Source organism: Candidatus Schekmanbacteria bacterium RIFCSPLOWO2_02_FULL_38_14 (assembly GCA_001790855.1).
GTDB lineage: Bacteria > Schekmanbacteria > GWA2-38-11 > GWA2-38-11 > GWA2-38-11 > 2-02-FULL-38-14-A.
The window spans coordinates 51805-109475 of sequence record MGDH01000009.1 but is presented as its reverse complement, the minus strand read 5'-3'; the positions used below and the strand labels follow the sequence as shown (position 1 = coordinate 109475).

Here is a 57671-nt window from a genome sequence, read left to right as displayed (position 1 = left end):
AGCAAAAGAGGCATTTACAACAAATTGCTGTTATTTTAGATAAAATTGGAATTTATTTTCAAATGCCGATAGTGATTGTTCCTATAGCATTAAATCCGGGTGATAGTGATATCGTATCAGGAAAAGAGTTGGCTAAATTAGTGCGTTCTGCACAAATATTAGTGATGGAGAATAATAACCTGACTCCAGGTCTGGTCAAGGGAATACTTGGCAAGGCATTTGGTGTAGTCGGAGTATCGTACCATTTTTGTACTTTTGCTTTAAGTCAGGGAGTTCCAGCGGTCTGTATTCATGATGGTGATTATTACTTACAAAAAGCTCGTGGGCTTTGTGGTTTTTGGAAAGATGGAAGATTAGCCCTACCTCTAAATGAGACCAGTACAAATCAGGCAGTAAATCATATTGTACAATTATTTGAGGACGGAGTTTTCCGGGAAAAGCTTAGCCTTGAGGCAAAAAAGTCCAAAGAGCTTTGGTACAATATATTTGATAAACAGGTGAAAAGTTACTTTAGTTGATTATGTTATATGAGAATATTGTATGATATTACCCTAAATCATAATTTCGTTGCCTGTGCGCTGATTCGCGACACGCCAACAAAACGCTGGAGCGACCGGTCGCATAACATTCGTGAACCAGTTCGCTTCGTTATCCAAACCATCGCTCAACTCGGTCGTTGAGCGGCAAGAATATCTCTATCACTCAAAATCGTAAACAATTCGTCTGATCGAAGAGAAAGTAATCTATGGAAATGTTTGCTTAAGGCGAGGAAGCTTTAATGTTTTTGGCAGTTAGATATAAACTGTGAGTATTCCTTAATGTAGCGAACTATAAGGAGGTTCTATCTGAATCATGCTTTCACGAACCAAAATTAAAATTATACCGGTCGTGTCTATTTTTATAGTTACATTCTTGCTCCTATTTATGTTACGAGCAACTCAACAAACAGGTGACAGTCTTAGTTATGCCTTATCTGCCAAAACAGGACAGAGAATGTTTCATCCTCACCATCTTTTATTTACCCCAATTATTTACTTGTCCTATTCGGCTATTACGTTGATATGTAAATCATGCGATGTAATATTTGCTGCTCAACTTCATAATATCATATTAGCTACGGTAGTCATCTTGTCATTCTATGTTATTCTTAAAGACGTAATAGTCTTTTCCTCCTTCTTTTCCACATTATTAACAATTCTTCTCCTTATTTCTCGGGGAATTTTGGTGTTTTCAACACAAATAGAAGTTTATATCCCTGCTACAGCTTGTCTTACCCTATTCGTATTAATTATGACTACTCGTCTCATGTCGAACAAATTCGATAATGCTAAAGTTATCGCGCTTTTACTATTACTCACAATGGCTATATTTTATCATCAAACAAATGTGTTATTTTGCATTCCATTTAGTTACTATTTCATTGCTACACAAAACAAACAAAGATATAAGTCTTTAATAATAATTTTGTCCCTTTCTGGTATAATTGTATTATTAGCATATATATTAGCCTTTTTTTCTATTGATGAAAACAGGACTGCTGCAAACTTTCTTCGATTCTGCTTAAGTTATAGCTTTTATCCTGATCCTAATTGGGGAAGCCTTGAGCATTTCAGTTTACTTGGTATCAAAAAGCTTCTGAAGAGCCAATTGTGGAATGTCGTTGAACTTCCTAGGAGGTTTCGCTACATTGCGGTATCCTTTCTAATCATTCTGTTTATTTGGAATTTAGTGAAAGCTAGCAAACCTGCAACATATCATAATAAGTTTCGAAGATTTTTGCTAATCTGGATAATGACATATTTCATCTTTTTTCTTTGGTGGTTGCCTGGTGAGAAAGAATTTTTTATCACAACATTGGTTCCAATCATGCTTTTGTTTGCCCTATCCATAAAGGATTTATTGGGTAAAGAAAAAAAATTAAGATTCCTTAACAAACTTATTCCTGTTGTCTTGATTTTGTTTATAGCCTTTATTTCTGCAAAAAATGGCAAAAATGCTTTAGCGCTCCATCAAACCCAAGGAACAGATTATCGTAATGCCTGGAGGATGGCAAAACTTATACCTGAGGAGTGTGTGATTTTAACGGATTGGACTACTCAAAATCATTTACAATATTTTTTTGAGAGAGAAAAAGTGCTTGATGCAGATCTCCTTCTATTCTTTTATAACAATGAATCTCTTCCAGAATATTATCATTTGAAAGAAGAAAAATGTGTTGTTGTAGCATTATCCTATGTAACACCAGATTATGACATTGCAAAATATAATGGTTATACTTGTCCGTCAAAATGGATAGAATATATGAAATGGCTTTTTGATTTTAAATATAATTCAGAACAGAGACGGGCAACCTGTAGAAAGTTTGAGTTGTTGCATGATGATAATGGAACACTATACGTTTATCTTTCTTCATCTACAGTAGAAATTGAGAATTTTAACAAGGTATTTGAGGCACTTGATGGGAAAATCAATATGTATTTTGGCAAGCAAATAAATCCTTTCGGGAACTGGCTTGCCAAAAACCCGAGAGCAGAAAATCTGATCTTACCCTAAAAAAGTGGACACACCGAAACCAAAAAGTAAATAATAAAGATAGGAGATGTGAGCCATGGGAGGAAATCGTAGAATATATGATAAGGAGTTCAAATGAGACGCGGTGAAGTTGGTATTAGAAGGAGGCAGAAGCAAGGAATCAGTAGCGCGAGATTTAGGGATAGCCAAGAGTACATTATCAAAAGAGAAAGAAGTCCCATACAGCCGTAACAGGATAGCCATGTTTACGAAGGAAAATAAGATAATGGCAAAGACAAAGCGCCGGTTTAAGGTGACGACAAGATCTAACCATGAGAAAACCACAGCTGCTGATTTGTTGCAGCAGGAATTTATGGCAGAGGAGAAGAATCAGGTATGGTCATCAGATATAATATCTGGACAAAAGAAGGCTGGCTGTATCTGTCAATAATACTTGATATATACAGCAGAAAAATAGTAGAGTGGGCACTGGAAAGATATTTAAGAAGTGATATATATAGTGAAAAAAGTTTTGCTTAAAGTACTGGCAGAAAGGAATCCAGACCATGGGTTGATATTTCATTCTGACCAGGGAATACAATATGCCAGTAACGACATAGTAAAGATATTAAAAGCCCATGGGATAAGACAAAGCATGAGCAGTAAAGGTAATTGTTATGGCAATGCAATAACAGAGACGTTTTTTAACACAATAAAGACAGAACATGTCTTCTTTGAGAGTTATGAGACCAGGGAATCAGCAAGGCTTTCTATATTTGAATATATTAAAATGTTTTACAAGCGGGAACGAAGACATTCGGCTTTAAGGTATATGTCACCTGAAAACTTTGAAAGATTAACTTATGAAGGAAAAGTTAATGCTGTCTAATTGTGTGTGTCCATATTTTCGGGGTAAGATCATAGGTGAAGTTAATTGATATCTTTAATTATCTGTACATACAACCGTTCTGAAAGTTTAAGGAAGACACTTCAGAGTCTTAAAGAAATGTCAGTTCCAGTAAACTTGTCATGGGAAGTGATTGTGGTAGACAACAATTCCAGTGATAATACGAGAAAAGTAGTTGAAGATTTTGTAAGGTCTTCTGAGTTAAATATTAGATATGTTTTTGAAGGAAAGCAGGGGCATTCCCATGCTCGGAATACAGGAGTTAAGGAGGCAAAAGGTGAGATCATCGCCTTTACTGATGATGATGTCATTGTTGAAAAAAGCTGGATCCACAATATTGATAGAATATTCAAGGAAGATTATGTAGGTTGTATCGGAGGCAAAATACTCCCTATATGGGAGAAACCATGTCCAAAGTGGTTAACAAAGGATTTATATGGCTATTTGGCTTTACTTGACTATGGAGAAAATCCCTTTTATATAGATTCTCCTGAGATATGGGGAGCCAACTTTGCAGTTAAGTCTTCCTTGTTTCAAAAGTATGGATATTTTGATACTACTCTAGGCCGACTACCAACGAAATTATATGCAGATGAGGAGACAGAGTTTTTTCAATCATTATTAAAAGGAGGAGAGAAGATTCTTTATTCTCCTGATATTTTAGTGTATCACTGTATACCTGCACATCGAATTAAAAAATCATATTTTAGAAAATGGAGATATGATGAGGGTGAATTGCGAGGAATCCGGATGGGATATTATGGTTATAGAAATATTTTGGGTATACCTTTATATTCTATAAAACAGCTCATTCAAGAATTATTCAAATATTTATGGATACAAATTTTTTATCCACAGAATGCTTTTATTGAACAACTAAGATTTATTTACATTATTGGATTTTTTGCAGGAAGGATAAGATTTTACATTGGTTCTAAATAAATTTAAAAATTTTTTACTACTTAGATGTTTTTTATAAATACTTTAATAGAGAATAAAACTTGTCAGTGCCAACAGTATCTTCTAAAGTCTCAATTGTAATCCCTACTTATAACTGTGCTCAGTATATAGGGGAGACAATAGAATCTATTTTGAATCAGATATATAAAAATTTTGAAATTATTGTAGTTGACGATGGTTCAACGGATAATACCAGAGATGTAGCTAAATCGTTTGAGAAAGAAATTAACTATATTTACCAAGAAAACGGTGGTCCATCAAAGGCCAAGAACACAGGCATAAAAGCAGCAAGAGGGGAGTATATCGCTTTTTTGGATGCTGATGATATCTGGTTTCCAGATATACTAAAGCAAACAGTACAAGCTTTTCAACAATATGCAGAGGCTGGCTTAGCCTTCACGGATTATTTGAAGTTTGATGAATCTGGTGTCATCCAACAATCGAATTGCGCTGACAGGTTCAAGGTTTGGTTTAACAAGCATAGAAGTGCAACCACAGACCTTGCCTATGGCTGGTTTTATCGAGAATTGCTCATTGGTAGCTGCATTTCCTCGGTTTTTGTGAAGAAAAAGGTCATGGAGGAAGTCGGCATGTTTGATGAAACATTCAAGATCGGTGAGGACTATGACCTCTGGCTACGGATTGCCAAAAAATATAAGTTTATCTATATCAACCGTGTACTCTATAAATATCGGTATCGCTTGGATAGTTTATCTGGAGCTACTGATGTTAGAAGATTTCGGTGGGGTCATGCTAATATCAGAGTTTTCGAAAAACATCTTGTGAACAACTGGGTTCCCCGTGAGCTTCAGGGTTTAGTTAAGGAAGTTCTGAGTCAACGTTGCTGGTCTCTTGGCTGGAGCTATTTTAGTCAAAACCTCTTTAAGGAATCCAGATTACTATTCTTTCGAGGTATCTGCTACCAGTTTTTTAATTGGAAAAACTGGCTCTTTTGGGGTGCTTCCTTTCTTCCTTTAACGATTATAGAAATGATTCGTCAAATAAGACATAGTTTGAGATAATAGAAAAGAGCTCAATTTGGAGGTAAGTTATAAATGAATAAAGTTAGTGGGTCAGATAACAAATCCTTAGTCAGCGTGATTATTCCAACATATAATAGAGCAAAGTTTTTACCAAAAGCTATTGAAAGTGTTATAGAACAAAGCTATAAAAATTGGGAATTAATAATTGTAAATGATCATTCAACTGATGAAACTGAAAAAATTGTAACAGGGTTTATAAGAGACAATAACAATATCAGGTTGATAAATAACTTAAAAGATAAAAGAGGAGCAGGTGTTACAAGGAATACAGGAATTGAAGCCTCCGGAGGTAAGTATATTGCTTTTCTTGATTCAGATGACTGGTGGGAAAAGGAACATCTAAAAGATTGTATAAGTATTTTAGAAAAAGATGAAAAAATAGGGACAGTATTTTCTGAATGCAGATACCTTAAGGGTGAGGAAGTAATCAATGAATCATTCTTTGGAGAAACAACTGCTTTAAAACAGATACCTCATGAAGTAGTTACTTATAGCCCTCTTTGCAGAAAATTTACTGAGAATATCTTTGGATACTTATTGAAGGGATATCTCATTCCAATCCAGTCAAGTGTGTTCCGTGAGGAATTATTGGATAAATATAGATTTAGTGAGGATATTCTGATCGGTGAAGATCAGCATTTAGTCATCAGGATTGCCAAAGACGAAAAAATAGATGTATGCTTTTTGGAGAAAGTGGGTTGTAATATACTGTGTCATGGACAAAATCTTGCTAATCAGAATAGAGACAGACCAAAAACTTTTAGCGAATCTTTAAAGGTCTGGATTGATGTAAAGAGTCGCTATTGGAATAAAATGTCCAAGGAAGAAAGAAGGCAGATTAATTTTAACATATCAAACACCTATTATAGAATAGGTTACTATTATTTTAAAGAGAAAAATATGTTTCATTTAGCAAGAGATTACTATTTAATAAGCCTAATATATAAGCTCACTTTTAAGAACCTTAAGGGCTTTTTAATTTCAACCTTTATCCCCAAAAGGTTAATAGTCAGATATCTTGATAAGAAGATTAAAAGAGTAATAAATCAATAAATTAAATGAATATTTGCATGCTGATTGACAGATATAAGCCTATATTTAGTGGGCGTGCTATTTTTCTTGAAATACTATGTAAAGAGTTTAAAAAAGAAAATATTAATACATTTATTATTACTTGTAATTATGATAACAGCTCTTCCTGTGATGTAATAGATGGGATACCAATTTATAGGTTCAAATCTAATAAAAGGAAATATTTTGGGGAATTATTATTTGGATTAAATTTTTTTTTACTTTTATTAAAAATGAGAAATAATTTTGATATTATACATTCCAATAGTCTTGCTAAGGGTTATATTTCCTCATTACTATTTTGTAAGCTTTTTAAGAAAAAGTTTATTTTTCAATCAGCTTGTTATGGAAGTGATGATATGGTCACGCTAAAGAAAAAAGGTCGGAGGGGAAGATGGAGATATATTTTGCTATCATTAATTGATGGATATATTGCCATTTCTCCAATTATGGTCAAAACCTATAATGATTGTAAATTTGATACTAAAAAGGTGGCATTAATACCTAATGGGAAGCCTATGGATGAATTTTATCCAGAAGAAGATAAAAGATATCTACGAGAGAAATTAGGATTGCCAATAAATAAAAAAATTCTGTGTTTTATGGGATCAATTATTAGAAGAAAGGGTGTAGATATATTAATTGAGGCATTTAAAATAATAAATAAAGAATTTCAAAATTCATTTCTTCTTCTTGTAGGACCTAATAAATTTGAAATATTGGAAAAAGAAAATAATCTTTTTGTTGGAGAAATTATAAATAAAATTTCAAAGTACAGTTTAGAAAATGATATCATTTTTACAGGGGAAAGTAAAGAAGTTAGTAATTATTTGAGAGCATCTGATATATTTGTTTTCCCCTCGCGTCAGGAAGGCTGTCCAAATGTTGTGATAGAAGCTATGGCTTGTGGTTTACCTTGCATAATATCTGAAATGCCCGGAATATCTGATTTCTTGATGAGAGATAAGGAGGAGGGAATTATTATTCCGCAAGATAATCCTGAAAGATTGGCTGAGGAAATTTTAAAATTATTAAATGACCCTTTAAAAGCTAATGAAATTGGCAAAAAAGCAAGAGAAAAAGCACTGCTGGATTTTTCTCTTGAAAAGGTTTCTAAGCAATATATTGATTTTTATAGAAATATAACAAAAAATAATTATCTATAATAAAATATAGGTAAATATATTGAAATATATCAATTAATAGTTTATTTAACCATGATAAATTGAGGATTTACCTTCTTTCAACTTTGAACCGTCACTTGGTTGAAATTGACGTATGAATATTTAAGGCAATAATGAATTTTGCTGGCGCTATTTTTAATAGAAAACTATCTGAAAATATAGACCATTATATTTCTCAAATGTGTAAGGCTCAAGCCACTATTTCATCCTCAGGTGTTAATTTTTTCTCCTATGGAGAGGCTGCTTTAGGATACGGTGGGTTAAAAGATAAAGATAAAGGCAATGCTGATATAACAGATTCAGCAGCAGTTGTCTTTGATGGTAAGGTTTTAAATAGATTAGAGTTGCTTAATATTCTTAGAAAAAATGGATACGAAATTAAAGAAGATTGCTCTGATGCTGAATTACTTCTGAGCCTATATGCAGAATATCAAGAAAATTGTTTAGAATATATTGAAGGTGTATTTGCTTTTGCTGTTTGGGATAAACACAAAAAAAGATTATTTGCAGCCCGGGATAGGTTGGGTGAAAAACCCCTTTTTTATTACCAGGATCAAAATGGGAAATTCTTCTTATTAGCTTCATCTGTAAAAGGAATACTCGCAAGCGAAATAATAAAGAAAGAATTGAACATCGAAGGTATTTTCCATTTTCTTTTTATGAAAGCATTTGAGCAGCCTGCTACTCCGATTAGTGGCCTATATAGTCTTCTGCCTGGATACTATCTCATATATCAAGATGATACACTGTTTCTGAAACAATACTGGGATATAAAAATTAAGTCTAACCAAAATATAACTGAGCAAGCAGCTATGAAGGAAATGAAAGATTTACTTGAAAATACTGTGAGGAGGATTTGCAGCAGCATTGAGCCTTCTTCAGCAGGGATATTGTTAAGTGGTGGGATTGATTCAAGCTATGTGGCGGCATTACTGCATCAATACTATGCAGAGCCAATTCGGACATTTCATGTGACTTTTGGAGACGAAGGAAAAGAGAGTAATGAATCTTCTTATGCGGAAATTGTTTCCAGGCATTTAAACACAGTTCATACAAATGTTGTTTTTAAAGCTAACGATATAAGAAATAATCTTGTTAATATGGTATGGAATATGAATACACCTGTTTCAAACAGTGGGTTTAAACTCCAGCTTGTTTCAAAGTTAGGGCATGTTGAAGGCATACAACATTATTTTTTGGGTGAAGGCGCTGATACTCTATTTGGTCTCGATGAGCGATGGACATATTTCAACGTAATTGAAAGATATCTGAGTTTTATAAAGTTATTAGGAGTAAAAAACAGAAGAAGAATTTATGAAATGTCAGAGGCTTTTTCCCGCTATTTAAAAGAAGAATTTAAGATAAGATATTTGAGAGGTATTCATGATTATTTTTTTTCAAGCCTTGGTTATTTTAAATGGAAAGGGTCAGTGATCAGGGAAGAAAGAATCCGAAGAATTTTTACAAATGAGAATATGAGAGACATAAGATCAATTCCAGACTTATACATTCAATATTTTAAAAATTCCGGACTAAAGATAATTTCAGATAAGTATACATACATAGCGTTCAAGACTTATATGCCAAATCAACAGTTGATGCCTTATAATAGTATTTGTAAGTTTTATGATGCTGAACCTGTGTTTCCATATTTGGATGTGCAGGTTTTGGAATTTTGTGTGAATCTACCAAATAACTTAAAATCAAAAGATGGAATTAAAAAATATATCTTGCACAGTTTGGCATCAGGTAGTGTGCCGAAAGAGATTTTAAAACGCCCTAAAATGGCCTTTAAGATTCCTTTTGATGTCTGGTTACGGTCAGATCTTAAACCTATTGTTGATTATGTCTTTTCTGAAAAGGGAATTGCGGCGCGAGATATTTTTGATAAAAAAGAATTAAAGAGATTATATGAAGACTTCTATATTTTTCGGACTCTGTCATGGGTGGATATATGGTCATTTGTTGTGTTGGAGATTTGGTTGCGAATCTTCTATGATCTACCAAAGGTTGAAAAGCCTGAAATGGATCTTGCAAACTTGTTTAATCAATAGAATTCCTCATCTTTTTATAATTTTCAAAAAAAGTAAGTAATATATGAAGTTAGCGAAAGTCTTAGATAGAATTAAGAAATAAAAGTTTTTGCGGAGAAAGAACTTGAATCTTTCCTTCTGGGGTTTAGTAGTTTATTTAGCTCTTTTCTTTTTCAGACCTGCTGAGAGATATCAGTCTTTGATACCTTTACGTCTTGCCCTGGTGGTTCCTATCATCACGCTGATTTTAGTTTTTCTTTCAAGAAAATTTCGAATTCCCAAAAGCTCTGAAGCCATTCTTTTCATCCTTTTCTTCTTTTTCTCTCTAAGCTCTGTCCTAATCTCACCCTATTTTAATGAGTCTCTGGAAATTCTGCCAGAACTATATAAACCCATAACACTTTTTTTTCTGATTATTATGGTTCTTGATGATGAAAAGTCAATAAAGCGATTTGTATGGATAATTCTTATATTTACCATCTTTGATAATCTGGGAACATTTATTGCTCATAGAGAAGGCCTGCTTCCATATAGACTTGGCTCCTTTTATGGGGGTATAGGGGGTGACCCTAATGAATATGGCCTCCATATGCTTATGGTTTTGCCTCTTACCATTATCTTGATGAAAAATGAATCCTCCATTGCAAAAAAAGCCTTTCTTGTTTTTTCTTTTTTCTCCTATTCTTATTTTTTTACCAGGACGTTATCACGAGGTGCAATGATTGCAAGTGCTATAGTATTCTTTCAGCTCCTTATCTTGCAGAGGAAGAATTTAAAATATCTGGTTCTAATGATAGCCCTTCTTGCCTTTCTTTTTTATAAAACACCTGGTTCATTCTGGGAAAGGATGGATACCATTACTGCAAATGAGGAGGTAGCAGATGGTTCCATAAGAGCGCGGCTTATTGCAATAGAGGATGGAAAAGAGATGATTAAACAAAGTCCTATTTTTGGGGTGGGAATAGGTGCTTTCAGAATGGCAAGGGCGCGATTGGGGAAGTTTGAAAGAGTTGATGTTGAGCATGTAGCCCATAACACCTATCTGGAAATTGCCACTGAGACCGGACTTGTCAATTTATTTATATATATTGCGATTGCTTTTGCAGTGATAAAAGGTAGCAGGGATTCTGAAAAGTTTTTTGTAAATGGGGAATATTCTTATCTCAAGGGCATCTCACAAGGGTTAAGAATTGGTTTTATAGCATTTTTGTTTTCAGGTTTCTTTTTATCTCAGCAATATTATAGGTTTTTTTATATTTTTTCAGGGATATTGACCTCTATAAAGATTTTGAGATATGAGATGGTAAAGGCTAAAGTATGAGGAGGATATTTTCCAACAATATTTTTCAAATTCAGAATTAGGTTTTAAAACATTGATAAAAATCTTGGAATTTATTGACAACTGATTGTTTTCTTGATTTGTCATATTAAAGTAATAGGAACATTTTTTCTATTAATGAAAAAAATGATTTTGAAACAAAAGAATAGTCAAATACAAAAAGACAACATGAGCTTAGATAAAAAAATTGCTTTTATATTTTCAAGATTCCCATCAATTTCTGAAACCTATTTATCAAGAGAAATTAATGGATTAATGAAGAAAGGTATGCCCATTATAATTTTTTCACTTAAGAATAAGAAATGGGAAAAAATTCAGTCTGATGCATTGGAGATTGAACAAAAAATCCAAGTTATCAGATGTGGATATCTATTTTCTATGAGAGTTGTTATGAGCAACATATATTTTATTTTGACCAACCCCAAAAAATATTTTCAAGCACTAATATCTGTTATCAAAAATAGCGTAAAAGGGGGGTGGATTACTTTTATAAAAAATCTGATTCTATTCCCTAAAAGTGTTTATTACGCATACAAAATAAAAAAAGAAAATATCACTCATATTCATGCAATGCATGCAACTTATCCAACATTAACAGCATATATTATCAAGATACTTACTAAAATTCCATATAGTTTTGCAGGACATGCGACTGATATTTATGCAGATACTACAATGCTCGGGGAAAAGATAAAAGGATCTAGCTTTATGATAACCTGCACCGGAGAAAATGTAAAGTATCTTAGCAAGTGCTTCCGTGAAACTGTAAATAAAGATATATTTTTAAGTTATCATGGGATTAAATTAGATATATTTCAATTTATAGAAAAAAGAGACTTTAGCAACTTAAAGATTCTTTCTGTTGGGAGGATTGAAAAGTTAAAAGGTCACATTTATCTAATTGAAGCATGTCGCTTATTAAAGCAGTGTAATAATAATTTCCAAACGATTATTATTGGGCAAGGGTCTTTGATGAATCAAATAAAAGATAAAATCAAAAAATACGGTTTAGAAGATAATGTAATAATCACTGGAGCTCTTCCATATGATGAGGTAATTGAGTATTATAGAAACTCAAATATATTTGTGCTACCTGCTATCAGGAAATATCAGTTTGGCATACCAAATGTTTTAATTGAGGCAATGGCTACAGGTCTGCCAGTGATAACAACTAGGTTATCAGTAGTTGAAAATGAGCTAATAGTTGACAAAACAAATGGAATTTTAGTTAACGAGAAATCTCCTCAAGAAATAATTGAAGCTATTAAATATTTAAGTTGCAATACGGTTGCAAGAAAGGAAATAATTTTTAATGCTCGGAAAACAGTTGAGGATAAATTTGACTTTAATAAAAATATTGAAAAACTTTATAATATTTTCTATGAAAATATTATATATTAAAGTGACGTATTACCTACTTTGTTGCGTCTCATTTTCTCACAAAAATTGACTATCGAAGCTGTATGATGTTTATATTCAGAAGCCTTTGACGTTTACTTCTGGGGAAGCTAAAATAAATTTATAATGGAGCAAAACCATATATTGATTTTTTCAAAAAGCTAACACTATGAAGAATAAATTTCTTTTATAAAATTATAAGTTGTTAGTTTTCAAAAAAAGAGGCTCTGTTTTTTTAGGAAGATGGGCGATTTATGAATAATAAGAGGGTTATAATCTATGTTATCTTTATTTGCTTTTGTTTATTGAGATTGCCGAGTTATTCTGCAGACCCTAAATTTGCAAGATTTTTTGGCTACTGCTTTGGCAAATATTCTGATGAGCAATTCAAAGAAATGGCAAAAAAACTTGATCTAGTTATCCTAGATTCATATTGGTACCCAAACCCTCCGGCCATTCTTAAAGATAATAAAAAAAATCTTATAATCCTTGCCTATATGAGTCCTTTTGATGTCTCCAATATGGAAAAGATTTATAAGCAAAATATGAATAAAAACAGTAAGGGCTTTAGGATGTATAAAGAATGGAAGGAAATAAGTTCTCATGAAAATTGGTTTTTTCATGATGAAAATGGCAGGAGGGTAAGGGTGTATCTTAATAAAAAAGAAGAAAGGTTTGGTCTTGATATAGAAAATAAAGGGTTTCAAGAATTTTATAGTAAACTGGCGGCAGAGCTTGTAAGTAATGGTTATGATGGAATCTTTTTGGATAATGTATGGGTAAATTATCCCTATGGCTCTGATTTCCGTGAATTTTCATCCGCTACCCCTATCGGTATGAATAAGGAAAAATGGTGGAAGATTTCTGTAGATTTTCTGAAGGCTATAAAGGAGGCAATAGGTAAAAGGATTTTAGTTTTCAATCAGGTTCGTGGATATGATACTGAAAATAGTCTTAAATACCTTGCGACATGTGATGGAGCAATGGATGAGAATTGGCTTAACAATGGCAATTTCTATTTTAAGGACTTTAAGGAGGGAATAGACATAATCAGTGTAATTAACAAGAGAAATAAAATTTCTATTCCTGTTGCCATTGGGAAAAAAGAGGCCGATGCTTTGAGACTTTACTGTTCTTATCTCTTGGTAAAAGAGGGTGATAATGCATATTTTTCTTATATGAAAGGATACAATTTTAAAGGGATGATTTGGTATCCATTTTATGAACTCGACTTAGGAAAACCTAATGGCAATTATTATCAACAAGATGGAGCGGTCTTTAGAAAATTTACTAATGGTTTAGTAATTGTTAATCCTAATATCTCTTCTAAGAATATATTACTTTCTGAAGAGTATAAAACACGAGATGGAACAATAGTAAAAGAGATTGTTTTTAAAGCAAGAGAAGGTGATATCTTATTAAAAAAAGATGTAAAACTTCTGTTAGAAAATAAAAAGATAGAGTTTCATGGCTTTGGTCTTCTGGATTTTACTAAAAAAGCAGGTCCTGATGAAGGGCAAATGAATATCCCGATAGACGTTGATCTAAAAAAAGCAGAAAAGGCTTTTATTCTTTTATCTCTTTTTGATGCGGATAATCCATCTGAAGGGAAGATATTCATAAATGGAAATGGACCATTAGACCTACCGTGGGGAAAAGGAAAAAGTTTTAACTGGAAGGATTTTGAGTTTGACTCAATTGCGATTGGAAAAAATTGGCTTAAAAATGGTGAAAATGAGATAAAATTTATCAAGAATAAAGGCGGAATCTTTAAGGTAACAAAAATCACTTTACAACTCGAATATAAATCAGATCTTTTTCCAAAGATCCATGAAGAGGAAAAGGATTTTTCAGGACTTTCTGGAGATTTAGATTTTACCAAAAGTGATGGACTTAGTGAAAAAGGAACTGCTGTTTTTGTAGATATTGATCCAGGAAAAACGAGAAGGGCTTTTATAATATTGACATTGTTTGATGCAGATAACCTTAACGAAGGAGAATTCTTTATAAACGGGAAAGGTCCAATTCCTCTGCCAGAAGGAAGAGGCAAAGATTTCAACTGGAAGGATTATACATTTGAACCGATTCCTATCGATAAATCATGGCTTAAAAAAGGATGGAATGGGATCAGGTTCAGAAAAAAGCCGAAAGGGATTTTTAAAGTAAGTTCTCTCCTCATAAAGATGAAGTTTGTAGAGGAAAAATAATTTTTTAAAGGGGAAAGTTTGAGAGTTCTTCAGATGATAGGGAATCTTCATTTGGGAGGAGCAGAAACGGTTGTTAAAGACCTCTCCCAAGAACTAAGAAAGAGGGGAGTTGATGTTTATATCTGTTCAAGAGAAGGAGGTAGATTTGAAAAGGAATTGAGAGAGGTGCCTTGTGAGATTATAAGCAAAAAAGATAAAAATATTTTTCATTACATCAGAGCATTAATGAAACTTGTGAAACGAGAAAAAATCAACATAATCCATTCTCATCTTTTCGTTAATAATTTTTATGGTTTTATAACTGCGAAATTGACAAGGTGTAAAATTATTATGACTATTCACGGAATGGATTGTTTAAGATCTAGGAAAAGAAGATTTGCCTACAGGTTTTTAGCAAGATTTGGAGATAGGATAATAGCAGTTTCAGATTTTTTGAAAGATGAGTTTTGTAAAGTAATTAAAGGAAAGAAGGTCTTAACGGTTTACAATGGGATAGATATCAAAAAATTTGATAATAATAACCGTTCTTCTTCAAAAAAGAGAGAACTTAATTTGCTGTCTGCTTTTCCATTGATAGGAGCTGTTGGAAACATAAAACCAGTAAAGGGATATGATCTTCTCATAAAAGCAGCTCAAAAAATTTTCAGTATATACAAAGATGGAAAGCTCCTAATATTAGGGGACGCTATAAGACCTAAAGATATTCAGTACAGAGAAGAGCTTCAGGAACTGATAAAGGAGTTGAATTTAGAAAGTTATATTATTTTTTTAGGTCTTAGAGGTGATGTGGCGGAGATTCTATCAATTTTAGATATCTATCTTCTTCCATCAAGATCTGAGGGGACTTCTATAGCTCTGCTTGAAGCAATGGCTTCTGGAAGGCCTATTATTGCTTCAGATGTTGGTGGCAACCCTAAGTTGATAAAAGACGGTGTTAATGGTTTCCTTGTGCCTCCGGGAAACTGGCAGACACTTGCTGAGAAAGTTATTTTTCTGCTTGAAGACAAGTGCATGGCAAGAAAGCTTGGTGAAATGGCAAAGAAATCGGTTTTAGAAAACTTTTCAATTTCAAGAATGGTTTCAGACTATATGAGGATTTACGAAGATCTTCTGAGAGGAGAGATAAGCTAAAAATTGGGAAAAAATAAGTTATCAAAGAGAAAGGTATTGCATGGCGTATACTCCTTTAAAATGGGAGGTGCAGAGAAGATAGTGTCTTACTATGCCCGCTACCATGATAGGAGCAGGTTTGAACCGATTATCTGTTCTCTGACAAGTGGAGGAGAGTTAGAGGAGGAAATAAAAAAATTTAATGTTAAAACTTTTATGTTTAATAAACAAAAAATCTTTCCTCTTCTCTTTTTGATAAAACTTATAAAATTTATAAAAAGGGAAAAGATAGATATAATTCATTCCCACAATTTCGTCGTGAATAACTGGTTTATAGTGGCTGCCCTTCTTTCTGGGGTAAAGAATAGAATAAGGACAGACCATACAGTGCAGAATCAGTTTTATAAAAAAGGGCTTCTTTTTTCTGTCATCAGCAACATACTGGGCTTGCTTAACAAAAAGATTATTTCAGTATGCGAGAGGGTAAGAGTATCTAATCAGAAAAAGGGGATTTTTGGCAGAGGGAGATATATAACTATTTACAATGGAATTGATCCAGATTTATATTTAGCGAAAGAGATTAACAAGGGAAGATTTTATAAGGAATTTTTTATAGAAGAGGGATCTAAAATCGTAGGAAATGTGGGAAACCTTACTCTTCAAAAGGGCCAAAGGTATTTTATTGAAGCTGCAAAAATTCTATCAGATCAATACAAGGATGTTGCTTTTCTCATCGTAGGGAATGGGCCTCTGAGGAATGAACTTGAAAACTTAGCAAAGAAGCTTGAAATTAAAGAAAAGGTTATCTTTTCTGGGGTTCGAACTGATATTCCGGAACTATTGCAGTTTATGGATATCTTTGTTCTGTCCTCATTGAGAGAGGGGTTTTCCATAGCCATTCTGGAGGCAATGGCTGCAAAAAAATCCTGTGTTGTAACAGATGCAGGAGGAAACTCTGAGGTTGTTGAGGATGGTGTAACGGGATTTATAGTGCCTCCTAATGACCCAATCCAGTTAGCGGATAAAATCCTTACGCTTTTAAAAGATGATAACTTACGAAATAGTTTTGGGGAAAAAGGAAGAAAAAGGGTTTTGGAAAATTATACAGCAGAACGAATGGTTAAGGAAACAGAGAGAATTTATGAGCTATAAGTAAAGAAATAAAAAGAGGTGAATCTATGGGAGCTTCTAAATTCAAGATCTTACTTGCAGATCCACCACAGATAGCAGGTGGATATGATTTAGCATACCCTAATTTGGGGATTTTATATCTCGTTGGTTATGCAAAAAAACTTATCTCAAAAGGAATTCTTCCTGACATTTTTGAGTTTTACTATTTGGAAGGATTTTGCGATTTGGAAGGCCACATAAAAAGAATAAAAGAAATAAATCCTGATCTTTATGGTTTATCATTTGTCTCGCTTCTACGAGAAGGAGCATTTAAAACTATAAGAGCCCTAAAAAGAGAAATGCCTAATCTGCCAATTTTATGTGGCGGAGTACATCCTACTTTGAATTATGAAGAAGTCTTAAGGGATTCTCCTGCAGATTTCTGTGCTGTTGGAGAAGGAGAAATAACATTCACTTCGTTCCTTGAAGCATTTGCAAAAAGGAAAGAAGATAGGTTCTCTATTCCAGGCATAGCATTTAAAAATAATGGAGAAATTGTTTTTTCAGAGAAGAGAGATTTCGTTAAAAACCTTGATGATATTTCTTTCCCTGATTGGGGGCTTGTTGATTTTTCAAAATATAGAGGTAACCTTTACAGAAAAAAATCTCCAAGTACAGCAATACTTGCTTCAAGGGGTTGCCCATGGAATTGCGTATTCTGTTCAAACCCTGTTTGGAGGTCAGGTTATCCAAGGGTAAGACTCAGGTCACCCCAAAAAATAGTTGAAGAAATAGAAATGCTTTATAACAGAGGGATAAGGGAAATTTATATCAGATCTGATGAATTGAATGCAGATTATAAGTGGTGTTTAAGTTTAATGAATGAATTAGAAAAAATTAAACGCAATGATCTTTTTTTCCAGTGCAATCTTTTTCTTCACAACATTGATGACAATCTTGCAAAAGCAATATCTTTAGCAAATTTCTGGCTTGTTCATTTAGGTATTGAAAGCATTAACCAAAGAGTCCTTGATGGTATAGGGAAATATACAACTGTTCCAAAGATGTATGATATACTTAAAGCTCTTAAAAAATATAGTATCAAGATATATGGATTCTTCATGATGTACCAGTTGTGGGAAGAAGATGGTCTCTTACGGATTGAAACGAGCGAAGAAGTAGAAAATACACTAAGAACTGCCAAAATTTGGTATAAAGAAGGACTTCTTGATTATATATCATGGCAGATTGCATCCCCTTATCCTGGCTCAAAGCTATATGATATTGCAATTAAACACAAAATTTTCAGAAGTGAGCTTCAAGTCAAAAATCCATGGACGGTCCAGATGGAAATTCCAGGTGTTGACAAAAAAGAAATTTTAAGAAAAAGGCTGAAAGGGATGGTACTACAAGCAAGAATGAGTGCAGCGCACGGACACTTTGGAATACGTTCTTTTAAAAATGTTTTAAGAAAGATAAAACTAATAATTAAATCTGTAATTGGATTAAACTAAAAACAATAAACTGTGAAGTTATTTCTACTTTTTACATCAAATATTTTTTTCATTGAATCTTGGGATACAGAGTTATTTGCCAAATTTTTCTGATATAATAATCTAACTTAAAAAAAGAAATAGATGATAGTGCTTGAGTATATTTTTTGGTTTTTAGTATTTTTAGTATTCTATGTATATGTTGGATATCCACTTGTTCTTATGGTTTTAACATCAAAAGATAGTTCTTTAACAAAACAAGAATTTATTTTAAGTATAATATTATTTATTCCAGCTTACAATGAAGAAAAAGTGATTAAGAACAAAATTGAAAATTGCCTTGCTTTAGACTACCCAAAAGAAAAATTGAAAATAGTTGTTGCATCAGATGGTTCAGATGATGCAACAGAAAGAAGAGTAAGAGATTTTTCAGATAAGAGAGTAGCTTTTTATAAATCTACAATAAGAAAGGGAAAAAATTCTATAATCAATGAATTTATATCAAGATGTGAAGGAAAAATTATAATTTTTACAGATGCTAACTGCATTTATAAGGAAGATGCTGTTAAAAAGTTGGTTAGAAATTTTACTGACGAAAAAGTAGGCTGTGTGGTAGGGAGCTTGAAATATATAGATAAAAAAACATCAGTTGGTAAAGGTGAAGGCTTGTATTTCCGTTATGAGTCAATGATAAAGAAGCTTGAAAGCAAATATGGTTCGATAGTGGCTGCAAATGGCTCAATTTATGCAATAAGAAAAAATTTATTTTTTAATCTAGACTTAGATGTTGCAAATGATTTAGCACACCCAATTCAAATAGCCGACAGAGGGTATAAAATAGTATTTGAACCTGAAGCAATAGCTTATGAGAAAGCAACATCATCGCCCAAAGAGGAGTTTGACAGAAGATCTCGAATTGTAACAAGAGGGCTTACAGCTTTCCTTCGTTATTGGAAAAAATATCACATGCTTAAAGGTATGTGGGGATTCTGTTTTATTTCTCATAAGCTTATTAGATGGTTTGTACCTTTCTTTTTAATTGTAATTTTATTATCTAACTTTTTTCTAAATTCACTATTTTCTAAAATTACTTTATATTTACAGTTGTTTTTCTATTTTATCAGTTTAGTAGGATTTTTTTTAAGAAATAAATCAGGCAGATTATTTTCTGTTCCATTCTACTTTTGTCTAATTAACACAGCAGCTTTAATCGGGGTTTTAAATTATTTCAGAGGTAAACGCCATTCAGTATGGGAAATTGCAGAAACAACAAGATAAATATTGTTATCTTTTTAAAAACCAAAATAGAATCAGTCTATAAAAATTATTAATAAAATGGGAATTTTAATGAAAACGTTAGTCACAGGTGGAGGAGGATTTATAGGAGATTTTTTATGCAAAAAAATATATAAAAATGGTTGGAATGTGCGAATATTAGATATCAAGGAAAAAACAAATTTCAGTAAAGAATTTGATACATTTAACTACATACAAGGAAATATTCTTGATTACTCAACAGTCCTACAAACAATAAAAGGAAATGATTTAATCATACATCTTGCTGCAAAACACCGGTTTTTTGGTATTTCTGAAGACGAATTCTATCAAGTTAATGTCGTTGGAACAGAAAATATTTTAAAGGCTATGAGTGAAACCGGCATTAACAAAATTGTTTTTTTCAGTTCTGTTGCTGTCTATGGTGACCAGAATATTCCTACTGATGAAAACACTATACCAAAACCCAATACAATATATGGCAGTACAAAACTTGAAGCAGAAAAACTAATAAAAAAATGGGTTTCTGAAAAAACAGGAAGATGTGCACTAATTATAAGGCCAACGGTGGTTTTTGGACCTAAAAATAAAGGAAATGTATATAGATTAATCCGTCAAATAGCCAGACATCTGTTTTTTCCAATAGGCATGGGTGATAATGTTAAATCAACTGCTTATATTGAAAATATGATAGATGTTACATTGTTTTTAATTAATAAGGGATTTGATGGAGTAGAAATTTATAATTATGCTGACGAACCAAGTATATCTTTTAAAGAATTTACTAATCTGATTTATAAGCTATTGGGAAGACCAGTTCCAAAGTATTCTCTGCCTGTTAATCCTATTTTAAACGCTATGGTACCTTTTGAATTTTTATTAAAAGTTTTAAAAATAGATTTTCCAATAACTGCAGCTATTTCAAAGATGAATAAGACAACACAACATAATGCTAATAAAGTTAGAAATGCTGGGTTCCGACAGATATACTCTTCGGAAGAAGGGTTAACTCGCACGATTCAATGGTATAAAAGCAATAAAAGGGAAAAAGGTTATAATAGTTATGATAATTAATTTATGTATCAAAACTATGGAAACCTAAATAATATATTAGGAGCAAGGCAAATTAGCTATACTTATATGACTATGAGTGAAAAATCCTTAACAAAACCAAGGAATAAACCTGAATTTAAAGATGTGATGGAAGTGCTAAAATTTCTTTTTGCCCCTTCTTTATTTAAAGGATTATTTGCAAGGTTGGCTTATTTTGTCCATGACCATGTAGCACCTTTATCAAAGATGCATATAAAGGGAAATCCAAGGATTCATCCAACAGCTTCTCTTAGATGTGGTGAGAATATTTACCTTGGGGAAAATTCTCATATAAACCATAATTGCTGTATCTGGGCAAGTTCTAATTCAAAAATAATTCTTGGAGATAATTTATTAATGGGTCCCGGGACTAAAATTTTCTCCTCTAATCACAGCACTAACTTAGGAATGCCTATGAATACCCAACCGTTTATTGAAAAAGATATAGTAATAGGAAATGATGTTTGGCTCGGAGCAAATTGTATTATCGTAGCAGGTGTGACCATTGGAGATGGTTCTATAATTGCTGCTGGATCAGTTGTAACAAAGGATATACCTCCTTATACAATAGCAGGAGGTATACCGGCTAAATCCATAAAAAAAAGAAATTAAAATGACTAAAAATGTAAATAAAATAATATTATTAGCTATAACTATTGTTTCATTGATTCTGTTATACTATAAAAATTTTATCTGGTTAGGTTCAAAATGGTTAAATGATCCAAATTATTCCCATGGACCTTTAATTCCTTTAATATCAATATATATTGGGTGGTTAAAAAAAGATACAATATCAAAAATTAAGGGAAGAGATGGCTCTATCCTTGGCATTACAATTATTTTTATTGCAATAATTATACAAATTATTAGTATCAGAGCTCAAGTAAATTTGACATCTTCCTATTCATTTATTTTAATAATATATGGAATTATTTTAACATATTATGGCAAAGATATTGCGAAGGAATTACTGTTTCCAATAGCTTATCTTTTTTTCATGGTACCATTTTTAGGAATCTTTTTCCTTAACCGTATTAGTAACATGTTAAAATTATTTTCAGCTTATCTTTCAGCTAACATAATTTATTTATTAGGGATTCCTGTTTTCAGAGAAGGAGTAATTCTTAATTTTTCAACTGGATCTATTGAAGTTGCAGATCCATGCAGTGGTATCAGGTCTATCTTATCACTACTTGCCTTGGGGATAATTTTTGCATATTTTACTGAGAGTTCTGCTTTTAAAAAAATAGTTCTGGTAATTTCAGCAATTCCCTTAGCAGTATTAGGTAATTTAGTTAGAATTTTATTTACTGGTATAATGACAAGTAATGGAATAAACGTCACAAAAGGATTTATCCATACTCTATCAGGGCTTTTAGTTTTTTTAGTAGCTCTTTTAGGGCTTGTTTGGTTTCGCCACTTATTGAAATGCAAAAAGACAGAATAAAATATATAATTCCTATTGTACTCATTTTACTTGCTAATTTTTATATACTATTTCTTTATAAACCCAAAAGTAGTTTAGAAACGGTAAAAATTTTACAAATGTTTTCAAGAAAAGTAGGTGAATGGATTGCTACAGAAGATATCAAAGTAGATTCATCTGCTAAGACAGCTCTTGAACCTTCATTTTTGGTATTTAGAAAATATGAAAACGGAAACAAAGATGCTGTATGGCTCTGTATTGTATACCATCAGAATGATAGATGGGGAGCCCATGACCCTCAGGTATGCTATAAATCACAAGGTTGGAATTTGTATGATTATGGTGGAAGATATGAAACCAGAAAGATTTCGATAAGTGGATTAGAGCATAAAATAAATTATTTTTATGTTGAAAAAGAAGGTGTTAAAGAAATGGTTCTATATTGGTGGTTTGGTTCAGGTAGAAAGCAGATGGCAAGCAGATTTGACCAAATTCTCAATATGGTATTTACAGGAATATTTCATGGATATGTTGAAAGCGGATTTATTAGAGTATCAATTCCTCTCAGAGTAGGAAAAAATGAAGAAGACAAAGCGAAGGCTCTAGATTTTGCAAAAGAAGTTTCTCAGCTTATAAAAAACTATCTTCCTAAATAATATTAGAAATCCTTTAATGTAGTCATTATGAACCTTTTAATTTTACCCTCTTCTTTAAGTTTTTTATCTTCTATTTTAGTAGGAGTTTATGTTTTCTCAAAAAATCCAAAAAAAATTCAAAATATTTCTTTTGCTGCAGCTCTACTGAGCTTTGCTATTATTGAATTTGGTAATTTTATGTTTTTTTACTCTTTAGATAGAGGAGGAGGAATTTTTTGGATAAAAATTTCTTTGGTTGGTATTGCCTTAATTCCGCCGACCTGGACTTTTTTTAGTATAGTCTTTGCGAGAAGAGATGCTCTGGAACTTATTGTTAAATGGAGAACTTATTTAAGCGTTATATCTTTTATATGTTTGGTATTTATCATTTCAGTTTTATTTTCTGATTTAGCAGTAAAGAGTATTTCTATAAGAATGGGTGATATAATAATATCTATAGGGAAAGCCGGGTATTATTTTAATATAGTTCTACTTCTTTCAATAATTTTAATAATTGTGAATTTTGAAAATACATTCCGCCAATCAAAAGGAATTGAAAAATGGCAAATCAAGTATGCTGTAGTAGGAATAATAATAGGGTTTTGCTTTTTTATTTATAGCATTAGTGAAACATTGCTCTATTCATTTATGAGGGTGAAGTTAATGATAGGAGGATCATTTATAATTTTAATGGTTAATCTTGTGCTGTTTTTTTCTATAATAAGGCATCGTCTTTTAGATGTAAATGTATTTATTTCCCGCCAAATAATATACAGATCAATATCTATTTTGGCAGTAGGGACTTACCTCCTTTTTACCGGTACAGTGATTGAGCTTACAAGATTTTTTGGTGAAGATATTAAGCTGTTTTTAAGGCCTGTTGCAATTTTTATTGCAATGGCATTTTTTGGAGCTTTGGTACTGTCTGAAAGAACCAGAAGGAAAATACAAATTTTTGTAAACAAGAATTTTTTTGCTAACAAATATGATTACCGCTATGTATGGACAGAGTTTACAGAAAAGATAAGCTATGATTTGAATCTATCTGAGATGTTGCCTAAAATGCTTGAAGTGATATCTAATACTATGTGGGTTTTAAGGATTTCAATATGGTTATTAGATGAAGAGAGAGAACAGTTTTACGTTGTTAGCACTCTAAACCTTCCAGAAAAAATAAACAATGAAATAAATAAAGGGAATAGCCTATTGAGATATCTGAAGGAAAAAGAAGATATTTTGGATTTATCAGCTATTGGGGAAAAGGAAAAATTTATATATGAGGAAAATAAGTATCTATTTGATTTAATGAAAGCTAAGCTAATTGTTCCTTTAATAGCCAAAAATACCTTGATTGGATTTTTAACATTAGGGCAGGAAATAACCGGAGAGCGTTTTACAGAAGAGGATTTTGAATTGCTAAGGACTTTTGGTAATCAAGCTGCAAGTATCATTTTAAACACAAAATTGTCAGAGAAACTTATTGCTTCTCAGCAGATGGAATCTCTGAGTAAAATATCGTCTTTTATTATCCATGATTTGAAGAATTTGGTGTCAACTCTTTCTCTAATAGTTCAGAATTCAAAAACTCATTTTGAGAATCCTGAATTTCAAAAAGATGTTTTGTGGACAATTTCAGATACTGTTGGGAAAATGAATAATCTTATTATAAAACTTTCATCAAGTCCTAAAGATTTAGAATATAAATTTGAGAATGTAAATATTAAGAATATAATTGAAGAGACTTTTGAAGAATTAAAACTTGAAAAAAATCCTAAATTAAAGTTAACTAAAATTTATGGTGATGAAAAAAAAGAATATAGCATAAAAGGTGATTTAAAAGCCCTAAAGAAAGTTTTTTTAAATATTTTTTTAAATTCGTTACAATCTTTTCCAAAAGGTGAGGGTGAAATTAAGGTATTTCTTGAAAAAAAAGAGGGAGAATATTCTGTTGAAATTAGCGATAATGGATGTGGAATTTCTAAAGATTTTCTTGAAAAATATATTTTTAAACCATTTAAAACTACGAAAAAAGATGGGTTAGGTATAGGTCTTTATCAATGTAAAACTATAATCAATGCTCATAAAGGCAGTTTGGATGTAAAAAGCGTTGAGGGATTTGGAACCAAATTTATCATAAATCTACCATTTTAATTAAGAGGTGATAGTTCAAAAATGAAAAAGCAGAAAATTTTAATCGTTGAAGATGATTCTAATGCGAAAAAGCAGTTAAAATGGGCTTTTTCTGATGAGTATAAGGTTTTCATGGCAGAAGATAAAGAGAGTTCTGTTGATATTTTTAAAAATGAGAATCCTCAGATAGTCATATTAGATTTAGGATTATCTCCTTTTGATGAGATGGGGACAGAGGGATTAACTATTCTTAATGAGATAATAACTATTAGTCCTCAAACTAAAGTTATAGTGGTTACTGGAAATGAAGATGAGAAAAATGCTCTTAAAGCCATAAGAATGGGTGCGCACGATTATTATTTAAAGCCAATAAACATAGGCGAACTAAAGCTGATTGTTAAAAGAGCATTAAATATTTATGATTTGGAGGATAAAAACATAAAAGAGTTAGTAAAGGAGTTATCAGAAAACAGATTTGGGGAAATCATTGGATGTTGTCCACAGATGATAGAAGTCTTTAAATTTATAGACAATGTTTCAAAAACTGATGCGACAGTCTTGATTTTAGGAGAAAGTGGAACAGGTAAGGAATTAGTTGCCAAATCTATCCATGATAACAGTCTTAGAAAAGAAAAACCATTTATTGTTATAAACTGTACCGCGATTCCTGAAAACCTACTAGAAAGTGAATTATTCGGATTTGAAAAAGGTGCTTTTACCGGTGCTTATGCTCAGAAAAAAGGGAAATTTGAAATGGCTGAGGGTGGGACATTATTTCTAGATGAAATTGGAGAGTTGCCTTTACTTCTTCAGGTAAAGCTGATGCGGTTTTTGCAGGAAAAAGAGATAGAGAGAGTAGGCGGAAATAAAAAAATCAAACTTGATGTAAGAATAATTACTGCAACAAATAGAGATTTGAAAACTGAGATTGAAAAAAAGAGTTTTAGGGAAGATTTGTATTATAGATTAAATGTAGTTGCTGCTACTCTTCCCCTTTTGAGAGAGCGAGGGAAAGACATAATATTAATAGCAAAGTATTTTGTTAAAAAGTTTTGTGAAGAGAATAAGTTAGCTCAAAAATTTATAAGCAGGGAAGCTGAAATAATACTTAAAAATTATCCTTGGCCCGGAAATGCAAGAGAGCTTGAAAATGTTATTAAAAGAGGCGTAATAATGTCACAGAAGAGTTTAATAAATCCTGATGACCTCAAGTTGGAAGAAAAGATCTCTTTGGAAAATTCTTCCAACATTAAATCTTTAAAACAAAGCATTGAAGAAATGGAAATAAAATTTTTAAAAGGATCCCTTGAAAGAAATAAAGGTTTTATTGTAAGGGCCGCAAAAGAATTAGGAATAAGCAGAGGTACTCTATATGACCTTATTAAAAAATATAATATAGAATTAGATTGATTTTTGTATTCCCTTATTAAGATATTGTTTCCTTATCAAAAAAACCTTCCTCTATTGACTATCTAAAACTATTTAAATTAATATTTTTGTTCAAATACTTTTCAGCTGATATTATATGAATGGACAAACAACATACAGTCTAACTACCTGAATCTTTCAGGAATTAAAGATCCAAAGCATGTTCACCCAAAAGACCTTAATGGAATTACAATAGGTGTTAAGGCAGGAGACCTTCCATCAGATTCAATTATAAGAGGAACACAATACCTTTATAACGGATTTGTTCCTTCAAGTTCTTTACCTGAAAATAATTCTTTGCTTTTCAACTATGACCCAAATTATTATGAGACAGGTAAAGGGGGTTATACTATAGGTGTTCAAACAACCAGGATTCTGTCTTCTCCACTCTCCCAGTCCCTGAGCCGTCAACCTTTGCTCTTTTGGGAATAGGAATTCTGGCTGGAATTGTTATAAAGAAAAGAGTTTCTTAGGCAATAAAATTTACCCTTAATTAAATACTACCGGGGTAAATCTGCCTTAAAAATCTTAGAGTGTAGTTGTTTTGTCTGTTATTTTATTTCATCCAAAAGTTTTTTGGCTTCCTGTGCTTCAGGGAAATTCTGGGATATTGAAAGAGCTTTCTGGAACTCCTTCTTGGCATCAGCTGTCCTTTTTTCTTTATAGTATGTCAATCCGAGATGATGGTGAATGGTGGGTTCATCAGGAGAGAGCTTTATGGCTTCTTCAAGCGTATTCCTCGCTTCTTTGTAAAGTCCTTTTTTGTAATAAACCCATCCAAGCGTGTCTGTAATGCCACCATTTATAGGTACTGCTGTTTTTGCCTTTTGAGCAAGCTTTAAGGCATCATCCAGTTTTATTGATTGTTCAGCATAGAGCCAGGCAAGATTATTCTGTGCAGGAACTGATTCTGGAATTATTGATAGTGCCTTTTCATAATTCTCAATTGCTAATTTATTCTTTTTCTCAGCTTGGTATATCATTCCTAAGTTGAAATAGGGAGAAAAATTCTTTGGATTTATCTCTGCTGCTTTTTTGAATTGAGCTATAGCCTGCTGAGCATTTTTCTGTATTCTATAAATATTTCCCAAATTAATTACAGCTGGCGTAAAACGTGGATCAATTTTTAATGCTTTATTAAAATTTTCTAAAGCTTCTTTGTAAGACTGCTTGCCTCCTAAGTAGATCTCTCCCAAAAGATTATACCCTAAAGGAGACGATGGAGCCAGGGTTATGAGTTTTTTTGTTTCAGTTATGGCATTGTCAATTTCTTTTAATCTTAGAAGAGTTTCTATCTTTTTAATCATTATTTCAGAGGCATTGGGTTGCAGGGTCAGTGCTTTGTCATACTGAGAGATTGCTTCCTTAAAGTTTCCTTTAGCCCCATAAGCAACTCCTATATGGAAATAGCCTATAGGATTTTTTGGCTGAATTTCTACTACTTTGCTAAATTCTTTTATTGCATTATCAAAATTTAATTTTACCCCATATGCCCTTCCCATGAGATCATGGCCTAAAGCCCCTTTTGGGTTAACATTGTTAATCATTTTTGCATATTTCATTGCATCATCAGGCTTCCCTGTAAGAAAGTATATATCTGCTATGCTTAATAATAATGGGATTGATTTCGGGTTTTCTTTTACAGCCTTTTCTAATATACCTATACCTTCATCCACCTTGCCGCTTTTAATTGATATTGAAGCCAGGCGCTGAATTGCAGTTATATTTTTAGGATCAATCTGCAGAGCTTCATTAAACTTCTTTTTCGCATTTTCAAAATCATTCTCTCTCATATAAAGAGTTCCGAGATTGATATAAGGAGAGACAAACTTTGGGCTTATTTCTATAGCCCTCTGGAACTGCGCCTTTGCATTTTTTACATCATTCTTTGCAAGGTATCCAGAACCGAGCAGGTTTAATAAAAAGGGATTGTCCTTTTCTACTTTTAACCCATTCTTACATTCTTTTATGGCTTTGTCAAAATTCTTGTTTGTTATGTGATTGACAATAATACCAACTCTTGCATCCATTATTTTTGGGTTTTTATCAAGAGCTTTTTGATATTCTTCTATAGCCTGTGCGCTTTTACCCAATGCATTGTAGTATTTTCCCATATTGGTATATGAAGATGCAAAATTCGGGTCAATCTCTATTGCTTTATCAAATTCACGCTGTGCATCATCATACCTTTTTACAAGCATATAAGCCTGCCCTAATGTATTATGGGCAACCGGATTTTCAGGAACAAGTTCTATAATTTTCTCAAATTCTCTTACTGCATCATCATTCCAGCCCTGGCGAAAATTAAAGATTCCCAGATAAAGACGGGCTTCCGGATAATTTGGCTTAAGCTTAGTAGCCATCTGTAATTCGCTTATTGCCTGTTGGATATTTCCTTTGGAAGCGTGGGCTAAGGCAAAGTTAAAATGAGCTTCAGGAAAGCCAGGTCCTTTTGTCACGGCTTCCTGCAGGTTTAAAAAAGCATCACCAATGTTACCCACCCTTAAACTTGCGGTACCTTTAAGATAGTTTCCTCCAGCCAGTTTAAAATTGATTTGATTCAGAATCTCTCCTTCTTTTCTTGCTTCATCAAACCTTTTTTGATCCATATAAAGAATTCCTAACAGGAAATGTGTATCATAATGTTTAGGATTTAAAACTATAGCTTGTTTAAAGGTTTCTTCAGCAGATTTAAAATCCTGTTTCTGAACATACAAGTTTGCAAGGCTTAAAATTCCTTCAAAATCCTTGGGGTCCAGTTCGCGGGCTTTTTTATAAAATTTTTCTGCCTCATCAACTTTTTTGCTGTTGAGATACAGATGCCCTCTGTTTATGTAAGTCTTTGCGTAATTGGGGTCGATTGCCAAGGTTTTTAAAAAAAAGTCTTCAGCTTTCTCAAAATCATTTTTTGATGCGTAACTTAACCCCAGGGAATTTAAAGTCTTTTTATTCTTGGGATCCTTTTTCAAAACCTGCTCCAGGCTTTTGATTGCTTCCTCTGTTTTTCCCAGACTCAGGTAAAGTAGCCCGCTCTGAAGATATGCATCAGTTATACTTGAGTCATACTTGGATGCATTCAGAAATTCAATCAGGGCTTTTTTATATTCTCTTCTTCCCATATAAGCATTGCCCAACTCATAGTAAGCCTTTGCATATTTAGGGTCAATCTGGATGGCGTTTTTTAATTCAATTACTGCTGCATTATACTCTTTTTGTTTCAAAAAGATTAAAGCCTTTTCGATGTGTTTTTTCTTTTTCTTCTCAGGACTTGAACAGCTGAAATGAGTAAAGATAAGTGTTATTAGAATTGATATTAGAGCGAGCTTTTGAAAAATTTTTGAATTATTCATATGTATATTTCCTTTTTGAAAAGAGTTAAGGTCATTTGATAATGATTGTTATGATGAATTATTTAATTGAATTATTTTTTTATTATAATTTAAATACTTAATTGTCAAGGTTATTAATTTATAAGAGTATTTGTTGAGTTATTGAAACAAAATTACTATAAATTACAAAAGAATTAATCTTTTAAGAAAACTACATATACTTTAAATTAAAGAAGTATTAGGGAAATCCAGAAGGAATGGAAAATACACATAAAAGTGAGCACCTTGATAAGAAAAAAATATTAACAGTTGCTCTCATTCTTTTTGTTATTACTGCCTTGCATTATTTTACTCCTATCAGAGACAAACAGTTTCATGATATGTTTCGCAGGCTCTATTACATCCCAATAATCCTGGGTTCGTTTTGGTTTGGAATCAGAGGGGGAATCTCCATACCTATTTTAGCAGGATTTTTATTTGCACCTCATGTGCTTTTTCAATGGCGTGAATTTCCAACACATGAAATTGACCAGTATCTGGAAATACTCATTTTCATGACAGTTGGCATAGTGACAGGATTTGCAGCTGAAAAGGAAAAAAGTCAGAGGATTAAGTATCAGCAGGCTGCAAAGAACCTTGGCATTTCTTATAAGAAATTACAGGACCAGACAATTGAACTCATGGAAAAAGAGCAACAGTTAATACGGGCTGACAGGCTTGCCACAATGGGTGAGCTTGCAGCAGGGCTTACGCATGAGATTAAAAATCCTCTGGGTTCAATCCTCGGCGCTGCTGAAATTATAAAGGATGACTACCTTCCAAATGAAAAGAAACACGAATTTCTTGAAATAATGATTAAGGAAGTAAACAGACTTAATAAAGTAATTTCAAACTTTTTGTCATTTGCTAAAGTTAAGGTTCCGTCATTTAAACCTTCAAATATTAATGATGTTTTGAATTCTGTAAAAGATTTGGTTGAGTTTCGTCTGCAGAAAGAGAATATCAGGGTTGAGATAGGGCTTGATAAAGATTTAAAGGATATGCTCATAGATGCAGAGCAGTTAAAACAGGCGTTATTGAATATTGTTTTGAATTCAGTTCAGTCTATGAAAAATGGAGGAATTTTAAAAATCAGCACACAAGTTATATCTTCTGATAGTTCAGACAAAGGCACGGATAAAGCAGAGAGCAGCGATATGGACAGACAAAGACTTGTTGAGATAATAATTTCTGATACAGGCTGCGGAATACCAAAAGAGAACCTGACTCATATTTTTAATCCTTTTTTTACAACCCGCGAAGAAGGAACAGGTCTTGGACTGGCAATTACTAAAAGAATAATTGAAGACCACAGCGGAAACATTTCTGTTGAGAGCGAGGAGGGGAAAGGAGCTTCATTCAGAGTCAGGGTACCAATGAACAGAGCGCAAGGAGCAGAAGGGAAATAGAACAAAATAAAACCATAGGTTTTAGAATGAAAAAACATAATATACTTTTAATTGATGATGATGAATCTTTAAGAAAAGTCATATCCCATAACCTGACTTCTGAGGGGTACAAAGTAGCCTCAGCAAGAGGGGGAAGAGAGGGGATTGATTTATTTAAAAAGGAAGAATTTGATTTAGTTGTTACTGACTTAAAGATGTCTGATCTGGATGGAATGGAAGTTTTAAGAGAAGTGAAACGTCTTAATAAGGATGCACTGGTCATAATGATTACAGCCTATGGAACAATTGAAAAGGCTGTAGAGGCATTAAAGGCAGGTGCTTATGACTATGTTACAAAACCGTTTAACAGAGATGAGCTCAAGATTGCAGTAGAAAAGGCGCTTCGGATAAAGAGTCTCGAAAAAGAAAACCTGAAGCTTAAATCTGAGCTGAATGAGAAATTCAGGTTTGATAATATAATAGGTGTCAGTTCAAAAATGGCTGATGTGCTTCAGCTCATAAAGAGAGTATCTAAAACAGACTCCACTGTCCTGCTCCTTGGTGAAAGCGGGACAGGGAAGGAATTGATTGCAAGGGCGGTTCATTGCAACAGCAGCAGGAATGATAAACCTTTAGTAATAGTAAACTGTGCGGCAATACCAGAGGATCTTATGGAAAGCGAGCTTTTTGGGCATCAAAAAGGCTCATTTACAGGAGCGCTTGGGGATAAAGCCGGAAAATTTGAACACGCTAATGGCGGAACAATTTTTCTTGATGAGATTGGGGATTTAAAATTGGAGCTTCAGGCAAAGCTTTTAAGGGTGCTTCAGGAAAAGACTATTGATAAGGTTGGCGGGGTTGACCCTATTGAGGTAGATGTCAGAGTAATTGCAGCTACTAATCAGAACCTGAGAAGACAGATTGAAGACGGAGCATTCAGGGAAGATTTGTATTACAGATTGAGCGTTATACCAGTGAAAATCCCATCCCTCAGGGAGCGCAGGGATGACATTTTTCTTCTGATTGAACATTTTCTTAAGGTATTCAAAACTCCTCCTAATGTAAAATTTTCTCCTGAGGCAATAAAAGTTATGGAGAATTGTATTTGGAAGGGCAATGTGAGGGAATTGGGCAATGTTATTGAAAGGGCACTGTTATTGCGTAAGGGTGATGTAATAAGTCCTGATGATTTGCCTGAAGAAATCAGATTCAGTTCTGCAATCACCGGCAGCTTTATTCGTGAACTTCCTGAAGAGGGTATTTCTCTTGTGGATATTGAAAAAGAACTGCTGATAAAAGCCCTTGAGAAGAACAACTGGAATCAGAGCAAGACTGCAAGTTTTCTGAGCATAACAAGAGCAACATTGATTTACAGGATGGAAAAATATAATCTCAGGAGGTTGTAAGAAAATCTTTCACGCCTTTAAAACTTCTTCTGTGTATTGGGCATGGTCCCAACTCAATAATTTTTTTTAAATGGCTTTTTGTAGGGTATCCTTTGTGTTTATTGAATCCATACTGTGGATATAAAGTATGCATTTCATCCATTATGTGGTCCCTCGTGACTTTTGCAAAAATTGATGCAGCAGCAATAGAACAGCTCCTGCTGTCTCCTTTTATTATGAGTTTCTGTTTAATTGAAAGGCTGAGAGGCGTTATGCCGTCTATTAAAAGATATTCAGGCTTCGGGTTTAGTTCTGAGATGGCTTTTTCCATTGCAAGTACTGTTGCCCTTAAAATGTTTACCTCATCTATAGTTTTTTCACTGACAATTCCAATCCCGAATTTTATGCCTGAATCAATAAGTTTATCATAGAGGTTTTTTCTTTTGGCTGCGGAAAGTTTTTTTGAATCATCAACCTCAGTAAAAACTTTAGGAATTTTTTCTGAAGAATGGATATGGGAAGGTAGAATAACAGCAGCAGCAACTACAGGTCCTGCCAGAGGACCTCTGCCTGCTTCGTCTACTCCTGCAATGCAGGAGAAACCTTTTTTATAGACTTCCTGTTCAAACTCAAACACTATTTTCTTTTTTAAATTCTTTTTCCTTTACCTTTGCTGCTTTCCCGGTCTTTCCCCTCAGATAATAGACTTTTGCCCTTCTTACTTCTCCTCTTTTGACAACCACTATTTTTTTAAGCAGAGGGGAATAAAGGGGAAAAATCCTTTCAACGCCAACACCACCGGAAATTTTCCTTACTGTAAAGGTTGAGTTTATTCCGTGAGTCTTTCTTTGCAGCACCGTTCCTTCAAATACCTGTGTTCTTTCCTTTTCACCTTCAATAACCTGAAAATGTACCTTTACAGTATCGCCGGGACCAAATTCGGGGAACTTGATATTTTTAATCTCTTCATTCATTAGTTCTTGAAATACACCCATTTCTACCTCCAAATTAAACTTCCAGTCTTATGTCATTAGCAATTAGCTATTGTTTTCTATTAAGCTGAAATATATAAAGTAGTCAGAATATTAAGTCAACTATTAAGTTATCCTTCTTTTGCGATTTTATATCTAACTTACTGTAAGTCTTTACAAAAATTTATTCCGGACAAGACAGAAACTATATTCTAAAAGAGATGTCTTTAATAATGACCATAAAAATATTTCAGGAGTCTTTTCCTAACAGCCTGTCAAGAATTATGGCTACAGCGCTTCTTGCTGAGAGGTGGTTATAGCTGTTAGTGCCAGAGATTGGCTTTAGGATTATGTCAGAATCTTTAATAAAGCTTTCTTCAAGCCCCCATCCTGTGCCAAACAGAAGGATTGCAGGTTTTTCACCAGTGGAAATAATTTTTCCCAATTCCTGACAGGATATGCTTTTATCAAAACTTCTTGCAGCAGTTACAATTTTTAAAGGTTCTTTTCCCTCTGCTGCCTTGATTTCCTTTAGTGCCGTTTCCAGGTCATTGACAACAGAGACTGATTCAAAGGCTTCTTTTCTTGAGGGATTGTATTGGGCGCCGTATCCATCGGTCCAGTGGTTAATAATCTTTTCACAAAGAAGTTTTTGTGATTCAAATGGAGTGATGACGAAAAATTTTTTAACTGCGTAGGTTTTGCATACCCTTGCGATATCGTGAATATCAAGGCTTGTAATTGCGGTTCCAATAATGTTGTGGTTTTTGTCGTAAACAGGGTAGTGTATAAGGGCAATATAAAACATCAGTTGGATTCAGAGATGTTATTTTTTATTTCAGAAAGATATTTTTTATCTTCTTCGCTTAAAGTGATTTTTTCAAGAAGTTCAGGCCTTCTCAAATAAGTTCTTTTCAGAGACTGGTATCTCTGCCAGCGTGAGATTTTGAGATGGTTTCCTGAGAGCAGGACCTCTGGCACTATTTTTCCTTCATAAACAGGCGGTCTTGTATAAACCGGATGGCTGAGCAATCCTTCGTAAAAGGAGTCTGTTTTTGCTGATAAGTCTGAGCCTAAAACACCGGGAATCATCCTTGAAACAGCATCAATCACAACCATTGCAGGCAGTTCGCCTCCGGTGAGGACATAGTCTCCGATTGAAATCTCTTTATCAACCAGCGTCTCCCTCACTCTTTCATCTACTCCCTTATATCTTCCGCAAAGAAGAATGATATTTTTAAGCTCTGAGAGCTCCTTTGCAGTGTCCTGATTAAAAAGAGTTCCGTCAGGGGTTAGATAAACAGTTGTGAACTTTTCCTTGCAGATAGATTTCAAATCATCAAAGCACTTAAAAAAAGGTTCAGGCTTCATTACCATTCCTGAATCTCCGCCATAGGGATAATCATCAGTCACCTTGTGCGGAGGCGTGGCATAGTTTCTAAGGTCAATGATATCAATTTTTATTTTTTCTGAATCTATGGCTTTTTTCAGGATACTCTGTTTAAGGTATGACTCAAACATTTGAGGGAAGATGGTAATCACCTTGAAAAACATTTTTCAAAGCCCTTCGATGAGATTTATAATTATTTTTTTATCTTTTATGTTAACTTCCTTGATTACATCTTTTATGGCAGGAATGAGTCTTTCTTCGCTTTCTCTTGTCACAACATAAACGTCATTGCTTTTGGTCTGAAGCACATCTGTAAGCTTCCCTATTTCCTCCCCGTCAAGGGTTATTACGCTTGCTCCAATAAGGTCTGAGACAAAGTAGTGGTTTTCCGGAAGTTGTATTCTCTCTTTTTCAGGTATTGATATATTGGCTTTAAGGAATTCTCCGGCTTCTTTTCCGGAATTTATTCCAGTGAACTTGATTACCCCTTTTCCTTGATAGAAGAATATTTTTTCAATCTCTTTTTTTACAGTGCTGCCGTCCGTTTTCTCTATGAAGACCTCTTTTAGGAGAGAAAAGCGGTCGGTTTTGTCTGTTAAAGGCAGGAAAGTCAGCTCTCCCTTTGCTCCCCTTACCTTGAGAATCCTGCCTACAACAACCATTTCCTCCTGAGTCATTATTCAATGACCTCAAGGACTATATTTTTTTTCATTTTAATTGATGCTGCATCCAGCAAGGTTCTGATTGCATTTACCGTTCTTCCTTTTCTCCCAATGATTCTTCCAAAATCTTCCTGGGCTACCTTGAGCTCAATAACTCTTGTTCTTCCTTCTCCCAGTTCCATTACTTCAATTTTGTCCGGATTATCAACCAGCGACTGAGCAAGAAAAGCTATAAAATCTTTCATTAGCGTCCACCTTTCAGTTTATGCAGCAGCCTCTTCAGAGTTCTTTGTTTTAAATTTTTTCCAGATGCCTGACTTTTTAAGCAGATTTTTTACGGTGTCGCTTGGTTGTGCACCCTGAGCGAGCCATCTTATTACCCTGTCTTCTTTGAGTGAAAAGTTGTCTTCTTTTTTCTGGGAATTATAGGTCCCGAGTATTTCCAGAAACCTTCCGTCCCTTGGCTTTCTTGAATCAGCGGCAACAACTCTGTATCTTATTTTTTTCTTGGTTCCTGTCTTTGTTAGCCTTAAAACTACTGACAATAAAATCACCTCCTTATTTTAGTTGAAAATTCTAAATTCTAATATCTAAATCGTTCGACTGAGCTCACGACAAAGTCCTAAACAAATTCAAAATGTTAATGTTAAAAGTTTTCATTAAGGATTGTAACTTATATATTAAAAATATTAGATGTCAAGCCATTTAGGGGGATACTTCATCTGATGGGTCAGAATCTCCTAATGCATTGTAAGCCTTAACTCTGTATGTGTAGGTTGAAGAAGGATTAACAAATTTATCAGTAAAGGTTGTTCCCTCCTGATCAACAGTCCCGATTTCAATGAATTCACCGCTGCCGGCTTTTTTCTCTACTGCGAAACCCTGTTCATTATTGATATCATCACCGTTCCAGGTAAGCTTGTTGGATGTACCTGATAAAGATGTTACAGTTAACTCAGTCGGAGTATTGGGTTTATCAAAAGTGATTTCTACTGGTCCAACTGCAGATGATGCGCCAAGGACATTAAAAGCAGTTATCTGATATGAGTAGTCTTGTCCCTGAATTACGTTTTCATCATTATATGTGGTTTTATCTGTAGAGATTGTGGCTATTTCAACACCATCCCTGAAAATGCTAAACCCGACTTCATTGTTGCTTATATTTGATTCTGTGTATAGTATATTTATTGCTTTCTGATAATTTGTGTCTTTTGAAAGTCCTTTTAGCTCTATTTTTTCATCTGAAGTCATTGCTCCATCAAAAATCAGAACTTTTTTGTCAGAGTCATAGGTTATTTTGTCTTTGAGGGAGCCGGTAAAGTTGACTCCTGAAGGCAATACAGCAAGTGCTGCAGAGTTTTCCTTTTCATCCCACGAGAGGGTTATCTGAGTTGTTGTTCCAGATGTTGAAGATTCAGATGTAATGGTTGCTTTCAGGTTTCCGGGTGAATCAGGCGCTGAGATTTCAATCCTTTCTGTATTTGAAAATTCAGAATTGCCAAGTTCATTATAGGCAAGAACTTTGTAGGTATAGATTTTACCTGATAAAAGGCTTTTCTTGTCTGTATATATTACAGTGTTGTCATTTCCTGAAACAGCTTTCCATATTTTTATTCTCTTGAATTTTTTTTCCCCCGGAGCTTTTCTGAAAATTTTAAACCCTTTCTCATCGTTGCTGTTATCAGTAAATGTCATGGTGACCTCGCTTACAGATTCAAGGCTTAGTTCAAGGTTGCCCGGGGCATTAGGGGTGCTGGGACCTTTTTCTTCCCAGTTGATATTGGTTGTTATATCATTTTTCCCAACCGTGTCGTAAAGAACATCAGTGGCAAAGATAAAGCTTTTCCTGTTTCCAGCTATTATGGCGTTTTCTCTTTGCGTGTCATCTATTGTGAGGGTATCTCCGAGGTTTACCTCTCCTATAAAAACTATTTGCTCTGCCTTGTTTTTAGCTATGACTGTAATCTTGTTATTCCATGTGTCAATACCCGTGCTGTTATTTTTAAGAAATCCGTTTATTCTAAGTTTTTTATTTACATCTTCTTTTGTTGTAATTGTTGCTGACATCTTTGCATAGAGTCCTTCCAGTTCTATATCTTCATCTCCGGTTAAACTTGTCTCAACTGTGGTAACATTTGCCTGCTCGCTTGTTTTATCTGCAGAAATGCTGAAATATCCCTTTTCACCAACGTCAAGGGTTGAATGGTCAATTGTATCAGGGGCAGATTTGAGCCTTCTTGATATGCCGATTATTGAAACTGGTCCGACGGTTTCAACTATATTGCCGCTCTTGTCCTTTAAGTTAGCTGTGAGCTGTATATTTCTTGCTGGTTTGCTGCCTTTGTTTTCAACCTCTCCATAGACTGTTATTTGAGTATCTGTCTCGATTTTGTTGACGCTTTTTGTGGTAAGAACAACTTTCCCATTGTCTATTGTGTCAAAGTCTGGAAGCCCTGCGCACCCTCCGGGGTCATTGTCCTTGTAGTTTATTGCGCCAAGAAGGGGTAAGACAATAATCAGAATGCAGATTTTTTTAACAAATGTTTTCATATTCCTGAATTTTCCTACAATTCTACATAAACGGAAGTTTCATCAATTTACCTTTTTTACCACCTGAGGTAAAAGCCTTCATCATCTTTTTCATCTGTGCAAACTGCTTTAAGAGCTTGTTTACATCCATTACAGTTGTGCTGCTGCCATTGGCAATCCTTTTTCTCCTGCTACCGTTTATTGTCATGTAGTTTAATCTTTCCTTCTTTGTCATGGAATTTATGATGGCTTCAATCCTCGCAAATTCCTTTCCGTCCACACTGAAATTTTTTAGTTTTTTCATGTTGCCAAATCCGGGCATCATTCCAAGAATATCTTCAAGCGGACCCATTGACTTTATCTGAAGCAACTGTTCCTTAAAGTCTTCAAGAGAGAAGGATTCTTCCCTTATTTTTTTCTCAAGCTCAAGGGCTTTTTCTTTATCAACAGCCTTATGGGCTTTTTCTACGAGCGAAAGAATGTCTCCCATTCCAAGGATTCTTGAAGCCATGCGTTCAGGATGAAAGACTTCAATTGCATCAAGCTTCTCACCTGTTGCAATAAATTTTATAGACTTGCTTGTTACAGCCCTCATTGAAAGCGCAGCGCCTCCCCTTGCATCACCGTCCATCTTTGTGAGGATGATTCCTGTTATATCAATGGCAGAGTTGAATTCCTTTGCAATATTGACTGCATCCTGTCCTGTCATGCTGTCAACAACAAGAAGCTTTTCTTTGACGGGGATAGCTGAGATTATGTTTTTAAGCTCGTCCATTAATTCCTGATCAATGTGGAGCCGTCCTGCAGTGTCTATAATCATTAAATCTAAGTTATTCTCCCTTGCCTGCTCTAAAGCCTTTTTACAGGTTATGACCGGGTTGGTTCCCGGTTCAGAAGGGAAAACTTCAATTTCCGCCTGTTTGCCGAGGGTCTTGAGCTGGGAAATTGCAGCAGGACGGTACGGGTCTGCAGGGACAAGCAGTGGTCTGTGTCCTTCTTTTTTGAACATCCTTGCAAGTTTGCCGGCAGTCGTAGTTTTTCCTGAGCCCTGTAGTCCTATTAACATTATTCCCATTGGCAAGGGTGGCGAAAATTCGATTCTGGTCGCCTGTTTGCCCATCAGATTAACCAATTCATCATTGACAATCTTAACAATCTGCTGACCAGGTGTTATGCTTCTTAAAACCTCCTGTCCTATTGCTTTTGCTTCAACCGCTGCTATGAAATCCTTTACAACCCTGAAATTCACATCAGCTTCAAGAAGGGCAAGGCGCACCTCTTTCAAGCCATCCTGAATGTTCTTTTCAGTAAGCCTTCCTGCTTTTCTTAGCTTTGAAAATATAGTCTCTAATTTACCTGTCAGGTTTTCAAACATTTTAAAAAAATATTTTTATTGAAATTTTAAAACTGTTTTTTCAACTTTATTATTCCTCCTCCTCTGGTTCAGGAAGCGGCGGCGGAACTAATGGCTGCTGAACCTCTTCTTCTCCTGCTGGAGAGGGTTCAGATATCTGCGGTCTATCCTCTGGCGGCGGCGGAGCAGAAACTTCTTCTCCTTCAATTGTGTCTCCTCTTTCTACTGATGGAAGAGGAATTTTTGAAGGCTTTAATAATTCAGGAGTGATATCAATATCTTTTTTTGGAGCTACTTTCTTTTCGCCTTCCTTCAATACTTTTGATTCTTCGCTCAGCATTGGAATTTCTTCTTTCTTTTTCCAGAACTTCAGGTTTCCGTCAATTATTGTTTTGTAGAATATGTCTTTTTTATTCTCATCCTCTTCCCTTATTTCCCTTGCCTTGGCTTTTTTCTCGTCTGAAAGTTTTGCGAGCTCCTGCGGAGTGTTAACAACTGTTGGTTTCAGGAATATAAGCAGGTTAGTCTTTTCTCTTGTACTGCTGACTCTTGAGAAAAACCATCCAATCCACGGGATGTCTCCAAGGCACGGAATCTTTTTCACGCTTGGAGTATTGGTTTCACGGATCAGACCACCTATAATAATGGTCTCCTGATTTTGCACCACAACAGTTGTTTTGGCTTCCCTTTTTGAGGTCTCAACTCCCTGTTCCGTAGAGGAACCCGGAAGGACATTTTCGACTGTCTGCTGGATGGATAATCTGACTAAACCCTCTTTGCTTATGTGGGGAGTTACTTTAAGATTTAAAGCCACATCCCTGAATTCAAAAGTATTAACAGTGTTTGCAGTCTCTGATACCACAGTAGTGCTTCTTATGAATCTTCTGTTTTCTCCAACAACAATACTTGCCTCTTCATTGTCAGATGTAAGAATCTGGGGCTGTGCAAGCACATTGACACCGCTTGTTCTGGCAAAGAAGGTTGCAAGGGCAGGAATATTGAGCACCTTAGTGCCATCTGACAGAGTAACAGTTCCCTTTGTGATTGCAACAGAGCCGCCTTCAGGAAAGCCTGGAAGTTTTCCCGGAGGGGTTGCAATAAGCCCTGCAAGCGGACCACCGAGACTGCTTAAACCGATTGCCCTGATTTTATCAAGCCCTGTATCTTCAAGGTCTTTTAAAAAGTTAAAATCAACTCCAAGTTCAATGAACCTTGATTGGCTAACTTCAACCACCAAGCCCTCTACATAGACCTGAGGACGCATTATATCAAGTTGTTCGATAATCTGCTTTAAAAGGGTATAGTCTTCAGGAGAGGCAGATATTATGAGTGAGTTGGTTGACTTGTCAGCAGTTATGAAGACATCCCTGCCAACAAGTGGCGCTGCTGCTGCGCCACCCTGTGATGCTGGTGTTGGTGCGCCCGGCGCAACAGTTTTAGATATAATGCCGGTTAAAACCTTCTGTAAGTCTTCAGCAAGGGCATTGTTGAGATAATAGACATTAATGCGGCTAATATCTCTTGAGAGCTTTGCATCAAGCTTTTCAAGCAGGTCTTCTATTCTTTTTGTGGAATCAAGGGTTGCAACTATTATTATGGCATTCAGGCGTTCATCAGGTATAATCTTCATCTGTTCTCCCGGAGGCTGGCCCGGCTGAGGGGTTTTTCTCTTACCTGAGGGCTGCGGAGCCTGACGCAAAATCTCTGTCAGTTGCTGCGCAAGTGTTTTTGCTGAGGCATTGTGAAGGGGAATCACGCTAATTATAGGCCTGTCTTCAAGTCCTGCCACATCTATTGCGTTGATGATTTTTATTATCCGGTTTATATTGGAAGCAATGTCAGTGAGGATAAGGGTGTTGGTCGGAGGAAAGGTTGAGATATTTGCATCTCTCGGGCTGATTAACTGGCTTATTGCACCTCTTATCTGTTCAACATCTGCATACTGAAGGCTTGTCACATATGTTATTATCTGAGCCTGGTCAGGTATATTTTTTGCTTCCTCTCCAACAAGCGTTGTAATTGGCTGTTGCCGTGCTTCAGTAGATTTCTGGATTCTTATTGCTTCTTTGCTTTCCACGACATTGTATCCCTTGTAATCAAGCACTGAAAGAAAAACCTTCCACGCTTCTTCTATATTCAATTTATTAGGCGCTACTATCATGACTTTGTCCCTGATATTTTCATCGTATATGAAATTTTTGTTCATTAAATCAGAAAACATTATTATCAGGTCTTTTAATTCACCCTTAAAATCCAGGGTTATATATTCTCCGTCGCTTATAACTCCGGAACCACCAGTGCCACCTGAACCAACAGGACCACCGGGTCTTCCGCCTGGTCTTCTATTCGGGAATTGAGGCCTGCGGAATTGCCTGCCAGGGCGTGCAGAGGGCTTGGGTTTTATTTCTACCTCCTCGGCATCTTCCTCGTCTTCTTCCTCTATGGCATCTTCTTCTTCATCTATCTCTTCTGGTTCAAAGTCTTCTTCATCTTCTTTTATTTCTTCACCTTTCAGAGCAGCATTTTTGGCATTAGGATTAATTGTTCTTGCAGGTTTCTTCAATGGATTTTTCTTCTGCTGAGCAAAAAGATTTGATGATAAGGACACAAGGAAGAAAAGGAATAATATACTTAGAAAAAAGAAAAATATTTTTTTAAATCTGTTCACAGTCTTTCCTCACAATATTTAGTTTTTAACCTCATAAGTAAGCGGTGCCATTGCTCCGTTTCGTTCTATTTCAAGAACTATTCTGTTATCTGTCTGAAGCCTTTGATAAGCCCTGTAGGCATCATCAGGGCTTTTAACTTCATCGCTATTAACTCTTTTTATTATATCTCCGTCTAAAAGACCTATTTTATCTATGATGCTTCCTTTTAAAATTCCTGTTATTTTAAAACCTGCTGGCCTGCCATCAACAGAATGGGGAATCAGGCGGCATTGTCTCATAAAAGTATTAATATCTTTAATTGGGACTTTTTTCCTGTCAATAATCCATTTGTTGCTTGAAGTCTGTCTGATTCCGTCCAAAGCTCTGTCAACTGTACCTGTAAGTTTGGGGGGTTCTTTAACCAGCATTGGTTTTCCTGCTTCTTCCATTATAAGTTTTTCTATCATCCCATTTCTTTCAATTATAACCTCTCTGCGGTTAATCGTTAATATTGTTGCTTCTTTTGCCTTCTCATCAGGGTGATATGCCTCTACCTCGCCATCTGCTTTTATCAGGGCGATAGAATGTTTTGGAGGAAAACCTACAAATGTTCCGAGCAATTCCATTCCGGATGTTGAAATTGGAATTTCAGCAGGGTTTAAGATTTCCTTTCCTCTCTTTTTTACAACCTGTTCCTGCCCCGAGACGTCGAAAAGGTTTCTTTCGAAAATTATTTTATATTCATCCAGTGAACGCCTGGTTTTTGGAGATTCTTTCACTGCTTTAATATTTACTTCCTTGCTTAGGGGAACTTTGATGCTTCTATCTATGAAATAAACTACTGTCTTTGATAGAGAAAAACATAAGATAGTTATCAAAACAACATAGACTATCCAGAAATATTTGCTAAAGAATCTGATGATATCCAATAAATTGCCTCAAAGAGATAAATCAAAACAACAACTAAGGCATATGAATTAACTGAGAATAATAAATTTAAGGTTCAGGTATTGTCAAGCAAAAACTGTCTTTCTGAAAAGCATGGGAACTTTTTGATTTTATTGATGATTAATTTAATCAGAAATCCCGGTTTCATTTTTGCTGTAGGACTTTTCTAAATATTTTCCAGCAAGTTCGTGTACATAAGTATTTTCTTCAGAAACATCTTCAAGTTTTAAAACTCCCTGATATTTAACCCTTGCCTTTTCTCTCTGTCCTAAAGTGTCATAAATCATTCCGATTTTGAGATGGCTCCATGGCAGAACCCAAGTTTCATTAGAAAGCTCAGAGTTAATGGCAAGATTATAAAATTTTATTGCTTCGTCATAATCTTTTTTCCCCCTGAAAATCTCACCTCTGAGATAGTTTGTCCTTGGGAGCCAGTTCAGTGTGAAATTCTTTTCTTCCTTTTCAGCTTTTGAGGATATTTCATCTGCAAGCCTCAAGGCTTCGTCCCATTTTTTCATTCCGGATAATATGATGGCTGTTGTATAGTAAAATCTTGGATTTTCTGGATAGGAATTTTTTAAATCCAAGGCTATGGGAAGGGCTTTTAGGTATTCTTTTTCAAGATAGGTGTAGATGCTCATAAGAACAAATTTGGCTTCGGTTTTTGCATATTTTCCATCAGTTGCGCATTTATGGAGCTTTTCAATGCCAAGCTCTTTTTTACCTGAAAAAGACAAGAGAAACGAGAAAAATTTTACTATTTTTGGCATCTTATCAAGAAAATAATCATACATTCCAAGGCCAAGGTAAAGGTCGAAATTCTGCGGGTTCATATCAAAGGCTTCTTTAAGAAGATTCCTTCCCTTTTTTGCATTCCAGAAAGCCGGCCACCACGATTTTTTCGTGAGGTCTTTTCTGGCTTTAAAACCGTAAGAGCCTCCAAGATAAAGGAGGGTTTCATCATCCTTTCCATTCTTTTCAATTTTTTTCTGGCATATTTCAATTGTTTTTGAGGTCCATTCATCAAAAAGCTTAAAGGCTTCTTTATCGTTAGGGTTGTTGAGAATTCTTTCCCAGTATATCATTGCAGTATAAAAGTATCCCACAGGGCTTTCGCTGTCTGCGGCAATTGCCTTGCTGAACTGAGACTTGGCATCATCAAAGTCAAGATTATAGAGATTCTCAATGCCTTTTGAAACAGAAGATTTTAAAATAAAATTATTATTTAGCCTTACCTGCCCTGGTTTTGTTTCTGATGATACTGTTGTTGTCTGTGAAAGGAGAATGAGAGACAAGAAAGAAAAGAGTACTTTAAATAAACGACAAAGGCTCACTGGACAGTAATTTTCCCGTTTATAGAATTTATTGCTTTATATTTTCCGTCACCAATATCTATAGCAAGAGAGGTACCTTTTAGGATGAATGAATAGGCTGGAGTTCCGGTAAGGCTTATATCAGATATGCCCCAGTTTTTAAATTTTTCTATTATTTTATTCTTAAAAACAAGAATGTTAAAGCTTATAGTATCAGTTCCGTTTGTTAGCACAGGACCTGTCTCTTTGTCATTGCCGATATCTCCTTTGAGACTGAATCCTGTTGTGGTCTTGTATTCAAAAGCTATGAGGTCATCATTGAATGTGTCTTTGCTGTCAAAGGGAACAACTATTTTTAATTCCTGTGACACAGGATTTTTTCTAAGCTTTATATTGTCTAAAGTTATTGCAAGGGTTTTCCCGCTCTGGCTTTTTAACCTGAAGGCAATTGAAATATTTACTCTTTTAGCCAGTGCCTTTTCATTTGGTGAGAGTTTAATGGAAATTTCCGGAAGCGCTGTTTGTGAAAATTCTGTTTCCGGGGTTATATTTCTGGCAACCCTTCCTGATATGCTTTCAGGGGTTACTTGTACGGGGACAGGACCTGTTTCAGTTGAAAATATTATTTCATTATTGACCAGTTTTACAAAAGAACGAGGCTTTGAAGATGCAGAAGAAACTGCTGCAACAGAGCAGATTAGAAAAATCAATAATAGTTTTTTTAAATTCCGGCAAATCATTTTCATATAAACAGTAAAATAGATTTTTAATTGTTAATTAAGGAGAAAAAGCGAGGGCGACATTTAAGTCGCCCTTGCGAAAACATCACTTTTTAGCTTTGGCATTATTGACCAGTTAATGCTTTATTTAAAAAGGACAGGACCCTTTAAAACCTTAAATGGTTTAGTGTTACTGACCTTGTTATTGGCATTCTTAACCTTTACCAAAACAGTTTTGAATTGCTTTTTTACTACTATATCAGGAACTACAACAGTGATAGAAGTATTACTCCACTCAATGATTTCTGCCTCAACTGTTCCAAAAAGAACCATCCCTCCTCCACTACAGAAAAATCTGCCTTTGATTTCTACTGTTATTCCGGACCTTCCATTTGCTGGAGCAATTTTTGAAATCAAAGGTTTCTTTTTGCTACATTGAACAATTTTAAAATTTGCAGTAATATTCTTATCAGTATTCATGGTAACGTCAGCAGGATTGGCGCTGCTTATAAGATCCCCTGTCCAGTTAACAAAAATATAACCAGTTCCTGGAATTGCTGTCAGAGCAACAAGCGTGTCCAGAAGATAAGCATTCTCCCCCCAATAAGGGGTTGTTTTATCCACAGTGCCAGTGCTTGTCGGGCTGATAGTTATATTCAAATAATAATATCCCACACTAAAAACGTTTAATGATATTCGTAACGGAGAAGAGTCTTTTTCAATAGCTTTAGATGATATCTGAGGAAGATTGATTTCTCCGGCATATGCAAAAGACGAGGAGAGAAGGATTAGCAATAGAAGAAAATTAACCAAAAATAATTTTCTCATTTTCAAAAGTTCTTCTTGTTGAAAGTCAAAAAAGATGTTGTTAAAACAGAGTGTTTGATAATCTCAAATAATGTATAAAATATAAATCTTTTGCAATTGTTTGTCAATAAAAAAATAAATATTTTCAGGCTTTTCAGTCACAGGCTGTATATTTCCTGTAAGTAAGAAGGCTTATGTTTGTCAGAGTCAGTTAAAATTCAAATTCTCAAAACAAAAATAAACAGTTGAACTAAACAACAAAATTTAGTTTTGATTTGGGATAGACAGTAACTCTTCAATATGATTAACTGCATAGAAATTTCTTTCCTAAAAAAAATTATTTAAGAAACAAGCCTGTGACTTAGCTAATTTAATTTACAAAATTATCTATAGTCTTGATAACATCTTAAGCGCTTATTTTTTCCATACAGTCAATACTTTTTCAGAATTTATGATTTCCCAGCATTTGGCAGGTCATTAGCATATTTTAATCAGTATAGCGTGCCCGTTTAGATTATGTATAACCAATCTATCTTTTTTGCTACGTTCTTCATTTACAAAATCTCTAATCCCATCACATTCTGGAAATCCATAATCATCAATAACTACCATTCCTCCAACAGTCAATTTAGGCCATAACCATTCCACAATATCCTTAGTAGATTTATACACATCAACATCAATATGACAAAAACGAAATGTTTTATCACTTACTAATTTGCTTGTTTCTTCGGGGAATATACCAACTAAAATTTTTGTGTTATCTAATTTTAGTTTATTAATTACTTCTTCAACTGTTTCCTTTGAGGTGTCAGCATGTTCTCCCCCTTTATAACATAAATCCTTTTCTCCAGTTTTAATAACGCCTGTAAATGTATCACATAAGTATACTTCATCCTTAATCCCGTTAAGTTTTGCTTTTTTTGCAATTAAGGCACCACTCCCTCCCCTCCATACGCCAATTTCAATTAATGCACCGTTCAGTTTTACAGATTCTCCAACTAATTGCCAAATCTCATAACATCTATATTTATCAACTAACGTGTAATTCTTGATGATTTTATACGTATCATTAAACAAACGATCGGATAACCACGGTGCGTAAGTTGCAACGGGCCGTACTATTGCATAAGTATCAGTAGCTTTACCTATTTTTGTCGCTACTAAATAAAAGCCCGCCAGGTCAGCAAATTTTCTAAAGATATTAAAAATAAAACGTAATAGAATCATAATGTTTTTTCTTTAATAAATTCTTTTATCAATTAAAATTATCTATAGTCTTGATAACATCTTGAGCACTTATTTTTTCCATACAGTCTATACTTTTGCAGAATTTATGATTTCCCAGCATCTGGCAGGGAGAGCAAGGCAGATTTTTCCTGACAACACGAAAGTTTTCTTTTTTTATTCCCCACTTGTTCTCATCTGCTGATCCAAAGAGAATTACGCTCTTTATTCCCAAAAGAACTGACAAAATTGCAACTCCTGAATCACATCCCATAAAAAGGTTACTTTCAAGAATCATATGGCATAATTCAAGAAGAGAGGTGTTTCCAACTAATGATAATAATTGGTGGTTAGGATTAGCGATGCTTTGCATGATTTCTGAAGCAATATTTTTTTCGAGGTTTCCACCTATAAGAATAACCGCCTGTTCTGGGTTTTTTATTAGATGCTGAATTAATTCACCATATTTTTCTGGAGACCAGTAACGATATCGAGCTTGCCCCCGTGGAGAAATAATAACAATAGACCCGTACCTTTTCTTCAGTTGAGAAAAATCCTTTGGTAAAGGAGTGCTTTTTATTTTTTCAAGGGAAATATATTCCTCAAATAAGATTTTTTCATTTTTTATTTCAATCGGTTCAAGTAAATGCAAGAACTCGCTTGCCTCCTGACCATTCAAAGAATAATTAATTAAGTTAGTATAAAGATGGTTACGGAAGGGATTAGTTTTAAAACCTATCCGAACTTTTGCACGTGTTAGATAAGCAAATACACCAGAGAAATTGTGGAATTGTTCAGTATCTATAACAACGTCATAATTTTCTCTCCAAAGCGTGACAATAGTTTCAAAAGGGTTTTTGTCATAACAGATTATTCTATCTATGGACTTAGTAAGGTTTTTAACACCCTGGTTTCTTTTTTCTGCTAAGACGTGAATTGCAGCTTTAGGAAAATGTTTTTTTACCAAAGACAGAGCTGGAAAAAGGTATAAAAAGTCTCCCATACCGCCCGGACGGATAAATAGAATTTTATGCGGTTGAGGAGTTGTTATATGTTTTGATGTAAGGTTGAAGAGATAATCTATATAGCCAAGAAACAGGCATAGGAACTTTCCTATAAAAATATCAATTAATTTAAGTATTTTGATTTTCATAATGCTTTTTTCTTTTCATCATTTGAGAGAATACTGCACCTGCAAAGATAATTCCACCAATAAAAGTGAGTGTTTGTCCTGCAATGTCTGAAAAAAGGGTACCGTAATATAATGTAACTTCTTCCTGTTCAGGGTAAACCAGCATAAAATTTGGTGTCACATGAAATATTTGCTTTGCTCCTCTTACTTTCCAGTTTGGAAAATAAGAAAATTTAATAATATGTGGTTGATGCAAAGCCTTTGTCCTGAACCTTATGCGTTGATCCGAAATCTCCAATTCTTTAATCGCTGCTGATAAAGATATGGTTTTTTCTGTTGTTACATTTGGTATTGTAGAAGCAATTGAGTATCTTACAGAGCTGAGAGGTTTACCGTTAAGATCTGTTAGCTTGGTGTGAAAAAATACCCCACCTCCGGTTTGCTCAACCTTATAGATCAGGGAATTGTTTCCTTTTCTTAAAAGAATTTTTTTTGTCTTATAATTATAAATACCTGTAAAAGGTGTTGCAACGATTAACTCTCCGTTCAAGTAAATACGGGCCTGATCATCATTGCTGTAGTGGAGCAGGGCTTTTTGTTCTATTTCTGAATATATTGTAGTGCAGTTGTAATTGATAAAATTAAATGATGGCTTGTAAAGTCCGTCAAGAAATATAGGACCATAGCGCAGAATTGGTTTCCATATCCTGCCAAATTGTTCATGTCCACTCTCAGGGTTCAGAGAACTTATGTCAACAGGGTCGATCTCTATTGCTTTTTCGTCAGGTATTCCTGATGTAAAGTAAAATGGACCAAGTGTAAGCCAGAGAGGAATCTCATCATTTTCGTTTGATAAATTAGAAAGAAACCCGAGGTATTCATCTTCAGAAAATATTGCCGGAGATTCTGATGTTGAAACTTTTTGGCTATTATAAAGAAGAATGAATGGAGTATCCAGGGCATTGATAGTATAAATCCACTCCATGTTACTTTCTTTCCAGTGTTTTGTTCTTACTGTGAGCGGTTTATTTTCAGGAATGTAAACGTAACTACCATCGTTGCTTTTCAACTCAAAAAGCTGGTATTGGCCTACGCTTTTGAGCAGTTTCCATTCGGGATTGTTAAGGAGGGCTTTACGGGTTTTGTCCCAGTATGCAATAAAATGTTTGACATTGGCAAGTTTGAGATACTTGGTTCCTTTTTCCATATTAAAGGTAGTAGGATTTACTACCGTAGGAAACCCGGCACAACTTTGTGAGGTTGCACATTGGATATAGTAGGAAAACATTGACCCGGATGCTGAATTTACTATTCCACCTTCAAGAATATCTTTATTGATTAAATAGGGAACTGTCTCAAAAACCCTTGTTGAACCAAAATGGTTATTATATCCATGAAGATCATTTGCTAAACGACCGGGAGTATTGTCAAGGGGAAGGACTAAATCCCTGAAAGTAGCGTAATCAGACTTTTTTTCAAGACCTTCATTGTTCCATTTTACCCAGGCACGGACATCATTTGGGGAGTTGGCAGTGAGCATGATGACTAATATAAATAAAGCTGTTACTAAGATTTCTTTTGCCCGGAGTCTTTCTATCATATACCCAAAACCGACTGAAGCCATAATCATTAAGGCATAAAAGATGAAGGGCCAGAAGCGAATGTTTGGAAAACTTGCGTTTATCTTTCCACCTGTATAAAAAGCGATAATGGATAAAGGAAGCAATAAGAAGGTAAAGATAAGATTTTTCCTTTTTTTCAAAATTCCGTATATTGCAGCAAAAAGAACAAAAGGAATTAAGGCAATTGTGTAGGAAGGAAATGTTTTCCACAGCGTTACATCCCAATCCCCTCCATATTCCAAAGAATAAGAATTTTTTGCCAGTATAGGGATAAACCACCAAGCTATCAATAAAAAAGTCAAAACATTGAGTTTCATATAAACTATAAAACGTTGTTTAAAATTATTTTTGCCAAAAATAAACAGAAGGAAGAATGAAGCCAATCCGGCGATTACAGAAGTAAAAAAGTGGCTATAGAAAAGAAGGGTGAATAGCGCTACAGTCCTAAGCCGGAACCGTATTCTTTCCATATCATTATAGAATGATCCAAGGAATAAAACAAAAAATATAAAACTAACGCTATTTGAGATTTCTCCGGCAAGGGTACTGTAAATATTTACTCCCCACATGGTATGGGTATTCACGAAAAGGAAAGGAATCATTGCAATTGAACTGATGAGAGAAATCGTTTTATCAAAATTCATCCATTTGAATGAGAAATAGACTCCAAGAGGTAAGAAAACAACTCCCAGTATTGAAACAATTTTAAAAGCAATATTCATTGGTATAATGAAACTTAGTATTGACATTAAAAGGTAAGGGAAGAAGAAGTAATACTGATACATGGGGAACCCGCACCACCATCCTTTTGCCCAGCTAATAACTGTTCCCCTGGTGAAAAAGGTTTCCTTTAAATGCTTTGCAAGATAATTATGGGCAGGGGTATCACCACCGGTGGGAGTGGTATTTGAAAGAATATAGTGCAGATCAAAATAGCTTAATAGAAAAAGGAAAATAATTATCAGCACAAAAGCAGAAAATATCCTTTTTCCGTTTTTAGAAATAAAAGTAAGAATATGCATATACATTTATATATTAATATTAGTTTTTAAAAAATAGTTATATAAATTTAATTTATCAAAAAATGACAGAATGTATATTTCTACCATAGATAAAACAACAATATCAGATATTGTCTCTTTTCCAAAAAATAACTTTTTAAAAAAGTTGTTTTTCTCTGTTGAATCTAAGAGGGTAGGCGTGTTAGCCATCATTTTGACTTAGGCTTGAATTGGAAAATCAAAAACAGTATTACAAGAATTGCAGAGATTATTATTAAAACAATTTTATATTTTAGATAAAAGGGCTCATCTTTTTCAATCTTAATGGTTCCGGGGACTATTGATGTATAGTGTTTTCCTGATTCAATGTATTCCATTATTGAATAAACCTGATAATTACTTCCCGGAAGAGCTGAAAAATTATTTATAGTAAACCTTATTTCCTCTCCAGACCTTGCTTTAAGCGAGACCTTTTTCAAAGAATTATCTGGAGAGAGTTCTTTTGGAACAATCAGCCTTATCTGAACCTCTTTGTCCTTTTCACTGAGGTTTTTTATGTTAAGCAGGAACTTTCCTTTATTATTCATTTCCACATCAGCAGATTTTGCAAAAACCTGCGAAGATACATTTTCTCCAAAACTGAACTGCAGGCAGGAAATTGCTGAGAACGGATACTGGTTTGCGTCTGTGTAGTTTACATAAATTACAGCGGCATACCTTCCGGGGTTATCTAATCTGAGATTGAAATCCATTTCAGACTTATATGTTTCTTCAACATTAAGAATCTCCTTGATTTTGCTTGACCTTGTATCACTCTGAACGCTTGAAATAATTTCCACATTATAGGCAGGTTCATTACCTTTGTTTTTTGTTTCCACTGATATTTTCATGGTATTTCCAGCAATAGTAGTTGAGGTTTTTGTTTCTATGGTTATATAACCACCCCTTGCAGGAGAGAATGAAAAGATACTTAAGAAAACAAGTATGGTTAGAAAAACAATTTTTCTCATATTAATTTTTAAACCCGTAGCAAATCAAATAAAAACTTTATATATATCCTAACCTGTTATTTTATCAAGTATATTCATAATTTATTCATAATTTATTTGTTTGACAATTTTAAATTACTTTGTATAAAGATTTTAAATGTACTGAATGTATTAGTTTATTAAATCAATCCTTTCACTTTTTCCATTCAAAAAAATGAGAGAAAGTAGAGAACAAAAAACCTTTAGGAGTAAAAGATGGAAGACCATGATAACTTGAAAGATGAAAATGACGGGATGCGCAGCGAAGAATCTTCTGCATCAGAAGATTCAATAACCCCGCCACGACAAAAAAGCAAAAAAGGATTTTTGCCGCTAGTCTTGATTTTGCTGGTATTGGCAGCCGGAGGAGCATTTTTCTATATAATGACAAAAGACAAGTTGTTCAGAGATTATGCAATAAAGGTTAATTCCCAAATCATAGATAAAGGCGAGTTCAGCAAAATTTATAGCAGGGAGATGGAGAGGGCAAGGGAATTTCTTAAAAAACAAAACGGAGGCGTTGCTTCAGATGAGGCTGAAATTAAAAAAGTTGAGAGTAAAGTCAAGAATAAAATAATAGAGGAGCTTTCTGTCCGCCTTTTGCTTCTGGATGAGGCAATCAGGAAGGGATATGTTGCAGATGAAAAGGAGGTTGATGCAGAGTTAAGCAGCATCAAGGCAAAGATTGGCAGTGAGAAATTTGACGAGATTTTAAAAAAAGAGAAAATCAGTATTGATTATATAAAGGATGATATCAGAAAGCGGATGATAGTCCAAAAATATCTTGGCAGCATAACGAGCGGGATAAAAATAACTGACAAGGAAATAGAGGACTATTTTAACAAAAACAGCGGGAAATTCCAGCGTCCTGAAATGGTAAGGGCAAGCCACATACTCGTGAAAACAGAGGATGAGGCAATGAAAATTTTAAAGGGATTAAAGAGCGGCGCAGATTTTGGAAAGCTGGCTGCTGAGCGCTCAATTGACCCATCAGCAAAGCTTAACAAAGGAGACCTCAATTTTTTCCCAAAAGGATCAATGGTTCCGGAATTTGAAAAGGCTGCCTTTTCAACCCCTGTTGGCAAAACAAGCAATATTGTGAAAACACAGTTTGGCTATCACATTATCAAGGTTACTGATAAACGGGCTGCGCAGGATGTTAAATTTGAGCAGGTGAAAGAGATTATCAAGAAAGAAATGACAATAGGGAAACAGAACAGCTTGCTGGGAAAACTGATAAATGAGCTGAAGGGAAAAGCAAAGATTGATGTAAAGGTGTAAACAGCTATAAGCCATAAGCTCTAAGCTATAAAGCAAAAGAATATCGAAGCATAAAATTAGAATTGAAAATTTTAAAAAGCTTACAACTTAAAGCTAAAATATATTGTTTAGGATTTAGGATTTAGAATTTAATTCTTTTGGAGGATGAATTTATGTCCAGGGCTCAATGGAAAATGTCAGATGAACCTGAATTAATTGCAAAGGCAGAAAAATTAAGGGACAAGATAACGAAGTTATCCGTAAACGGAAAGATTGGTTGTGCCCAAGCTTTTAAGATAGCTCAGGAAGAGGGGTTATCTATTAAGAAGGTTGGATATATTTTAAATATAATAAATATAAAAATAGGCAGCTGCCAGCTTGGTTGCTTTGAATAATAAATGATAGAAGGGTTTAAAGAACAAGATGAGTGTAAGGCAGGAATTAAAGGATTCAATCCTTGAAAAGATAAGAAGCGAGAAAGACCCTCTTGACGAATTCTTCTGTTCCCATGAAGTCAGGGAGTCAGTCCTTGCTGTTCTTGTTGCAGGACGGCATCTTCTTCTTGAAGGTCCTCCCGGCATTGGCAAGACAACAGCAGCAAAAATAATTGCCAGGCTTCTTCCCCCAATGAAGGTTGTGGAGGGTTGCCGCTTTGTATGTGACCCTTCTTTTCCGGACTGTCCTGATTGCGAGAAGAAAAAAAAAGAGAAACAGATAAAGGGAATCACTGTTCAGGGAAGGGAGAGGTTTGTCCGTGTTCAGGGGTCTTCTGAGCTGATGCCTGAAGACCTTATAGGAGATATTGACCCGGTAAATGCATTGAAATACGGGATTCATGATTCAAGGTCGTTTACTCCGGGCAAGATTCAAAAAGCCAACAGAAAAATATTGTTTGTTGATGAGTTAAACCGGGTTCCGCAGAGGACGCAGAATACGCTGCTTCAGGTTCTTGAGGAGGGAGTAACCACAATAGGGGGATTTGATATTGAGGTAAATGTTGATACGCTCGTGATTGCTACAGAAAACCCGGAGGAATACGCAGGAGTGGAGAGAATCTCAGAGACCCTGACTGACAGGTTTGAACGGGTCAGGGTGGATTATCCTACAATGGAACAGGAAATAGAGATTATAAAAAAATACGGGTCGCAGATTGATGAAGTAAAGGTTCCTGACAGGATGATATTCAGGATTGCCAATATCTCCCGCAAATCAAGAATGGAGGAGGATTTGGACCGCCTGCCAAGCGTAAGGACAACGCTTTCAATTTATGAACAGTCTCAGGCAAATGCCATGCTTAAGGGACGCAAGGAAGTGATGGGTGAAGATGTTGAGGTCGCTGCAAAAAGAGTTTTACTCGGGAGGATAAATCTTTCAGGTGAAAGCAGTTACTATGATGAACCTGAATCTTTCATAGCAAAAATAATTACCTCCTCATCTAATGAAGAATGAAAATAGGTTTAAACGATATAAGAAAGGTAATAATAGGAGGAGAATACCCTTCATCAGCAGAAAGCCTTATCCCAAAGGTTTATAATGACCCCTTCTCATCAAACCTTTCAAAGAAAACAAAAGAAAAAATTCTCTTAGCCTCTGTTGAGGAGCTGAGCTTAAACCTCGATGCAAGGCTTAAGAGGCTTGTTGAAGGATTTGTAAAAGGGATATCTCCTGCAAATTTTCCCTCACTCCTTCCTCTCCGCAAAGGGGAGAGGAGTAAGGAGAGCGGGATTGAGATTTTCTTTCTCGGACTTCCTTTTTTTGGCAGGAATATCCATTCATTTTTAGAAAAAATTTTAAAATTTTTAAACCCTGATATTATTGCAATAACCCTGTCTCCTCTTCAGGGATTTGGCGCATCTCTTCTTCATACCTTCAGCCTGAACAATCTTGTCGGGCTTCCTATGAACTTCAATACCATTTACAAGGACGGGAATGAGTCAGGTATCTATGATGCGCTTTATTCCGGGGGCGCCGGAGAAACCATAGGCTTTTTTGCCTGGAAAGAGAGGATTCCTGTAATTCCAATAGGGATTCCAAGAAGAAGGCCTGAAATAGGAGAAAGATACCCTGTGTCAGGGGTTTTTAAGGGAAAGGAGTGGAAGGAATTTTCAGACAGCATATTTGAGACATTTGATGAAGAGATAAAGGATATATGTGATTATGAAGAGGCAAGGAAAATTTCTGAAAGACTATCTGTAAGGCTTGAAGAGGGATTATATCTGTTTGGAGAAAAAAAGCAGGAGAATATTGATGAAGCCTGTTATTGCGCAAGCAGGCTTTTTGACCTGCTCTGCCTGGCAAAAAAAGAGAGGATTCTGGTTGTTTCGGATTTAAGGTTTTATTCTGATTTTAAAGAGATGACAGAACTCCTTATCAAAAAGGATGAGATGAGGCAGGAGATATATACTCCTCCCAAGAGAGAATCTGATATATACGGGTTCAGGGTATTGCGCGAGCCACTGCTTTTTTCTTTTGAACATGCGCAGAAAAAAGGACCATCAATGACAGCTGCACAGAGGCTTTTCTCAAGAGAACTTGAAAAATGGTCTGAAAAAACATCAAAGGAAATTTTAAAGGAAGAGGAGATAGACAGAACTATTTATGAGATTGTACAAAGGACAAGGGATGATAAAAATGTATCAAGAGGGGTGAGTGTCAGGGGAGGCATTGCCTTTAAGGAGATATCAAGAGCTCTTGTTGAGATAAAAGGGGCGTGGACAAAGGAGATAATAGAAAAAGGAGCAATGGCATCACTGCCCCACAGATTAAACCTCAAACCGGGGGCTCCGCTAAAGGCTGTGGACTTAATAAGAGAAATTGTAAAGGAGGTAGTTTACGGGATTGGGCTGAAGCGTGAAGATGCTGAGCTGCTTTGCGGGAAAACCTTCAGCCTTTCCAAGGATGATTCAAGAACTGCTCTTAAAAAACTGAAAGATAAATCCCTTGAGCAGAAGGACGGGGAGAAGGGAGTAGTTAAAATGGACCACTCCTTTGCTCTTGAGGCTTACAAGGACAAGGCACTCAAGGATATTATGAATAATTTGAGGACAGAAAAGGAGGATGTTGCTGAAGCGCTGAAAAACCTTTGTAATGAGCTTGCAAAGAAGGGGCATCTGAGCAATGCAATTCCAAAAGAGATGAGATTTACAAAAAAGGGCATAAAGGAGCTGAGCGATGAAGCTGAGGAGCGCTTCAATAAAGGTGAGATAAGCGAAGAGGAATTCAGAAAAGAGATGAGTGATATTGAAAACCTTCCTGCGGCGCTTGAAGAGGGCGAAAAGACTGAATTGCCAAGGAAGAAAATATCAGAGCTTGTGGCAGAGTTTATGGATATACAGCACAAATATAAAAACGATGAATGCTCTCTTGAAGATGCCTATGTTCACTATGCAATAAGCGAAAACCGCGGGTTAAAAATTGATTCAGAGAAGCTCGATTATGCAAAGCTCCATGTAATGGTTTATAATCTTCAAAAGAAAGGGCTTCTGAAAGTGCGCGACGACGGGAAATTAAGCTATTCCCTGACAGGCAAAGCCCTGACATGGCTTCTTGATGAGCTGATTTCAAGCAAAGATGCCAGCAGCCTTATCAGGGATGCTTTTAAGAAGGACAGATTTTCAAGCAATATTGTTGATATAAGAAAGTACAGGGCAGGGGACAGATTTCAGGATATTTCTATAATCCATACACTGAAAGAAATTGTTAAAGAGAAAAAGCCGCTTGAGGAAGTCACAAGGAGACAACTCAGGGCATTTGAAAAGAGACCGACCCAGCGTCAGGATATTGCGCTGTGCCTTGATGTAAGCGCTTCTATGAGGCAGTTTTCAAAACTCCGCTTTGCAAAGATAGCAGTTGCCGCGCTTTCAAGGGCAGCAGTTGAAAAGGAATACAGGGTAGGTGTTGTTGCATTCAGCAACGAAGCGGAAGTGGTCTCGCCCCTTGGCAGGGGAATAGAGGAAATTATGGATTCAGTCGTTACTTTGAGGGCTGACCAGTACACAAATATCGGGAAGGGGATAGAGTGCGCAAAAAAACTTCTTATGGCTGAAAAGGGACCTGAACAGAAGCATATCATTCTCATTACTGACGGACAGCCGAACGCCCTTTCAAGGGATATGGCTGATTCATCAAAGGCAAGGATGTCAATGAAGGAAGAGATGGCGTTCAGGTTTTCAATCTCTGAGGCGGAAAAGGTTGCCCGCAGGGACATCAGGATTTCTGTCCTGCTCATAACCGGAGGAGACCAGCAGGGAATAACATTTGCAAAGAAGATTTCATGGATAGGGCGTGGAAAATTCTATAAGGTAAGCGCTGTTGAGCGGATTCCAATCAGCGCCCTTGAGATGATGGGGTAGAATTATCACCTACTGTGTCACAACTCATGTTTTAATTTTCTTTTTTTCTCAAAATATACTGTTTAGCATTGTTTCTCAAATATTTGTTTGACAAAAAACCTATCCTGATACGAAGATAATAAAGCCATCACAGGAAGAATCTACTTTATGTAGCTGCAGAGCCTTGCTCTGCCTCTTCAAATGCAGAAGCAGTAAAAAAGATTCAGAAAGATTTT

The 57671-nt window shown here is 35.0% G+C and carries 46 protein-coding genes and 1 pseudogene (1 of these 47 running past the window's edge); 27 read left to right on the top strand and 20 right to left on the bottom strand.

All coding sequences use genetic code 11. The features are described from left to right. The 21 genes and pseudogenes from A3H37_09060 to A3H37_08960 form a co-directional block, all read left to right on the top strand. A protein-coding gene (locus tag A3H37_09060) for a hypothetical protein (GenBank protein ID OGL51161.1) crosses the window boundary here: on the top strand, positions 1 to 518 show its final stretch. It extends 793 nt beyond the left edge of the window; 518 of the gene's 1311 nt are visible here — the last part of the coding sequence; its start codon lies off the left edge, out of view; it ends in the stop codon at positions 516 to 518. Between the two features lie 334 nt (positions 519 to 852). Further along, a complete protein-coding gene (locus A3H37_09055) occupies positions 853 to 2553 on the top strand; it encodes a hypothetical protein (protein ID OGL51160.1) in 1701 nt (566 codons plus the stop codon). A 220-nt stretch (positions 2554 to 2773) separates the two neighbouring features. Then, positions 2774 to 3400: pseudogene (locus A3H37_09050) on the top strand (hypothetical protein). Between the two features lie 117 nt (positions 3401 to 3517). Continuing rightward, positions 3518 to 4360: a hypothetical protein gene (locus tag A3H37_09045; protein ID OGL51159.1), complete on the top strand. Its 843-nt coding sequence runs from the start codon at positions 3518 to 3520 to the stop codon at positions 4358 to 4360. A 59-nt stretch (positions 4361 to 4419) separates the two neighbouring features. Next, on the top strand, positions 4420 to 5400 hold the full coding sequence (locus A3H37_09040; protein OGL51158.1) for a hypothetical protein: 981 nt from the start codon (positions 4420 to 4422) through the stop codon (positions 5398 to 5400). Between the two features lie 33 nt (positions 5401 to 5433). After that, positions 5434 to 6474 (top strand): hypothetical protein, encoded by a 1041-nt coding sequence (locus A3H37_09035; protein ID OGL51157.1) that lies wholly within the window; start codon positions 5434 to 5436, stop codon positions 6472 to 6474. A gap of 5 nt (positions 6475 to 6479) precedes the next feature. Then, entirely contained in the window at positions 6480 to 7658 is a 1179-nt protein-coding gene (locus tag A3H37_09030; protein OGL51156.1) for a hypothetical protein, read from the top strand. Positions 7659 to 7789: 131 nt separating this feature from the next. Continuing rightward, a complete protein-coding gene (locus A3H37_09025; GenBank protein OGL51155.1) occupies positions 7790 to 9730 on the top strand; it encodes a hypothetical protein in 1941 nt (646 codons plus the stop codon). Positions 9731 to 9833: 103 nt separating this feature from the next. Then, a complete protein-coding gene (locus tag A3H37_09020) occupies positions 9834 to 11030 on the top strand; it encodes a hypothetical protein (GenBank protein OGL51154.1) in 1197 nt (398 codons plus the stop codon). A gap of 186 nt (positions 11031 to 11216) precedes the next feature. Next, the gene (locus A3H37_09015; GenBank protein ID OGL51153.1) at positions 11217 to 12449 is read left to right on the top strand and encodes a hypothetical protein; all 1233 of its coding nucleotides are present in this window, start codon (positions 11217 to 11219) and stop codon (positions 12447 to 12449) included. 251 nt (positions 12450 to 12700) lie between these two features. Next, positions 12701 to 14653: a hypothetical protein gene (locus A3H37_09010; protein ID OGL51152.1), complete on the top strand. Its 1953-nt coding sequence runs from the start codon at positions 12701 to 12703 to the stop codon at positions 14651 to 14653. Positions 14654 to 14671: 18 nt separating this feature from the next. Continuing rightward, entirely contained in the window at positions 14672 to 15784 is a 1113-nt protein-coding gene (locus tag A3H37_09005; GenBank protein OGL51151.1) for a hypothetical protein, read from the top strand. A gap of 3 nt (positions 15785 to 15787) precedes the next feature. Further along, a complete protein-coding gene (locus A3H37_09000) occupies positions 15788 to 16915 on the top strand; it encodes a hypothetical protein (GenBank protein OGL51150.1) in 1128 nt (375 codons plus the stop codon). Positions 16916 to 16941: 26 nt separating this feature from the next. After that, positions 16942 to 18387, top strand: coding sequence for a hypothetical protein (locus tag A3H37_08995; protein ID OGL51149.1), 1446 nt, complete (start codon positions 16942 to 16944; stop codon positions 18385 to 18387). Positions 18388 to 18510: 123 nt separating this feature from the next. After that, positions 18511 to 19644, top strand: a complete 1134-nt coding sequence (locus A3H37_08990) for a hypothetical protein (GenBank protein OGL51148.1) — start codon at positions 18511 to 18513, stop codon at positions 19642 to 19644. A 69-nt stretch (positions 19645 to 19713) separates the two neighbouring features. After that, positions 19714 to 20715, top strand: a complete 1002-nt coding sequence (locus A3H37_08985; GenBank protein OGL51147.1) for a hypothetical protein — start codon at positions 19714 to 19716, stop codon at positions 20713 to 20715. Between the two features lie 72 nt (positions 20716 to 20787). Then, positions 20788 to 21345, top strand: coding sequence for a hypothetical protein (locus tag A3H37_08980; protein ID OGL51146.1), 558 nt, complete (start codon positions 20788 to 20790; stop codon positions 21343 to 21345). Position 21346: 1 nt separating this feature from the next. Beyond that, complete coding sequence (locus A3H37_08975) at positions 21347 to 22180, top strand: hypothetical protein (protein OGL51145.1); 834 nt, start codon at positions 21347 to 21349, stop codon at positions 22178 to 22180. Between the two features lie 98 nt (positions 22181 to 22278). Continuing rightward, positions 22279 to 22815 (top strand): EpsI family protein, encoded by a 537-nt coding sequence (locus A3H37_08970; GenBank protein OGL51144.1) that lies wholly within the window; start codon positions 22279 to 22281, stop codon positions 22813 to 22815. Positions 22816 to 22842: 27 nt separating this feature from the next. Further along, on the top strand, positions 22843 to 24945 hold the full coding sequence (locus tag A3H37_08965) for a hypothetical protein (protein ID OGL51143.1): 2103 nt from the start codon (positions 22843 to 22845) through the stop codon (positions 24943 to 24945). A gap of 21 nt (positions 24946 to 24966) precedes the next feature. Next, positions 24967 to 26334, top strand: coding sequence for a PEP-CTERM-box response regulator transcription factor (locus tag A3H37_08960; protein ID OGL51142.1), 1368 nt, complete (start codon positions 24967 to 24969; stop codon positions 26332 to 26334). Between the two features lie 569 nt (positions 26335 to 26903). Here the strand turns inward: A3H37_08960 and A3H37_08955 are convergent. After that, positions 26904 to 29702, bottom strand: coding sequence for a hypothetical protein (locus A3H37_08955; protein OGL51141.1), 2799 nt, complete (start codon positions 29700 to 29702; stop codon positions 26904 to 26906). A gap of 236 nt (positions 29703 to 29938) precedes the next feature. Between A3H37_08955 and A3H37_08950 the strand changes: the two genes are divergently transcribed. Together A3H37_08950 and A3H37_08945 are read left to right on the top strand one after the other, a co-directional pair. Further along, the gene (locus A3H37_08950; protein OGL51140.1) at positions 29939 to 31129 is read left to right on the top strand and encodes a hypothetical protein; all 1191 of its coding nucleotides are present in this window, start codon (positions 29939 to 29941) and stop codon (positions 31127 to 31129) included. A gap of 26 nt (positions 31130 to 31155) precedes the next feature. Beyond that, positions 31156 to 32514: a Fis family transcriptional regulator gene (locus A3H37_08945; protein ID OGL51139.1), complete on the top strand. Its 1359-nt coding sequence runs from the start codon at positions 31156 to 31158 to the stop codon at positions 32512 to 32514. Here the strand turns inward: A3H37_08945 and A3H37_08940 are convergent. The 19 genes from A3H37_08940 to A3H37_08850 form a co-directional block, all read right to left on the bottom strand. Beyond that, positions 32501 to 33130: a ribonuclease HII gene (locus A3H37_08940; GenBank protein OGL51138.1), complete on the bottom strand. Its 630-nt coding sequence runs from the start codon at positions 33128 to 33130 to the stop codon at positions 32501 to 32503. The genes A3H37_08945 and A3H37_08940 overlap by 14 nt on opposite strands. Beyond that, a complete protein-coding gene (locus tag A3H37_08935) occupies positions 33123 to 33488 on the bottom strand; it encodes a 50S ribosomal protein L19 (GenBank protein ID OGL51137.1) in 366 nt (121 codons plus the stop codon). The genes A3H37_08940 and A3H37_08935 overlap by 8 nt, the downstream gene beginning before the upstream one ends. A 226-nt stretch (positions 33489 to 33714) precedes the next feature. Then, positions 33715 to 34281 carry a hypothetical protein gene (locus tag A3H37_08930; protein ID OGL51136.1) on the bottom strand — a complete coding sequence of 189 codons (567 nt, stop codon included), beginning with the start codon at positions 34279 to 34281 and terminating at the stop codon, positions 33715 to 33717. Next, complete coding sequence (locus A3H37_08925) at positions 34272 to 35018, bottom strand: tRNA (guanosine(37)-N1)-methyltransferase TrmD (GenBank protein OGL51135.1); 747 nt, start codon at positions 35016 to 35018, stop codon at positions 34272 to 34274. Before A3H37_08925 ends, A3H37_08930 begins: the two co-directional genes overlap by 10 nt. A gap of 3 nt (positions 35019 to 35021) precedes the next feature. Then, a complete protein-coding gene (locus tag A3H37_08920; GenBank protein OGL51134.1) occupies positions 35022 to 35531 on the bottom strand; it encodes a 16S rRNA processing protein RimM in 510 nt (169 codons plus the stop codon). Next, positions 35531 to 35761 carry an RNA-binding protein gene (locus A3H37_08915; GenBank protein OGL51133.1) on the bottom strand — a complete coding sequence of 77 codons (231 nt, stop codon included), beginning with the start codon at positions 35759 to 35761 and terminating at the stop codon, positions 35531 to 35533. Before A3H37_08915 ends, A3H37_08920 begins: the two co-directional genes overlap by 1 nt. An 18-nt stretch (positions 35762 to 35779) precedes the next feature. Next, positions 35780 to 36061 (bottom strand): 30S ribosomal protein S16, encoded by a 282-nt coding sequence (locus tag A3H37_08910; GenBank protein OGL51132.1) that lies wholly within the window; start codon positions 36059 to 36061, stop codon positions 35780 to 35782. Between the two features lie 160 nt (positions 36062 to 36221). Beyond that, a complete protein-coding gene (locus tag A3H37_08905) occupies positions 36222 to 38066 on the bottom strand; it encodes a hypothetical protein (protein ID OGL51131.1) in 1845 nt (614 codons plus the stop codon). 22 nt (positions 38067 to 38088) lie between these two features. Next, positions 38089 to 39420 carry a signal recognition particle protein gene (locus A3H37_08900; protein ID OGL51130.1) on the bottom strand — a complete coding sequence of 444 codons (1332 nt, stop codon included), beginning with the start codon at positions 39418 to 39420 and terminating at the stop codon, positions 38089 to 38091. A gap of 49 nt (positions 39421 to 39469) precedes the next feature. Then, positions 39470 to 41962, bottom strand: coding sequence for a type II secretion system protein GspD (locus A3H37_08895; protein OGL51129.1), 2493 nt, complete (start codon positions 41960 to 41962; stop codon positions 39470 to 39472). Between the two features lie 123 nt (positions 41963 to 42085). Next, a complete protein-coding gene (locus tag A3H37_08890) occupies positions 42086 to 42976 on the bottom strand; it encodes a hypothetical protein (GenBank protein OGL51128.1) in 891 nt (296 codons plus the stop codon). Between the two features lie 144 nt (positions 42977 to 43120). Continuing rightward, a complete protein-coding gene (locus A3H37_08885; protein ID OGL51127.1) occupies positions 43121 to 44290 on the bottom strand; it encodes a hypothetical protein in 1170 nt (389 codons plus the stop codon). A gap of 35 nt (positions 44291 to 44325) precedes the next feature. Then, positions 44326 to 45018 (bottom strand): hypothetical protein, encoded by a 693-nt coding sequence (locus A3H37_08880; GenBank protein OGL51126.1) that lies wholly within the window; start codon positions 45016 to 45018, stop codon positions 44326 to 44328. Positions 45019 to 45171: 153 nt separating this feature from the next. After that, positions 45172 to 45855, bottom strand: a complete 684-nt coding sequence (locus A3H37_08875; protein OGL51125.1) for a hypothetical protein — start codon at positions 45853 to 45855, stop codon at positions 45172 to 45174. 456 nt (positions 45856 to 46311) lie between these two features. After that, complete coding sequence (locus tag A3H37_08870; protein OGL51196.1) at positions 46312 to 46986, bottom strand: methyltransferase; 675 nt, start codon at positions 46984 to 46986, stop codon at positions 46312 to 46314. A gap of 106 nt (positions 46987 to 47092) precedes the next feature. Beyond that, on the bottom strand, positions 47093 to 48214 hold the full coding sequence (locus A3H37_08865; protein OGL51124.1) for a hypothetical protein: 1122 nt from the start codon (positions 48212 to 48214) through the stop codon (positions 47093 to 47095). After that, complete coding sequence (locus A3H37_08860) at positions 48195 to 50843, bottom strand: hypothetical protein (GenBank protein ID OGL51123.1); 2649 nt, start codon at positions 50841 to 50843, stop codon at positions 48195 to 48197. The genes A3H37_08865 and A3H37_08860 overlap by 20 nt, the downstream gene beginning before the upstream one ends. Then, positions 50844 to 51029 (bottom strand): hypothetical protein, encoded by a 186-nt coding sequence (locus A3H37_08855; GenBank protein ID OGL51122.1) that lies wholly within the window; start codon positions 51027 to 51029, stop codon positions 50844 to 50846. Continuing rightward, on the bottom strand, positions 51026 to 51826 hold the full coding sequence (locus tag A3H37_08850) for a hypothetical protein (GenBank protein OGL51121.1): 801 nt from the start codon (positions 51824 to 51826) through the stop codon (positions 51026 to 51028). The genes A3H37_08855 and A3H37_08850 overlap by 4 nt, the downstream gene beginning before the upstream one ends. A 234-nt stretch (positions 51827 to 52060) precedes the next feature. Between A3H37_08850 and A3H37_08845 the strand changes: the two genes are divergently transcribed. The 4 genes from A3H37_08845 (at position 52061) to A3H37_08830 (ending at position 57456) form a co-directional block, all read left to right on the top strand. After that, positions 52061 to 53125: a hypothetical protein gene (locus A3H37_08845; GenBank protein ID OGL51120.1), complete on the top strand. Its 1065-nt coding sequence runs from the start codon at positions 52061 to 52063 to the stop codon at positions 53123 to 53125. A 173-nt stretch (positions 53126 to 53298) separates the two neighbouring features. Then, positions 53299 to 53499, top strand: a complete 201-nt coding sequence (locus A3H37_08840) for a hypothetical protein (protein ID OGL51195.1) — start codon at positions 53299 to 53301, stop codon at positions 53497 to 53499. Between the two features lie 28 nt (positions 53500 to 53527). Further along, positions 53528 to 54553, top strand: a complete 1026-nt coding sequence (locus tag A3H37_08835; GenBank protein ID OGL51119.1) for a hypothetical protein — start codon at positions 53528 to 53530, stop codon at positions 54551 to 54553. Then, complete coding sequence (locus A3H37_08830; GenBank protein OGL51118.1) at positions 54550 to 57456, top strand: hypothetical protein; 2907 nt, start codon at positions 54550 to 54552, stop codon at positions 57454 to 57456. Before A3H37_08835 ends, A3H37_08830 begins: the two co-directional genes overlap by 4 nt. The last annotated feature ends 215 nt before the right edge of the window (positions 57457 to 57671 follow it).

Bases quoted from the DNA above. Each gene is read 5' to 3' on its own strand.
- A3H37_09055 (OGL51160.1), top strand. From the start codon at position 853: ATGCTTTCACGAACCAAAATTAAAATTATACCGGTCGTGTCTATTTTT.
- A3H37_09045 (OGL51159.1), top strand. From the start codon at position 3,518: ATGTCAGTTCCAGTAAACTTGTCATGGGAAGTGATTGTGGTAGACAAC.
- A3H37_09035 (OGL51157.1), top strand. From the start codon at position 5,434: ATGAATAAAGTTAGTGGGTCAGATAACAAATCCTTAGTCAGCGTGATT.
- A3H37_09030 (OGL51156.1), top strand. From the start codon at position 6,480: ATGAATATTTGCATGCTGATTGACAGATATAAGCCTATATTTAGTGGG.
- A3H37_09025 (OGL51155.1), top strand. From the start codon at position 7,790: ATGAATTTTGCTGGCGCTATTTTTAATAGAAAACTATCTGAAAATATA.
- A3H37_09015 (OGL51153.1), top strand. From the start codon at position 11,217: ATGAGCTTAGATAAAAAAATTGCTTTTATATTTTCAAGATTCCCATCA.
- A3H37_09010 (OGL51152.1), top strand. From the start codon at position 12,701: ATGAATAATAAGAGGGTTATAATCTATGTTATCTTTATTTGCTTTTGT.
- A3H37_08995 (OGL51149.1), top strand. From the start codon at position 16,942: ATGGGAGCTTCTAAATTCAAGATCTTACTTGCAGATCCACCACAGATA.
- A3H37_08990 (OGL51148.1), top strand. From the start codon at position 18,511: ATGATAGTGCTTGAGTATATTTTTTGGTTTTTAGTATTTTTAGTATTC.
- A3H37_08985 (OGL51147.1), top strand. From the start codon at position 19,714: ATGAAAACGTTAGTCACAGGTGGAGGAGGATTTATAGGAGATTTTTTA.
- A3H37_08980 (OGL51146.1), top strand. From the start codon at position 20,788: ATGAGTGAAAAATCCTTAACAAAACCAAGGAATAAACCTGAATTTAAA.
- A3H37_08975 (OGL51145.1), top strand. From the start codon at position 21,347: ATGACTAAAAATGTAAATAAAATAATATTATTAGCTATAACTATTGTT.
- A3H37_08970 (OGL51144.1), top strand. From the start codon at position 22,279: ATGTTTTCAAGAAAAGTAGGTGAATGGATTGCTACAGAAGATATCAAA.
- A3H37_08965 (OGL51143.1), top strand. From the start codon at position 22,843: ATGAACCTTTTAATTTTACCCTCTTCTTTAAGTTTTTTATCTTCTATT.
- A3H37_08960 (OGL51142.1), top strand. From the start codon at position 24,967: ATGAAAAAGCAGAAAATTTTAATCGTTGAAGATGATTCTAATGCGAAA.
- A3H37_08955 (OGL51141.1), bottom strand. From the start codon at position 29,702: ATGAATAATTCAAAAATTTTTCAAAAGCTCGCTCTAATATCAATTCTA.
- A3H37_08950 (OGL51140.1), top strand. From the start codon at position 29,939: ATGGAAAATACACATAAAAGTGAGCACCTTGATAAGAAAAAAATATTA.
- A3H37_08945 (OGL51139.1), top strand. From the start codon at position 31,156: ATGAAAAAACATAATATACTTTTAATTGATGATGATGAATCTTTAAGA.
- A3H37_08935 (OGL51137.1), bottom strand. From the start codon at position 33,488: ATGGGTGTATTTCAAGAACTAATGAATGAAGAGATTAAAAATATCAAG.
- A3H37_08925 (OGL51135.1), bottom strand. From the start codon at position 35,018: ATGTTTTTCAAGGTGATTACCATCTTCCCTCAAATGTTTGAGTCATAC.
- A3H37_08920 (OGL51134.1), bottom strand. From the start codon at position 35,531: ATGACTCAGGAGGAAATGGTTGTTGTAGGCAGGATTCTCAAGGTAAGG.
- A3H37_08915 (OGL51133.1), bottom strand. From the start codon at position 35,761: ATGAAAGATTTTATAGCTTTTCTTGCTCAGTCGCTGGTTGATAATCCG.
- A3H37_08905 (OGL51131.1), bottom strand. From the start codon at position 38,066: ATGAAAACATTTGTTAAAAAAATCTGCATTCTGATTATTGTCTTACCC.
- A3H37_08900 (OGL51130.1), bottom strand. From the start codon at position 39,420: ATGTTTGAAAACCTGACAGGTAAATTAGAGACTATATTTTCAAAGCTA.
- A3H37_08875 (OGL51125.1), bottom strand. From the start codon at position 45,855: ATGAGAAAATTATTTTTGGTTAATTTTCTTCTATTGCTAATCCTTCTC.
- A3H37_08865 (OGL51124.1), bottom strand. From the start codon at position 48,214: ATGAAAATCAAAATACTTAAATTAATTGATATTTTTATAGGAAAGTTC.
- A3H37_08860 (OGL51123.1), bottom strand. From the start codon at position 50,843: ATGTATATGCATATTCTTACTTTTATTTCTAAAAACGGAAAAAGGATA.
- A3H37_08855 (OGL51122.1), bottom strand. From the start codon at position 51,029: ATGATGGCTAACACGCCTACCCTCTTAGATTCAACAGAGAAAAACAAC.
- A3H37_08850 (OGL51121.1), bottom strand. From the start codon at position 51,826: ATGAGAAAAATTGTTTTTCTAACCATACTTGTTTTCTTAAGTATCTTT.
- A3H37_08845 (OGL51120.1), top strand. From the start codon at position 52,061: ATGGAAGACCATGATAACTTGAAAGATGAAAATGACGGGATGCGCAGC.
- A3H37_08840 (OGL51195.1), top strand. From the start codon at position 53,299: ATGTCAGATGAACCTGAATTAATTGCAAAGGCAGAAAAATTAAGGGAC.
- A3H37_08835 (OGL51119.1), top strand. From the start codon at position 53,528: ATGAGTGTAAGGCAGGAATTAAAGGATTCAATCCTTGAAAAGATAAGA.
- A3H37_08830 (OGL51118.1), top strand. From the start codon at position 54,550: ATGAAAATAGGTTTAAACGATATAAGAAAGGTAATAATAGGAGGAGAA.